We start from the raw sequence: 57,671 nt of genomic DNA on the forward strand, positions 1-57,671 counted from the left end.
ACTACCGCTTCCGCCGCGCCCTCTTCATCTTGCAGAACGTCAAGCCGCGCGGGAGCGAATTTCGCCGCGTCGGCGCCGTCAAACGCGCGCGCGGACTTGAGAATTTGCGCCTTTTCCTCCTCCAGCGGGCCGTCGAAATCGATACGCGGTTTTAAGGGTTCGGTCATCGCAATTTATCTCCGATCAAAAATTCCAGCGCCGCATCGAGGCGAATATGCGGCAGCGGTTTATCAACGTCCATCACCTGAGGGCGGAAGTTTTCAAACTGAAAACCCTGCTGTTCCCAGAAGGCCTGGCCCGGCAGACGGGCGGGCACCTCGCCGGGGTAGACGGTCAGCGGCTGGCCGTCGCTCAGCCTGTGGCCTCGCAGCGCAGGGATCTTTTCGCCGTTCACCTCAATAAGCCCGCTCTGCGTCGCCTGAATCGACGCCAGCCCCAGGCAATCCATACTGATGCCTTCAAACGCTGCGTTCTGCCAGGCGTCCTGTATCAGTTGCTGCAGCAGCGACACCATATTGCTGTGCTGATCGACGGTCACGTGATCGGCTTTAGTCGCGGCGAACAGCAGCTTATCGATAACCGGTGAGAACAGGCGACGAAACAGCGTGCGCTGGCCATAGTGAAAACTTTGCATCAGCTGCGTCAGCGCCAGGCGCATATCGTTAAACGCCTGCGGCCCGCTGTTCAACGGCTGCAGGCAGTCCACCAGCACGATTTGCCGATCGAAGCGCAGGAAATGATCTTTATAGAAGCCCTTTACCACTTTCTCGCAGTAGTATTTAAAACGCTCGCGCAGCATTCCGGCATTGGTCTGTTTGTCCGCCTGCGCCAGCTTAGCCTCACCGGCGGCATCCACATCCGGCCAGGGAAAGAACTGCAGCGCCGGGGCGCCGGCCATTTCACCGGGCAGCACAAAGCGCCCTGGCTGAATAAAGTGCATCCCTTCGCGCTTACAGGTGTGCAGATAGTCGGTCCACGCCGCGGCGATCTCCGCCAGACGGGTTTCATCGGCGGGCGCCAGCGGATCCAGACCTTCGCATAGCTGTCGCCATCGCGCCGACCACTCCGCCCTCTGCCCCTGCAGTAGTCCGGTCATCTGCCGTGACCAGGTCAGATAGTCCTGGGCCAGCATCGGCAGATCCAGCAGCCACTCGCCGGGATAATCGACAATCTCCAGATACAGAGTTGAGGTCTCTTTAAAATGGCGCAGCAGCGAATCGTTAGAGCGATAGCGCAGAGCAAGGCGGATTTCGCTGACGCCGCGGGTGGGCGTCGGCCAGACCGGCGGCTGACCGTAGAGCTGGGCCAGCCCTTCATCATAGGTGAAGCGCGGAATACCAAAATCCCGCTGCGGTACGCGCTTGACGCCCAGCAGGCGCTCTTCTCTGGCCGCGCTAAGCAGCGGTAGCCGCGCGCCGGCGTGAATATTCAGCAGTTGATTGACCAGCGCGGTGATAAAGGCGGTCTTGCCGCTGCGGCTAAGGCCGGTGACGGCCAGACGAAGATGCCGATCAACCCCACGATTGATCAGCGCGTTAAATTCTGTTTTGAGTCGCTTCATCGCCATCCTGTTGAGCCTGAAGAACGAGGGAAATAGACATGAGGGCTAAAGAGATAATTATCAATAGATTGCATTAGCCCCGCTGCGACGGGGCCAACGATTATTTGCTGGCGCTTTTCGGCCTGGCTATCTCACTGAGGCCGCCGGCGTTAACCACCTGCGTGTAGCCCATTTCGCTCAGCAGCTGCTGAGCCTGGCCCGATTGCCGGCCAATGTTGCAATAAACGTGAATGGTATCGTTTTTATCCGGTATTTCCGCCGCAATCCGCGTTTTTAAATCCGCCAGCGGGATATTCACCGCCCCGACGACGTGCTCTTTTTGATACTGCTGCGGGACGCGGACATCGATCCAGTGCTCTGCCGCGAAGGCGGGTAAGGCCATCGCCAGCGCTAAACCCAGAAGGAGTTTTCGCATGTTATCATCCTGATAGTGTGAGTGTTTAGGCACTCATAACATACGCCATCCGCGACGTTTAGAAAACCGCTGCGCCGCCCGGCTGAGCATGGGTTCCAGAACAAGCATCAGCAGCATTTTCAGCGGCCGACGCGCGACGGATTTTACCGCCCAGCCAGTGACGCCCGCCGGGCCGTAGCGCAGCGCGGTGAGCAGCACCAGTTTGCCTGCGATTTTCAGACCCGGTTTGACTTTTTGTCCGGCCTGCTGCCATTTCATGTTCATCATTAACCTCAACTTTCAGTTATAGCTGGCGGAAACGACTGCGCAGCGAAAAGGTATCAGAGGTGACGTAGCGCTCCATTTCGCGCAGACGACGCTCCCCCGCTGCCAGTTCCTTATCCGCGGCGGCCAACAGCTCTCCGCTGCTCGGCGTTTTTTCACCATACAGCTCGCTTTCCGGCATCGGATCCAGCGCAAACGAGAGAATGATGTAGGCCACCACCACAAACAGGAACAGGCCAAAAATCATTGCCAGTACGGTAATCAGGCGCACCAGCTTTACCGGCACGTCCAGATACTGCGCAATACCGGCGCAAACCCCTTTCACCATGCCCTGCTGCGGAATGCGCCACAGTTTTTTACTCAGATCCAGTCCGCCCATTATTTCTCTCTCCAGTTCGGGTGCTCAGCGTCAAGAATCGCCTCCAGCGCCTGAATACGCTCGCGCATGCGCTTCGCGTCATCGGTCAGCTGCAGCAGACGCTGCTGTTCATTCTGCGATAGGCTGCCGCTGGCGGTACGGTTGTTGTAATGCAGCCAGAGCCAGACCGGCAACACAAACAGCACAAACAACGTCAATGGGATGGCGAGAAAAAGCATGCTCATATGAACTCCTTGCAGATGGCGGCGGCACGTCTTGGTGCCGCCCGAATACGATTACTGATTATTTTGATTCATTTTGGCTTTTAACGCCGCCAGCTGCTCGCTGATTTCATCGTCCGCTTTCAGATCGGCGAACTGCTGATCCAACGACTTATCTTTGCCGAAGCGGTGGCTTTCCGCTTCTGCTTCCATATGGTCGATACGACGTTCAAATGATTCAAAACGCGCCATCGCCTCGTCAATCTTGCCGCTGTCCAGCTGACGACGAACGTCGCGGGAGGAGCTTGCGGCCTGATGACGCAGCATCAGCGCCTGCTGGCGGGCGCGGGTTTCGCTGAGTTTGTTTTCCAGCTCGCCAATCTCTTTTTTCATCCGCGCCAGCGTTTCATCAACTAGCTGCGCTTCGTTTTCCAGGCTGCCGATAAGGTCGGTCAGCTTTTGCTTTTCAATCAGCGCCGCACGGGCCAGATCCTCTTTCTCTTTGCGCAGCGCCAGTTCGGCTTTTTCCTGCCATTCCGCCTGCTGGGCAACGGCCTGTTCAATACGACGGCTCAGCTGTTTCTTTTCAGCCAACGCTCGCGCGGAGGTCGAACGCACTTCAACCAGCGTGTCTTCCATCTCCTGAATCATCAGTCGAACCAGCTTCTGCGGATCTTCTGCTTTCTCCAGCAGGGAGTTGATGTTGGCGTTCACGATGTCGGCAAAACGAGAAAAAATACCCATAATTTCAATCCTCATAGTTCTGGTGTCAGGCACCGGCCTGTGCCATGACTAATACAATTGCCGTGCCAAGTTTTTATCTTATTGATTTTAATGGAAGTGGTTGTTATCTGGCCAGCGCATTGCTAAAGTGACCTGGTGAATCACACTACTAAATGGCGAAATTCATCATGGCGGATTACAAGGACAACCTGCTCGGCGAGGCCAATAGCTTTCTTGAGGTGCTTGAGCAGGTCTCAAGACTGGCGCCGCTCGATAAACCGGTGCTGGTGATTGGCGAGCGCGGAACCGGCAAGGAGCTGATCGCCAGCCGTCTGCACTTCCTCTCTTCCCGCTGGCAGGGGCCATTTATCTCGCTCAACTGCGCGGCGCTCAATGAAAACCTGCTCGATTCGGAGCTGTTCGGGCATGAGGCCGGCGCCTTTACGGGGGCCAGTAAACGTCACCCGGGGCGCTTCGAGCGCGCCGACGGCGGTACCCTGTTTCTCGATGAGCTGGCCACCGCACCGATGCTGGTACAGGAAAAGCTGCTGCGCGTGATTGAGTATGGCGAACTCGAGCGCGTCGGCGGCAGCCAGCCGCTGCAGGTTAACGTCCGCCTGGTGTGCGCGACCAACGCCGACCTGCCGCAAATGGTGGAAGACGGGCTTTTTCGCGCCGACCTTCTCGACCGTCTGGCCTTTGATGTGGTGCAGCTGCCGCCGCTGCGCGAGCGCCAGGGCGATATCATGCTGCTCGCCACCCAGTTTGCCATCCAGATGTGCCGCGAGCTCGGATTACCGCTGTTTCCCGGCTTTAGCGAACGCGCCGCCGAGACGCTGCAAAACTACCGCTGGCCGGGAAATATCCGTGAATTAAAAAACGTGGTTGAACGTTCGGTCTACCGCCACGGCAGCAGCGAACGCGAGCTGGATAATATTATTATTAACCCCTTCCGCCAGCAGCACACGGCGACGCCCGTCGAAGTGGAGAAGACGCCTGGCCCCACGCTGCCGCTCGATTTACGCGCTTTCCAGCAGGAGCAAGAAAAAAGCCTGCTCGAGAGAAGCCTCGAACAGGCGAAGTACAATCAAAAGCAGGCGGCCGAACTACTGGGCCTCACCTACCACCAGCTGCGGGCGCTGCTGAAAAAGCATCAGCTTTGACCTGTACGCGGAAGCAGCAGCGCGCTCAGCGCCATTGACCCAAGACAGAGCGCGGCGTTAAACCACAGCGCGTACTGCGCCGCGCTGGCCATCCCCAGCGGTAAGAACAGCGCAAAAAGTGACGCTGTCACCGCTATCCCCATCGCCCCGCCGAGCGAACTCCCCATCTTATAGATCCCCGAGGCCACGCCGACCTTATTCTCAGGAGCGTTGACCACCGCGGTATCCGTTGACGGGGTGGCGTAGCAGCCCAGCCCAAAGCCAAACAGCACGTTGCTGAAAAAGACCGTGACGATATAGGTCGATTTATCGAGAAAGGTACAGGAGATAAGCAGAATGCCAACGGCGGTAAAGACCGGGCCGGTCATCATCGGCAGACGCGCGCCGTAGCGTTGCAATAGCTTCTCGCCGACGCGGATCATCGCCAGCACGGTGACCAGGTAGCCAAGCGTCATCATGCCGCTCTCCAGCGGGCTCAGATGATGCCCCTGCTGGAGCCAGATACTGGCAATCATCATGGTACCGATGGCGCCGTTGAGCATAAAGTTTGACAGCACCGCCGCGCTGTAGGCCCGGTTGCGAAACAGCGCGAAATCAATCAGCGCCGCGTCGCCCTTACGCTGGCCGTTGCGGATAAAAAACAGCCCCGAGGCCAGCGCGCCGGCCAGCATCGCCAGCGAGGTTGCGCTGGTCCAGCCCCAGCCGTGGCCTTTGCTGATAAACAGATTTAACAGCACCAGCGCAAGGATCAGGCTAATCAGGCCGCTGATGTCCAGCTTATGCTGCTGCGCGCTGGCGCTACGGCTTTCCGGCGTACCGCGCAGCAACAACAGCGCCGCCAGCGCTACCGCGATGGAGAAAACAAAGATCCAGCGCCAGCCCAGTCCGGTAGCAATCGCCCCGCCGACAAACGAGCACAGCCCGCTGCCGCCCCAGGAGCCGATGACCCAGAAGCTGACCGCCCGCTGGCGCGCTTTGCCCTCGTACCAGGTTTTAATTAACGCCAGCGTCGCCGGCATGATGCAGGCGGCCGACAGCCCCTGTAAAACGCGCCCGGCCAGGAACAGCGCGGGCCCCTGCGACAGCACCAGCATCGCGCTGCCGACAATGCTGAGGATCAGGCCGAACGAGGTCATACGCATGCGGCCGAATTTATCCGCCAGACCGCCGCTGGCGACCACGAAGCAGCCACTGAATAAGGCGCTCAGGCTCACCGCCAGGGTCAGGGTTTCCAGCGAAATATCGAGGCTGCTTTTCATCGCCGGAACCACGTTAATCACCGACTGGGCAAACAGCCAGAAGGTCAGAACGCTCAATACAATACCCGCCAGCAGACGATCGGTGCCGACGAACTGCGCTTCGCTTAGCGATACAGAACTCATAGCAGGGTCCTCTTCGTTGCGGACATTAACGCAAGTAGTGTTCCGTCAGGGCGCACCACAGCGCGGCGCCTTTCAGCAACAGCGCATCGTTGAAGTCGTATCCGGGGTTATGCACCATGCAGCGATCCGCTTCGTCCCCGGCCCCGAGGGTGAAATAGCAGCCGTTCGGATTGCGCTCAAGCATAAAAGCAAAGTCTTCGCTGCCCATAAACGGTTTCACCTCGCCGACCTGCGCCTCGCCAAACAGCGCGGTCGCCACCGTGCGTACCATCTCATTGGCTACCGGATCGTTCCTTAAAACCGGGCTACCGTTTACGTGGGTTAAGGCGGCGCTGGCGTTAAAGCTCTCGGCCTGAGCGACGGCGATATCGTGGATGCGCTGCAGGACGGTCTCGCGAACCTGTTCGTTCAAGGTGCGAACCGTGAGCTTCATTAACACCTTGTCGTTGATAATGTTCGGCGCGTGCCCGGCCTGAATGCTGCCCACGGTCACCACCGCCGGTTCAAACGGCGTGATGTTGCGGGAAACAATCGATTGCAGCGCCAGAGTGATATGACAGGCCACCAGCGTGGCGTCGACGGTATGCTCCGGCACCGCGCCGTGGCCGCCCACCCCTTTGACTTCAATATGGAGAGTGTCCGAGGAGGCCATCATCGCTCCATCGCGCAGGCCAACTCTACCTAACGGCTGCCCCGGCATATTATGCAGGCCAAAAATGGCATCGCAGGGAAACTGGTCAAACAGGCCGTCTTCGAGCATGACCCGACCGCCGTAGAGCAGCTCTTCGGCGGGCTGAAAAATAAGCTGTAGCGTGCCGTTAAACTGTCGGGTACGCGCCAGATATTCCGCGGCGTACAATAGCGTGGTGGTATGGCCGTCGTGGCCGCAGCCGTGAAAACGTCCATCGACCCGGCTGGCCCACGCCTTGCCGCTCATCTCCTGCATCGGCAGCGCGTCCATATCCGCCCTTAGCCCCAGGCGTTTTTTGCCGTCGCCCGCGCTTAAGGTAGCGACCACGCCGGTGCCCGCCAGACCACGGTGAACCTGATAGCCCCATTCGCCGAGCAGGCGGGCAACCTCTTCGCTGGTTTTATGCTCTTCAAAACCGATTTCCGGCTGTTGATGGAAACGGCGGCGAAGCGCGACAAACTGCGCCTCGTTAACCTGTAATGCCTCAATAATCGGGTGTGTCATTTTTATTATTCCTGTGTTGTGTATGCACGACACTTTCGAGTTTATGCATCCCTGACGGCTTTAAAATGCGCTTTTTTGTTTTATAGTGACGGATTATTAATGAGTGTTTTTCATACAAAACGGTTATGACAAAAAATGACGTGCTGTTTTTTGTCTCCAGGAGGCGACGGTGGACCATCATTCAGGCGACTTTCAGGTAGCGGTTCGTGATATCCGTCAGTGTCGCGAAGAGGAAACCGATGCGCTGACGTTGATATGGCTGCTGGAGGGCAGCGCCGAGCTCCACAATGAAGAGACGGGTCGATACCTTCAGCAGGATGAGCTGGCGATAGTCAACCGCAGCCACCGCTGGCGCCTGAGCAGCAAGACGGCGAATGTAGTGATGACGCTGTCGCTCAGCGCCGGGTGGCTAACGCGCCTTGATGGCGATTTTTTTGCGGCCGGCTACCAGATCAGCAGCGAAACGCGCGATGCCGAGGACACGCTACGTTATCTGATGCGCCAGCTGCTGGTCCTCGGCCTGGTCAATCCGCAGGCCCACTATCGGCTGGAGGCCAACCGCTGGCTTAGCGAAATCGCCCTTCTGCTGGCGTCACGCTTCAGCCGTCCTCTGACCGCCCAGGCGCCTCGCGGCGCCGAACGCTGGAGTCAGCGAATTAACCGAGTGGTGGCGCGAATCGACGCCAACTATCAACGGCGCCTGTCGCTGCAGGAGATTGCCGCCGCGGAGTTTGTTTCCGAGGCCTGGCTGTCGCGTCTGTTCCGCAAAGAGGTAGGCGTCAGCTTTATGCAGTACATTACCGGGCTGCGCCTGCGCAAGGCCGCCGAGCAACTGACGGCCACGCGCAGGTCGGTGCAGCAGATCGCCCAGCAGCATGGCTTCGCCAGCAGCCGGGTGATGAGCGACCTGTTTAAACGCGAGCACGGCCTGACGCCGCGCCAGTTCCGCCAGCAGCACCCGCAGAAGCCGGTCGAATCTCCCCGCCCGCACCTACAGCAGACCGAGCGATGGCAGCCGGTGTCAATCGATCGGCTGTACGCCCGGCTCAATGCGCCACAAACCAACGGCCTGGATAGCCCGCCGCTGCGGCTCAATCCCCAGCAAACCCGCCATCTTGATGTGCGTGAACTGCCGGCGCGTGCCACGCCGCTGCGTCACACCCGCATGGTCGTGACCGTTCGTGAACTGGACGATCTGCTGCGCGAGGATGTCCGCCGCGAGCTGGAACAGCTGCACGGCGCGCTGCCGATATTCGCCATCGATATTCACGATCCGTTTCTCAGCAGCCGTCTGTTCAGCACCGGCTGGGACGATCCGCAAATGGCCGGCTACGCCTGCTGGTATAATCTGCAGCGCATATTTAGCTGGCTGGCGACAATGGGCTGGGCGGTCATACTGCATACCGGGCTCACCACCCGCGGCGATCTGCTGCAACGCTTTCTGCGGCTCTCCGCCAACCATTTTCCGCCGACAACCCTGGCCAGCTGGCGCTTCGTCTGGCACTGGTCCCCCCAGGCCAGCGATGAGGCGCGCCAGCACGCCTGGCGGCAACAAAAAGCGATCCTGCAGAGGCTATCGCCGCAGTCGGCGCTGGGGATCTGGCACCGTTTTCCCCAACAGGTAGAGGACGATCCCCTTCTGCGCTCACCGCTGCTGGCCGAGGCGGATTTTCTTGCCTGCCAGGCCGATGCCAACGAACTGCTGGATCTGGCGCAGATTGACAGCCAGAAGCTGGCCGCCAGCGAAAACTATCCGGTACACAAATTACGCAAGCTCCATAGCGCCCTACGCCAGCGGCATCTCCTGCTGCCGCTTTGGCTGCTCTCGTGGAATACCCTCACCGGTGATACCCGCGATACCAACGGCCGTTTCTTTCGCGGCGCGCTGCTGATGGATAATTTGCTGGGACTGGCGGATCGGGTTTGGCTGGCAGGGTTCTGGCTGAATTCCGGATTGCAGGGAGAAGCCCGGGCTAACGGCAAGCTGGATACCTCCAGTCTGGCGCTGCACTATCTCCACGGTCTGCCGCGACCGGTCTACTGGGTATTGTGGCTATGGCGCAGACTGCGGGGCGAGGTGTTGATCAACGACAAGAACTTGCTGCTGTTGCGCCATCACGGCCATTATCAGCTGCTGCTGCGCAACACGGTGGTGTTCAACCCCTGGCTCTCCAGCGAGGAGGCGTTTACCCAGCGCTTCAGTCAGCCCTGGAGCGTGCGGCTCCTCGGCCTTGAGGGGCGCTGGCGAATCAAACAGCATCTGTTCGATCAGCACCATGGCGCGCTCTTCCCGCTATTCGAGGCCTTTCGCAGCCAAAGCGGGCCGGACGAGGAGGACTATCGCTGGCTGATGCACCGGGCGCGCCCGGCGCTGCGCGTCAGCGAAGAGACGCCGGATAGCGACCGCTGGCAGCTTGTCGACACGCTGGAGAGCAACGCGCTGGCGCTTTATGAATTCACGCCGCTCACGGACTAAAAGTGACAGCGTCACATTGAGATTTCTTCCCGCAAGCGACCTGTGCCGTGGAAAATGGCGTTTGACTACGCGGGAGCCGGTTCCCATGTAGTTAAAAAATTGTAACTAGCAAGATATCTTCATGTGAACTATCATCGGCGCATCATGACTCAATGGACTGAAAATAAAGATGATTCCGGTTAATCCTTCTACGCTTGGCCGCTATGCGGCGCACGTCAGCCTGGTCCATACCATGAAAAGCCACCGCGCGCCGGCGCTTTCGGTCATGATGATCTTTTCGGACCTGCTTATCCGCTCAACCGAAGATTCATATCGTCAACAGGGCTGGACAATTACGCCGCAGAACAGCGGCCTGGTCCTGCGTACCTATGTCGCCATCCATCACGATGGTGGAAAGCTGGAAATAAATCCCAAAGATTATATCGCCCGCTATAACCGCCTCCTTCCCCTCTAACGCCTCAACATCCAGCGAGCCGTGCGGATACGGCTCGCTGGAGAAACCGCAAATAAAAAGATACCATGTGGCGAATATCGGGGCTGCGACGCAAATAAGCGCCATGCTCAATACCCATAGCATCCTCAAGCCGTGCAGCAGATGAATCGAAAATACGCGTTGCTCAACCCCTTGCTTGCCTGATGCCAAACGTCGGGTGATTTACGAGGTATACTCGAAGTTAATAAGCGGTATGAACTTGAATCCGTTGGTCAAATAACCGACGCAACCATCGCTTATATTATCTCCATAAGCAATAAGGTGGTGGTAAATGTTATTTAATATTAATAAGATAGAGCCTTGCTCTATAATCAAAAAGAAACTATGCGCCTGAAATTGTCTTCTCTCCTGGCAGCGGTATCTATGCTGTGCGGGCAAGCTTTTGCCGCGCCCGCGCTGCCTGCGCACGCCGACATTCGCGATAGCGGCTTTGTGTATTGCGTCAGCGGTCAGGTCAACACCTTTAACCCACAAAAAGTCAGCAGCGGCCTGATCGTCGATACCCTGGCCGCCCAGCTCTACGACCGCCTGCTTGATGTCGATCCTTATACCTATCGTCTGGTCCCCGAACTGGCTGAAAGCTGGGAGGTGCTGGACAACGGCGCAACTTACCGCTTCCATCTGCGCAACAACGTGCCTTTCCAGACCACCGCCTGGTTCAAACCGACCCGCAATTTTAATGCCGATGACGTGATTTTCACCTTTGGCCGCATTTTTAATCGCGACCACCCGTGGCACAACGTTAACGGCAGCAGCTTCCCCTATTTCGATAGCTTACAGTTTGCCGACAGCGTGGAAAGCGTGCGGAAGCTGGATAGTCATAGCGTGGAGTTTCGCCTCAAACGCCCGGACGCCTCGTTCCTCTGGCACCTGGCCACCCACTACGCCTCGGTGATGTCGGCAGAGTATGCCGCGAAGCTGGCGCAGAGCGATCGTCAGGAAATGATCGATCGGCAACCGGTCGGCACCGGTCCGTTCCAGCTGGCGGAGTACCGCAGCGGTCAGTACATCCGCTTGCAGCGCCATCCGGCCTACTGGCGCGGTAAACCGCTGATGCCGCAGGTGGTGGTCGATCTCGGCTCCGGCGGCACCGGTCGCTTGTCGAAACTGCTGACCGGCGAGTGCGACGTGCTGGCCTGGCCCGCCGCAAGCCAGCTCTCTATTCTGCGCGATGACCCGCGCCTGCGCCTGACCCTGCGTCCGGGAATGAATATCGCCTGGCTGGCGTTTAACACCGCTAAGGCGCCGCTCGATAACCCGGAGGTACGCCACGCGCTGGCGCTGGCCATCAACAACCAGCGCCTGATGCAGTCGATCTACTACGGCACGGCGGAAACCGCGGCGTCCATGCTGCCTCGCGCTTCATGGGCCTACGATAACGAAGCCAGGATCACCGAATATAACCCCACCGAAGCCCGCGCCCGGCTGAAAGCCCTGGGGCTGGAAAAGCTCACGCTTAAGCTGTGGGTGCCCACCAGCTCGCAGGCCTGGAACCCCAGCCCGCTAAAAACCGCCGAGCTTATCCAGGCGGATATGGCGCAAATTGGCGTGAAGGTGATTATTATGCCGGTCGAAGGCCGTTTTCAGGAGGCCAGATTAATGGATATGAACCACGACCTGACGCTTTCCGGCTGGGCAACGGACAGTAACGATCCGGACAGTTTTTTCCGTCCGCTCTTGAGCTGCGCGGCGATTGCCTCGCAAACCAACTATGCTCACTGGTGTCATCGCGAATTCGACGAGGTGCTGCAAAAGGCGCTCACTTCGCAGCAGCTGGCCTCGCGCATCGAAGCCTATAAAGAGGCGCAGCGCATTCTTGCCGATGAACTACCGGTGCTGCCGCTGGCCTCCTCCCTGCGTTTACAGGCCTATCGTTACGATATGAAAGGCCTGGTGCTGAGCCCGTTTGGCAACGCCTCTTTTGCAGGCGTCTCGCGGGAAAAAGAAGACGAGGTGAAAAAACCATGATTATTTTTACCCTGCGTCGCCTGCTGCTGCTGCTGATTACCCTCTTCCTGCTGACCTTTGTCGGTTTTAGCCTGAGCTACTTTACGCCCCACGCGCCGCTACAGGGCGCCTCCCTGTGGAACGCCTGGCTCTTCTGGTTTGAGGGGGTGCTGCACTGGGATTTCGGCGTTTCCAGCATCAACGGACAGCTGATTTCCGAACAGCTTAAAGAGGTCTTTCCCGCTACCATGGAGCTCTGTATCCTCGCCTTCGGTTTTGCGCTGGTGATCGGGATCCCCGTCGGTATGCTGGCGGGGATCATGCGCAATAAGTGGCCAGATACCCTGATCAGCGCCCTGGCGCTGCTGGGCTTTTCGATTCCCGTCTTCTGGCTAGCGCTGCTGCTGACCCTGTTCTTCTCCCTCACCCTGGGCTGGTTTCCGGTTTCCGGGCGCTTCGACCTTCTCTATGAAGTGAAATCGGTCACCGGCTTTGCGCTGATCGACGCATGGCTCTCTGATTCGCCGTGGCGTCATGAAATGATCGTCAGCGCGGCGCGGCACATGGTGCTGCCGGTACTGACCCTGGCGGTGGCGCCGACGACGGAAGTGATCCGTCTGATGCGCATCAGCACCAGCGAAGTGTACGACACCAACTATGTCAAAGCCGCCGCCACCCGCGGCGTATCGCGGCGGACAATTTTACACCGCCACGTCCTGCACAACGCCCTACCGCCGGTGATCCCACGCCTGGGGCTGCAGTTCTCCACCATGCTAACGCTGGCGATGATTACCGAAATGGTCTTTAGCTGGCCGGGGCTCGGCCGCTGGCTCATCAACGCCATTCGTCAACAGGACTACGCCGCGATCTCGGCGGGCGTGATGGTCATCGGCGCGCTGGTGATTATTGTGAACGTGATATCCGATATTTTGGGTGCGATGGCAAACCCACTGAAACATAAGGAATGGTATGCCCTACGATAGCGTCTATCTGGAGAAGCGCCCGCCTGGCGCGCTGCGCACCGTATGGCGAAAATTCTACGGCGATACGACCGCGATGATCGGCCTGTACGGCTGCGCGGCGCTGGCGCTACTGTGCGTTTTCGGCGGCTGGTTCGCCCCTTACGGCATCGACCAGCAGTTCCTCGGCTATCAGCTGCTGCCGCCGTCATGGTCGCGGTACGGCGAAGTGTCGTTCTTTCTCGGTACTGACGATCTCGGTCGCGATGTCCTGAGCCGCCTGCTGAGCGGTGCGGCGCCAACGGTCGGCGGCGCATTTGTGGTAACGCTCGGCGCCGCCCTGCTGGGGCTGGTGCTCGGCGTGATTGCCGGGTCCACTCACGGCCTGCGGTCGGCGGTGATGAACCATATTCTTGACACGCTGCTGTCGATCCCGTCCCTGCTGCTGGCCATTATCGTGGTCGCCTTCGCCGGGCCGCACCTCAGCCACGCGATGTTCGCCGTCTGGCTGGCGCTTCTGCCGCGGATGGTGCGTTCGGTTTACAGCATGGTGCATGACGAACTGGAAAAAGAGTACGTTATCGCCGCCCGCCTTGACGGAGCCTCGACGCTAAATATTTTATGGTTCGCGGTGCTGCCGAACATTACCTCTGGCCTGGTCACTGAGATCACCCGCGCGCTGTCGATGGCGATCCTCGATATCGCCGCGCTGGGCTTCCTCGACCTCGGCGCGCAGCTTCCTTCTCCCGAATGGGGAGCGATGCTCGGCGACGCGCTGGAGCTGATTTACGTGGCGCCGTGGACGGTGATGCTGCCGGGCGCGGCAATCATGATAAGCGTCCTGCTGGTTAATCTGCTGGGCGACGGGATCCGCCGCGCCATCATCGCCGGGGTGGAATAATGCCGTTACTCGATATCCGAAATTTAACCATTGAGTTCAAGACCAGCGAAGGCTGGGTAAAAGCCGTCGATCGCGTCAGCCTGACTCTCGCCGAGGGGGAAATACGCGGCCTCGTCGGGGAGTCCGGCTCGGGTAAAAGCCTTATAGCTAAAGCGATTTGCGGCGTCACCAAGGACAACTGGCGGGTGACCGCCGACCGCATGCGCTTCGATGATATCGATCTGCTGCGTCTGTCGGTGCGCGAGCGGCGTAAGCTGGTGGGCCACAACGTCTCGATGATTTTTCAGGAGCCGCAATCCTGTCTCGACCCTTCCGAACGTATCGGCCAGCAGCTGACGCAGAATATCCCCGGCTGGACCTTTAAAGGACGCTGGTGGCAGCGCCTGGGCTGGCGCAAGCGGCGCGCCATCGAGCTTCTGCACCGCGTGGGGATTAAAGACCATAAAGATGCGATGCGCAGCTTCCCCTATGAGCTGACGGACGGAGAGTGCCAGAAGGTCATGATCGCCATCGCGCTGGCTAACCAGCCGCGGCTGCTGATCGCCGACGAGCCGACCAACGCCATGGAGCCCACAACGCAGGCGCAAATTATCCGCCTGCTAACGCGGTTAAACCAAAACAACAACACCACCATTTTGCTGATCAGTCACGATATGCAGATGCTCAGTAAATGGGCGGACAAAATCAACGTGATGTACTGCGGGCAGACGGTGGAAACCGCACCGAGCGAAGAGCTGGTGACGATTCCTCATCACCCCTACACCCAGGCGCTGATTCGGGCGATTCCCGATTTCGGTAGCGCCATGCCGCACAAGAGCCGGCTCAATACCCTGCCGGGGGCGATCCCACTGCTCGAACAGCTGCCCATCGGCTGCCGGCTCGGGCCGCGCTGCCCTTATGCCCAGCGCGAATGTATCGAAACGCCCCGGCTGGTAGGCGCACGTAACCACCTCTATGCCTGTCATTTCCCGCTGAACATGGAGAAAGAGTGAAATGGTCGAAACATTGCTTGAAGTGCGCAATCTGAGTAAGACCTTTCGCTACCGCACCGGCTGGTTTCATCGGCAAACGGTGGAAGCGGTCAAGCCACTAAGCTTTACCCTGCGCGAGCGCCAGACCCTGGCGATTATCGGCGAGAACGGTTCCGGCAAGTCAACGCTGGCGAAAATGCTCGCCGGAATGGTCGAACCCAGCACCGGCGAACTGCTGATTGACGATCGCCCGCTGGCGTTTGGCGATTACTCTTTTCGCAGCCAGAAGATTCGCATGATCTTTCAGGATCCGTCGACCTCGCTCAATCCCCGGCAGCGCATTTCGCAAATCCTCGATTTTCCGCTGCGCCTGAATACCGACCTCGAACCCGAAGCGCGGCAGAAGCAGATTATCGAAACGTTGCGCATGGTCGGCCTGCTGCCGGACCACGTCAGCTACTACCCGCATATGCTGGCGCCGGGACAGAAACAACGTCTGGGCCTGGCGCGCGCGCTGATCCTGCGCCCGAAGGTCATCGTCTGCGATGAAGCGCTGGCGTCGCTGGATATGTCAATGCGCTCGCAGCTGATTAACCTGATGCTGGAGCTGCAGGAAAAACAAGGTATCTCCTATATTTACGTGACTCAGCATCTGGGCATGATGAAGCACATCAGCGATCAGGTGCTGGTGATGCATCAAGGGGAAGTGGTCGAACGCGGCAGTACCGCGGACGTGCTGGCCTCTCCGCTGCACGACCTGACGAAACGCCTGATTGCCGGCCATTTCGGCGAGGCGCTCACTGCCGATGCCTGGCGTAAAGACGGCAAATAATCTGAGGCGTAAACTTCGATGATTGATCCGGTTCAATTTTCTACCCTGCCCGTGACGCCGTGGAAAAATGGCCGCGGGGAAACGCGCGAAATCGTCAGCATTGCCTCGCCGGACGCGCCGTTCCTCTGGCGCGCCAGTATCGCCACGCTGGAAAACGACGGTCCGTTCTCCCCTTTTCCCGGCGTTGACCGGGTCATCACCCTGCTTGAGGGACAGCCGCTGTGGCTACGGGGCGATGATATCGCCCAGCGCCTTGAGCGCTGGCAACCGTGGGCGTTTGCCGGCGAGTGGCCTATTGCCAGCGAAGGCATCAGCGGACGCGGTCTGGACTTCAATATTATGACCCAGCGCACGCGCGCCGCGGCGCGCGTGAACGTCATCGCGGAAGGACAGCGGCCCGCCGCGGAGGGCATCGCATGGATTCTCCAGGGTAGCTGGCGGCTGGCTGACGCGGTTTATCAGGCCGGCTTCGGGATCTGGTGGCAGGACGAATCGCCAGGCGAGCTGTTACCGCAGTCTGCGGACGCCCGACTTTTACTGGCGGAAATCGTTCGCCGCTAGCGCCGCGTCGCCGCAATTTCAGATGGTATACTCTTGTATACACGGTAGCCAAAGCGCGATATGACGTGGCGAATGGCAGAAAAATATCGTGACACAAGGGGTCGTCAGTGGGATATAATTCCCGGCTAAATTTGAGTTATTTTGAAATGACAACGCTAACTTAATGATTGTTAAAGTAAAAATACGCAATAACGATAAGGATTAAAAGCTATGGGTTTTCTTTCCGGTAAGCGCATTCTGTTGACTGGCCTTGCCAGCAAACTGTCCATCGCCTACGGCATCGCGCAAGCCATGCACCGTGAAGGGGCTGAACTGGCGTTCACCTATCAGAACGACAAACTGAAAGGTCGTGTGGAAGAATTTGCCGCCGCGCTGGGCTCTAATATCGTCCTGCCGTGCGATGTCGCGGAAGATGAGAGCATCGAGTCTCTGTTCACCGAACTGGCAAAAGTATGGCCGAAGTTCGACGGTTTCGTTCACTCCATCGGCTTTGCGCCGGCAGACCAGCTGGACGGCGACTACGTTAACGCGGTGACCCGTGAAGGTTTCAAAATCGCTCACGATATCAGCGCCTACAGCTTTGTGGCGATGGCGAAAGCCTGCCGCGGGATGCTGAACCCGGGCTCCGCCCTGCTGACGCTCTCCTACCTGGGCGCAGAGCGCGCCATCCCGAACTACAACGTGATGGGCCTGGCGAAAGCCTCTCTTGAAGCTAACGTGCGCTACATGGCGAACGCCATGGGCCCGGAAGGCGTTCGCGTCAACGCCATCTCCGCCGGTCCGATCCGTACCCTGGCGGCATCCGGTATTAAAGATTTCCGTAAGATGCTGGCGCACTGCGAAGCGGTCACCCCGATCCGTCGCACCGTCACCACTGAAGACGTCGGCAACAGCGCAGCCTTCCTGTGCTCCGACCTGTCTGCCGGCATCTCCGGCGAAGTCGTTCACGTTGACGGCGGATTCAGCATCGCCGCGATGAACGAGCTGGAACTGAAATAAGTTCTTCACCCTCCTCGCATCCGTGAGGAGGGTTCTTTCCCCCGCGCTTTCCTGCTGTTATTCCAATCCGCTATTTGTTAGCACGTATCAATATTTTCTCCCGCTCCAGGGTTAAGCCAGGATAGTTCCGCATAGCATGACCGCGAAACGGCGGTTTGCCACATACCGAACAAGGAACGCCCATGGAGCAACGCCGCGTTTACGGCAAAAACCACTGGTATCATGAGACCCAGTCAACAATCTGCCCGGTGGATGTATTGCCGCTCGTCCCAGAAGCCGCCCACGTCGAAGATCGTTTTCTACTCGATCTGACGCTCCCCGAAGAGCTGCTCGAGGCGCATGCGCGCTGGCTTACGCCCGCCCGGCGGCTGGCAGATGCCCTCTTCCCCACGTCAGTGACGGTTAATCGTCTGCAGACGTTTAGCGCCTACGATCGGCTGAGTACGGCGCTGACCGTCGCCCAGGTTTATGGCGTACAGCGCCTGTGCAATCACTACGCCGCCCGGCTGGCGCCGCTTCCCGGTCCGGACTCCTCGCGCGAGAGCAACCGTCGCCTGGCGCAGATTACCCAGTACGCACGCCAGCTCGCGAGCTCTCCTTCGCTGATTAACGCACTCTCCCGCAGCCAGCTAGATGAAGTTGGGCTGACCAGTCGCGATATTATCCTCATCAATCAGATCATTGGCTTTATCAGCTTCCAGGCTCGCGCTATCGCCGCATTCCATGCCGCGCTGGGCTACCCGGTGCGCTGGATCCCCGGCATGCCGCAGCAGGAAGATGCTCCGGAAGCGCTTTTCGACACGAGGGGGAGTGATTGGCAGCCAGGGCTTGACGATTCCGACTTGCGCTATGCCGACGATGATCGCCAGTCTCTTTTAGCGAACTGGCAAAAACATCCAGGCCTTTTCGAACTGGCTCCGCTGCTGGCGGCCCAGGAACCTCCGCTGGCGCTACAGGAACAGCTTCTGACCCATCTCAGCGGCCAGCAGCCGTTCGCCGCGCAGGTGGCGCTGATAGCCGCGCGGATTAATGGCAGCGTCAGCTGCTTTAACGCCTGGGCTTCGCGATGTCCAGATTTGGCCGATCTCACGGACGCTTTGCGCGGTAATGAATCCGGCGTCCAGGCATGGGGAGACACCCCGTCAATTGAGCGCCAGCTTTTACAATCCGTACAGCTTTTGACCCGCGCGCCCGACCGCTTCAGCGCCGCCCAGCTAACTCCCCTCACTGAATACGGGCTTTCCCGCAGCGAGGCTATCGATCTTCTCGCCTGGTGCGGGCTGTGCGGTTGGATGAATCGGCTGAAAATCGCCCTCGGCAATGTAGGTCAGAAGACGTAAATTGCTGAAACAGCGCTTGCTGCGGCAGGCATATTCGCGTAAAAATGTCAGCCGCTCTTTTAGCCACGAAAATACGAAATTATGTTTCAGGACAACCCGCTGCTAGCGCAGCTTAAACAGCAACTGCATTCCCAGACTCCGCGCGTTGAAGGGGTCGTTAAGGGGACGGAAAAAGGGTTTGGCTTCCTCGAAGTCGACTCGCAGAAAAGCTATTTCATTCCGCCGCCGCAAATGAAAAAAGTGATGCATGGCGATCGTATTATCGCCGTGGTCAATACTGAAAAAGAACGCGAAAGCGCTGAACCGGAAGAACTGGTTGAGCCGTTCCTGACGCGTTTTGTCGGCAAAGTTCATAAAAAAGACGATCGTCTTTCTATCGTTCCTGACCATCCGCTGCTGAAAGATGCCATTCCCTGCCGCGCCGCGCGCGGCGTAGAGCATGATTTTAAAGAGGGTGACTGGGCCGTTGCCGAAATGCGCCGTCATCCGCTGAAAGGCGACCGTGGTTTCTACGCTGAGCTCACCCAGTACATTACCTACGGCGACGATCATTTCGTACCATGGTGGGTCACCCTGGCGCGTCACAATCTGGAAAAAGAAGCGCCGGACGGCGTGACGACCGAGATGCTTGATGAAGGTCTGGAACGCCGCGATTTAACGGAACTGGCTTTCGTGACCATCGATAGCGCCAGCACCGAAGATATGGACGATGCGCTGTACGTCGAGCAGAACGCTGACGGTAAACTGCACCTGACCGTCGCTATCGCCGATCCGACCGCCTGGATTGCCGAAGGCAGCAAGCTGGACAACACGGCGAAAATTCGCGCCTTTACCAACTATCTGCCTGGCTTCAACATTCCGATGCTGCCGCGCGAGCTCTCGGACGACCTCTGCTCTCTGCGCCCCAACGCGGTTCGCCCAGTGCTGGCCTGCCGCATGATCCTCGCTGATGACGGAACCATCGAAGACGATATTCAGTTCTTCGCGGCGACCATCGAGTCGAAAGCGAAGCTGGCCTACGATGATGTTTCCGACTGGCTGGAAAACAACGGCAGCTGGCAGCCGGACAGCGAGACCGTCGCCCGGCAAATTAAACTGCTGCAGGAGGTCTGCCTGCGTCGTAGCGAATGGCGTAAAAACCACGCGCTGGTGTTCAAAGACCGCCCGGATTATCGCTTTGTGTTGGGCGAAAAAGGCGAAGTGCTGGATATCGTTGCCGAACCGCGCCGCATCGCTAACCGTATCGTTGAAGAGTCAATGATCGCCGCCAACATCTGCGCCGCCCGCGTGCTGCGCGATAAGCTCGGTTTCGGCGTTTATAACGTGCATACCGGATTCGATCCGGCCAACACCGAACAGCTCGCGGCCTTACTGAAGACGCACGACGTGCACGTTGACCCGGTGGAAGTGCTGACGCTGGAAGGCTTCTGCAAGCTGCGTCGCGAGCTGGACGCGCAGCCGTCCGGTTTCCTCGACAGCCGTATTCGCCGCTTCCAGTCGTTTGCAGAAATTAGCACCGAGCCGGGCCCGCACTTCGGCCTCGGTCTTGAGGCCTATGCGACCTGGACCTCCCCGATCCGTAAGTACGGCGATATGATCAACCATCGTCTGCTGAAAGCGATTATTAAAGGGGAAGCGATCTCCCGTCCGCAGGATGATGTTGCGATACAAATGGCTGAACGCCGCCGCCTCAACCGCATGGCGGAGCGCGATGTCGGAGACTGGCTGTACGCCCGCTATCTGAATCCGCAGGCCGGTACCACTACCCGCTTTGCGGCTGAGATTATCGATGTCAGCCGCGGCGGCATGCGCGTGCGCCTGGTTGATAACGGCGCGGTTGCCTTTATCCCGGCGCCGTTCCTTCACGCCGTGCGCGATGAGCTGGTGTGCAGCCAGGAAAACGGCACCGTGCAGATTAAAGGCGAAGTCGTCTACAAAGTCACGGATGTTATCGATGTGACGATTGCCGAAGTCCGTATGGAAACCCGTAGCGTGATTGCGCGTCCTGCCGCCTGATAACTGCCCTGTGCGGCTCCCTTAAACGGAGCCGCATTTTTATCCCTTCCAGCTGTTTTTCTGCGCGTTGCCTACGAATCATCGTAGATGGATTAGTTTGTGCGTTTTTTTCGCTTCTCTTTTTCATCCGTTTTTAGCATCATTGATTTTATTCATATTTGTAACCAGGATAACGCCATGTCAGATCTGAATGCCCGCCTGCTCGCCCAACGAATCGATACCGTGCTGGATATTCTGGTTGCCGGGGATTATCACTCCGCGATCCATAATCTGGAAATCCTCAAAGCTGAGCTGCAGGCGCTTTCCAGCGACGAACAGGAAAATAAACCCGGTCAGCCTAAAGCCCCGTGGGAAATTTGATAATCTCCATCGCCGCAATCGGCCACCCAGGGCCGATCGCTCGCCCAAATAGCCCTTAACTGCGAAGTTGCTATGAACGCCCGACAACAAAGTATTTTGCAAATGGTCATCGACAAAGGCCGTATGAGCGTGGCCGATCTCGCGAAGATGACCGGTGTCTCTGAAGTCACCATTCGCCAGGATTTGAATTCACTCGAAAAGCAGAGCTATCTGCGCCGTACTCACGGCTTCGCCGTTCCGCTGGATAGCGAAGATGTGGAAACCCGCATGATGACCAACTTCGCCATTAAGCGAGAGCTGGCTGCGCGGGCCGCAACGCGCGTTTCGTCCGGAGAAACGGTGTTTATCGAGAACGGGAGCTGCAACGCCCTGCTCGCCCGTACGCTTGCCGAGCGCGGCGATATCACCATCATCACCGTCAGCAGCTATATTGCGCATCTGCTGAAAGAGACGCCCGGAGAAGTCATCCTGCTGGGCGGGATTTATCAAAAGCGCAGCGAAAGTATGGTTGGCCCACTGACCCGCCAGTTTATTCAGCAGGTCCACTTCAGCAAGGCCTTTATCGGCATTGACGGCTGGCAGGCTGAAACCGGATTTACCGGACGGGATATGATGCGCGCCGACGTGGTTAACGCGGTGCTGGAAAAGGGCTGTGAGGCGATTGTGCTGAGCGATAGCTCTAAATTTAACGTGGTTCATCCCTATCCGCTCGGGCCGATAGAACGGTTTAACCGTATTATCACCGACGATAATCTCAATGATGCCGTGCGCAGCCAGCTAATCGAATGCGGTTTAGCCGTCGATATCGTTAACCACCCCTGATCCTGCTCTTACTTTGCCGGGGCTGCCCGGCATCGCTATCGTCTGAGACTTTTCTGACACCTGAATTCAGACTTTTTACCTGCCTGAAAAATTTATAGAAAGTAGAATTAATGTTAGCGATATAACAGGGAGTAACTATCACCTGCGTGATTAGAGTAACACCTGCGCAACTAAAGCTTCATGGAATAACCCCTGAGCAAGAGTAACAAGCTATGCTTAAGGGAAGTTGTATCCATGAATAGATTATTCAGGAGAAAAAAAATGATGACTTCAATGAACAAAAAAATGGCCGCGGTAGTTCTGGCCGTCACTGTTGCAATGTCTCTGAGCGCTTGTTCTAACTGGTCTAAACGCGACCGCAACACCGCTATCGGCGCAGGCGCCGGTGCGCTGGGCGGTGCGGTATTAACTGACGGTAGCACCCTGGGCACCCTGGGCGGCGCGGCAGTCGGCGGTATTATCGGCCACCAGGTGGGTAAATAATATTAACCACGAACAATAATATGAAAGTTTATATTAGCTGACGAGTACACCAGCACAAAAATGAAGGCCACGATATTTATCGTGGCCTTATTATTAATTAACCGCCTGCCAGCTTAACTTTCATGCCTTTGGCTTCCAGAAGCGATTTGAGCAAGTCACGCTTATCGCCCTGAATCTCAATCACGCCATCCTTAACCGCTCCGCCGCAGCCGCATTTCTTTTTCAGCTCGGCAGCAAGCTTCGCCAGCGCGTCGTCACTTTCATCAATACCGCTAATCAGGCATACGCCCTTACCCTTACGACCACTGGTCTGCCGCTGTATACGTACGATACCGTCCCCTTTCGGGCGCGCTTGCGCCGGTTTGGGTTCATCAATACGGCCGCTGTCTGTTGAATACACCAGACGGCTGTTGGAATCGTTCATCATGCCCCCGTGTTCAACGATGCGTTAATGCCGCGCAGGGTGGCGGCAGGATCGGCAGACTGCGTTACCGGACGACCAATCACCATGTAATCAACCCCCGCCGCCTGCGCCTGTTCCGGCGTCATAATGCGCCGCTGGTCACCCGCATCGCTACCTTGTGGTCGAATGCCGGGCGTCACCAGCCTGAACGCCTGGCCCAGCTCTTGCTTAAAGCGAACCGCTTCCTGCGCCGAGCAGACTACGCCATCCAGTCCGCAGCGCTGGGTCAGCGCCGCCAGCTTCGCGGCGTAGTCAGCCGGAGTAAGCGTAATCCCCAGATCCTGCAGATCGCTGGCTTCCATGCTGGTTAATACCGTGACCGCAATCAGCAGCGGCGCCTCTTTTCCGAATGGCTGCAGGGCTTCACGCGCGGCGGTCATCATACGCGCGCCGCCGGAGGCATGAACGTTGACCATCCAGACGCCCAGCTCTGCCGCAGCGGCGACCGCACGCGCCGTGGTATTCGGGATATCGTGGAACTTCAGATCGAGGAAAACCTCAAAACCGCGCTGGTGCAGGTCGCGAACAAACTGCGGCCCCAGCAGGGTAAACATCTCTTTGCCCACCTTCAGGCGGCAGTCGCGCGGGTCGATACGGTCGACAAACGCCAGCGCTTTATCACGGTTATCATAATCGAGAGCAACGACGATGGGAGAGGATGTGACAACGCGGGAAGAAGATGTAGCAGTAGACGTCATGACCGGACCTTAATTGTTGATGAGCGCCGGTTCGGCGCAAAAAAGGTAAACGGGCAGCATTCTACCTGCGATAAGCCGAAAATAACAGGCTGCATTTCCCTTCCTGCCGGACGACGTGTGCGCCATAGCTGGAGGAGATGACGCAAATACCCACAAGTATGTTGTAACTAAAGTGCGGTTTTTTTTTTAAATTTACTGCCCGTCCAGTCCGCGAATGGGCTTAATCGTTGACCACGACCGGCAGGACGGACAGTGCCAGTACAGCGTATGAGCGGTAAAACCACACTTCTGGCAGCGGTAGCGCGGTTTGCTGCGGACCTGCTCGCCCACCATATGGCGCAGAACGCCCAGGCTCTCCTTCGCGCGCCCCTCTTCGGCTTCATTGATATGGTAGTCGATGAGCTTATGGAACACGCGCATCGTCGGATGGCGCTCCAGCTGGCGAGTCACGTAGTTTTGCGCGGACTCGGCACCTTCCCGCTGTTCAAGGATCTGCGCCAGCATCAGGTCGGCTGTCGCGCCGGTATTTTCCTCTGCGCAGCGGCGTAAAAAGGCTTCCCACTCGTCGATTTTACCCAACTGCTGGTAGCAGGTTTGCAGCATCTCCAGGGTTTCACCCACCAGCTCTTTATCCTGCTCAATCACCCGCTCAAGGCTCTCTACGGCTTTCGCATAGTCGCCCTTTTCCATCCAGACCCGGCCCATCATGATCGAGACGCGAGCGCTATTGCGGTCCGCGGCGGCGCCCTTCCTCAGCAGCGCCATCGCTTTGTCGAGATCGTTACCCGCCATTTGCTGCAGCGCCAGTTCACACCAGAAATTGGCGATTTCACCGCGATGCTTATCTTTGCCCAGCTTAACCAGACGTTCGGCCACTTCTATCGCCGACTGCCAGTCGCTGGTCGCCTGATAAATTTGCAGCAGCTGCTGCAGCGCGCTCAGGCGAAAATCCGTCTCGTCTACCAGCTGTTTAAACATCCCCTCAGCCCGGTCATAGAGCCCGGCGGCCATATAATCTCGCCCCAGCTGCTGGACGGCCAGCAGGCGCTGGTCGTAGGTTAACGAGGCGCTTTCCATTAAGCTCTGATGGATGCGAATAGCGCGGTCAACCTCACCGCGCGAGCGGAAGAGATTGCCCAGCGTAAGGTGGGCTTCGACGGTGCCGGTGTCCTCTTTCAGCATATCGAGGAACAGATCGACGGCTTTATCCTGCTGATTGCTCAGCAGGAAGTTAACCCCTGTTACGTAATCACGCGACAGACGGCTCGCATCGTCCTGTTTGGACTGTTGTGCACTTCTGCGCCCCATATACCAGCCATAGGCTGCGGCCACGGGCAAAAGCAGAAACAACAACTCCAGCATAAATGATTATTCCTTCACCGCAGGAACGCCGGCTTCGGCAGGCGTTGCGCTGGCTGGCGCGATCTGGTGCTCCAGACGTTTAATTTTACGCTCGGCGCGCGCCAGAGAGACGCGAACGCGCAGCCAGAAAAGGCCGCATATCAGCCAGCCGATAGCAAAACCGGCAGCAAAAAGCACGGCCAGCAGCGTCGAAATACGGAACTCACCCTGCGCGAGGAGATAGTTGAACGTGACCAACTGGTCATTCTGCGCGCCCAGGGTCACCGAAATGACGAAGATGGCTAACACCAGTAAGAAAATAAGAAAATATTTCACATGACTTCCCGTTCTGTGGGTTGCGCGAAAAAATCCCGCGTTCAGCCCTATAAAGTATCATTTTCGCCGCAGCGGTGAAATGGAAATGCATGACACCCGTTAAGGATATGCGGCCTGATACGGCTAATATCAACATTATTCCGGCGCTGCCGCCCTTTTTTTAATATCCTGCGCCTCTTCTCCCGGCGGCGATAGCGGCCCGCAGAACCGCTGGGCAAGCCAGGTCGCCAGGGTCACCAGCAGCCAGGAGATCAGCGTCGCGACGATCAGGTCCTGCGGCCAGTGCATGCCCAGCGCCAGGCGGCTTCCCATCACCGCCGTCGCCCACGTCAGCAGCAGCGCAATGGTGACCCAGCGACGGCGCGGCCACAGTAAGCCCACGCCGAGCAGCGCCCAGCTGGCGGCGAACATCGTATGGCCAGAAGGGAAAGCGAAGCCGGTCTCTTTTTGCCAGTGCTTACGCAAAAATTTAGGAATCTGCTGCTCTTGCGCCAGCTGTTCATGCACCAGTTTAGCGCGATCTTTGCGTTTCAACGCGTAGAATTGCGTGACCGGCACCTGCCGCGTCTGTTCCAGCCAGATAACAAAGGGACGAGGCTCCTGTACGCGGTCTTTGAGCCACGACTTCATCCCCTGCCCAACCAGTATCGCTGCGGCCAAAATGAGAAACAGCACTATCGCCGCTCGCAGACGAAAACGCAGGCACCACAGAAACCAGGCACATAAGATAACGTGCGTGATAATCCCCCAGGGTTGCGTCACCGTTTCAGTTATCCAGTACAGCAGCTTCATCGCTCCTGCCGACAGCCCCGGATGCCATTTCCAGCCGGTAATCCAAATCACAGCGGGCATGATTAATAACAGGGCCGCGCCAACGGCGGTTCGTCTGGCAATCAACAGCATCTCGTCTCCTTTTCATTGACCTCAATATCATAACGGAAAGTAGTTCGTTTGTGCGCTTTGCGCGCAGGTAACCCTACGCAATTAGGAGAACGTCGCGCCATTGTGGCAAAATAGCGGCAAACAGAAGCACAGTCAGGTGCTGATAGAATCTGGAGAATCACATGCAGCTTAAACGTGTGGCAGAAGCCAAACTGCCAACCCCATGGGGCGATTTTCTCATGGTGGGTTTTGAAGAACTGGCAACCGGGCAGGATCACGTCGCGCTGGTCTTTGGCGATATTTCGGGGCAATCCCCGGTTCTGGCTCGCGTACACTCTGAGTGTTTAACGGGCGACGCCCTTTTCAGCCTGCGCTGTGATTGCGGATTTCAACTGGAAGCGGCGCTGTCGCATATTGCCGAAGAGGGACGCGGCATCCTGCTGTACCACCGTCAGGAAGGGCGCAATATCGGCCTGCTGAACAAAATCCGCGCCTACGCTTTACAGGATCAAGGCTATGACACCGTTGAAGCCAACCATCAGCTGGGCTTTGCCGCCGATGAGCGCGATTTCACGCTGTGCGCAGATATGTTTAAGCTGCTCAACGTCGACCAGGTACGCCTGCTGACCAACAACCCGAAGAAGGTCGAGATCCTCACTGAAGCGGGAATCAATATTGTGGAGCGCGTGCCGCTGATTGTGGGGCGCAACCCGAAAAATGCCCACTATCTGGACACCAAGGCCGCCAAAATGGGGCACCTGCTGAGTCAGTAATGCCGTTGAAAATGAAGGGCCAGCCTGTGCTGGCCCTTTTTATATCAGACGCGACTTTACAGCATATTGCGGATCACATAGTGCAAAATACCGTCGTTCTGATAGTAGGTCAGCTCCGTCGCGGTATCGATACGGCAGCGGCAATCAATCACTTCCTGCCGACCATCCGCGCGGGTCAGCGTGACCGGCACCGTCATACCTGGCTGCAAAGCCTGCAGGTTGCTGATATCTATCCGCTCCTCGCCGTTTAGCCCCAGCGTTTTGCGCGTCATCCCCTGCGGAAACTCCAGCGGCAGGATCCCCATGCCAATCAGGTTGGAGCGGTGGATACGCTCGAAGGACTCGGCAATCACCACCCTGACGCCGAGCAGACGCGGTCCTTTAGCCGCCCAGTCGCGGCTGGAGCCGGAACCGTACTCTTTGCCTGCGATCACCGCCAGCGGCGTGCCCTCTTCTTTGTAGAGCATGGCGGCATCGTAAATAGCGATCGGCTGAGTATCCGGAAGATGACGAGTCATCCCCCCTTCCACGCCGGGGACCATTTCGTTACGAATACGAATATTGGCAAACGTCCCGCGCATCATGACTTCGTGGTTGCCGCGACGGGAGCCGTAGGAGTTAAAATCAATACGTTCGACGCCGTGATTTTGCAGATAACGGCCCGCAGGGCTATCGGCTTTGATGCTGCCCGCCGGGGAGATATGGTCGGTGGTAACCGAGTCGCCCAACATGGCGAGAATGCGCGCGCCGTGAATATCCTCTACCGGTTTAGGCTCAACGCCCATTTCATCAAAGAATGGCGACAGGCGGATGTAGGTGGAATCATTCTGCCAGTCGTAGGTATCAGAGCGATCCACTTTTATCGCCTTCCACTCGGCGGTCCCTTCAAACACTTCGGCATACTCTTTGCGGAACATCTCCGTTGATACCTGCTCAACCGCTTGCGCCACTTCGATTCCGCTCGGCCAGATATCTTTCAGATACACCGGCTGGCCGTCTTTCCCCGTGCCTAACGGCTCACGGGTCAGGTCGAGATTCATATTCCCCGCCAGGGCGTAGGCGACCACCAGCGGCGGCGAAGCCAGCCAGTTGGTTTTTACCAGCGGATGAATGCGTCCCTCAAAGTTGCGGTTCCCGGAGAGCACCGCCCCGACGGTCAGATCGCCCTGCTTGATGGCACGCTCAATCGGGTCAGGTAATGGGCCTGAGTTACCGATACAGGTGGTACAGCCATAACCGACCAGGTTAAAGCCCAGCTCATCCAGCCAGGGCGTCAGCTTTGCGTGGGCCAGATAGTCGGAAACGACCTTCGATCCGGGCGCCAGCGACGCTTTCACCCACGGCTGCGGTTTCAGACCCCGCTCAACGGCTTTTTTGGCCAGCAAGCCGGCGGCCATCAGGACGCTGGGGTTTGACGTGTTAGTACAGGAGGTGATAGCGGCAATCACCACCGCCCCGTCAGGCAGCGAATACTGCTGTCCGTTGAGCGTATAGTCGATTGGCCGTTTATCTTTCTGCGCGTGGTTGACTTCAAGCTCGGTGCTGGCGGCAAAGGCCTGGGGAACATCGCCGAGCGCTACGCGGTCCTGCGGGCGCTTCGGTCCGGCAAGGCTCGCTTCGACGCTGCTCATATCCAGCGCCAGGATGCTGGTGAATACCGGCTCATCTCCGGGCTGACGCCACATACCCTGCGCTTTCGCATAGGCCTCCACCAGCGCCACCTGCTCTTCGCTGCGCCCGGTAAGGCGCATATAGTCAAGCGTAACCGCGTCAATCGGAAAGAAGCCGCAGGTCGCGCCATACTCCGGCGACATATTGGCGATCGTCGCGCGGTCCGCCAGCGGCAGCGAATCAAGGCCGTCGCCGTAGAATTCAACAAACTTACCAACGACGCCGTGTTTGCGCAGCATCTGGGTCACCGTCAGGACCAGGTCAGTCGCGGTAATGCCTTCACGAAGCTTGCCGCTCAGTTTAAAGCCGACGACGTCCGGTATTAGCATGGATACCGGCTGCCCCAGCATCGCGGCTTCTGCTTCAATACCGCCGACGCCCCAGCCCAGGACGCCTAAACCGTTAATCATCGTGGTATGGGAATCGGTGCCGACCAGGGTGTCGGGAAAAGCCACCCACTCGCCGTTTTGCTGTTCGCTCCACACCGCCCGTCCAAGGTATTCGAGGTTTACCTGGTGGCAAATACCGGTACCCGGCGGTACCACGCTGAAGCGGCTAAATGCCTGCTGCCCCCAGCGCAAAAAGACGTAGCGCTCATGGTTGCGCTCCATCTCCAGTCGGACGTTCTCTTCAAAAGCATCATCGTCGCCAAAGCGGTCGACGGTGACCGAGTGGTCAATCACCAGGTCGACGGGCGAAAGCGGGTTCACTTTAGCGGTATCGCCGCCCAGGCGTTTGACCGCTTCGCGCATCGCCGCCAGGTCCACCACGGCGGGAACCCCGGTAAAGTCCTGCATCAGAACGCGCGCCGGACGGTAGGCGATCTCCCTGTCAGCATGGGCATGCTTCAGCCATCCGGCCAGGGCATGAATATCTTCGGCGGTCACGGAATCACCGTCTTGCCAGCGCAGCAGGTTTTCCAGTAGCACTTTGAGCGATTTGGGCAAGCGCGAGAGATCGCCCAGTTGTTTGGCGGCCAGCGGTAAGCTGTAGTAATGCCAGGTTTTATCTTTAACCTGTAGCGTATCCTTGCTGGCTGCTCGTAGGGTTGACGACATAGCTCCTCCTTTACCTTAGGGATAGCATCCCCTGATCCTCCTCAGGGTCATTATTAAATGATAACACATCTTTGATGTAACATTTTGATAACAACCCAAATTGCTAAAATAGGCTTAACGCATAAAGACAGGAAATTTGAATAATGAGGGCGGATATATTGAGAAGGATTGAAGAAGACAGGTGTGTATCGGCGACCGTGGCGTATTAGTACACAAGTACAAAGAAGAACTAATCGCCATTATTCTGGCGATTAGTTCAATAGCGTAAATTTATCGAGCGAGTGTAAAAAGGGAAAAATTATATCCTCCTTATTGCCGCTATTTTATCCGATGGAATATTACTCAATATTTCACTTGTCATAAAAATGACACAACCATTTTGACTGGAAGGTGCTCTAGCTTAGAAACCAAACGTTGCAGACAACCAGAGCAATGACGCTCCAGAACATCGCAAGCCCAAGGATAACGGCGCTCCAGGCCTTACTTCTCAAAACCGGATCTATCTCAGTCTTGTCACGTTCCTGTGACATCGCAAACTTCATATAATCGATATCACTAATCATTTTTTCACCACCAATCGCTAAGAATTTCTAACCACAGATAAATCTTAATTATGGATTGGCTATTAATCCAGTGAATTCGCTTCCCGGAAGATATCTTTGCTCATTAATTTGATCGCGGCAGGTATATTTGCAAATGTGGTACGAGGAGTTAACGAAAATTGTGATTCAGACGAGGTTTAGATATTCATTTTCAGGTCATTATAGGTTTTGGCATCCCCGAGAGGATGCCATTATTTTTTCTGCGGTTATTTTCCCGGTAATTTAATATCTTTGAACATCGCTTCGATATCTTCATTTGAGCGCAAAGCGACGGCGGTATCGACTACATCCCGCGTCAGATGCGGCGCAAATCGTTGAATAAAATCATACATATAGCTTCGCAAGAAGGTGCTGCGCCGGAAACCTATTTTCGTGGTGCTGTGGCTGAAAATACCGTTGGCGTCGAGCTTGACCAGGTCCGGGTCGGAAACCGGATCCACCGCCATACTGGCAATCACCCCTACCCCAAGGCCCAGACGCACGTAGGTTTTAATCACATCGGCGTCGGTGGCGGTGAAAACGATGCGCGGCGTTAAGCCAGCGCGATTAAAGGCGGTATCCAGCTCGGAACGACCGGTGAAGCCGAAGGTGTAAGTCACCAACGGATACTGCGCCAGCTCCTCAATCGATACCGACTCGCGCGAGGCCAGCGGGTGCTCTGGCGTGACGACCACGGAGCGGTTCCAGTGATAGCACGGCAGCATGACCAAATCATCATAGAGATGGAGCGCTTCGGTCGCGATAGCGAAGTCGGCATTGCCTTTCGACACCGCCTCGGCGATTTGCGTTGGCGACCCCTGATGCATGTGCAAGGAGACGCGGGGGTAGCGTTCGATAAAGCCTTTAATCACGCCCGGCAACGCGTAGCGGGCCTGAGTGTGGGTAGTCGCAACGTACAGGGAGCCCTTGTCTGGCCAGGTATGCTCACCCGCCACCGACTTGATCGCATCCACCTTCGATAAGACCTCGCGAGCGATGCGTATGATCTCCTGGCCTGCGGGAGTCACCTGGGTGAGATGTTTGCCGCTGCGGGCGAAAATCTGAATGCCCAGCTCATCTTCCAGCATGCGAACCTGCTTGCTGATGCCCGGCTGTGAGGTATACAGACCTTCGGCAGTCGAGGAGACGTTCAGATTATGGTTAACAACCTCAACGATATAGCGGAGCTGCTGTAGTTTCATGGCTGATATCCGATAGCACGTAAAATAAACCCGCTTAATACATTTTACGCTCAGGTCACTTGCCGGCGGGCGGATTGCCCCGCCCAAGCCTGCGACTCGCCGTGTCGGCGCCACAACGTATCCTGAAGACGATGATGTATAAGACGATAAGATAATAAAAAAGAGATTAGCTATAACCACTATATCATTTATATCTACAGTGTATAGATACTAACAAAAAATAATAAGTCGGTTATAAGGCGAGAGACGATACAGAATAAATCTTGGATATCAGCAACATGCAGTGTTAAAAAAGGGCCGCGACGCGGCCCTTATTTCCGGTGATAGCAGTTACTTCTTCGCTTCAGTCCATTTGCCGTCAATATAGAAAGCTGACCAGCCGGTGGCTTTACCCTCTTTCTCTGACGCAACGTACTGCTGCTTAGTTTTACGACTAAAACGCACCATCGTTTTGTTGCCTTCCGGATCCTGCTGCGGCGCATCGGCCAGATAGCGCAGCTTCTCGGCCAGGCGGTCGCGGAAGCGGTACAGCTCTTCCACGAGCGGCGCGCGGGTTTCGCGCGATTTCGGGAAGGTGTTCGCGGCCAGGAAAACGCCCGCCGCGCCATCGCGCAGAACAAAGTAGGCGTCCGATTTCTCGCACGGCAGCTCCGGCAGCGGCACAGGATCTTCTTTCGGCGGCGCCACTTCCCCGTTACGCAGGATCTTACGGGTGTTTTTACACTCGTCGTTGGTGCAGGCCATATACTTACCAAAACGCCCCATCTTCAGGTGCATTTCAGAGCCACATTTCTCACACTCAACGATCGGGCCATCATAGCCCTTAATGCGGAACTCGCCCTCTTCAATCTCGTAGCCATCGCAGGTCGGGTTATTACCGCAGACGTGCAGCTTGCGCTTAGGATCGATGAGATAGCTGTCCATCGCCGTGCCGCATTTTTTACAGCGGCGTTTGGCGCGCAGCGCGTTGGTTTCAGCGTCCTCGCCTTCCAGCACGTTGAGAACTTCGTTTTCCGGCACCAGGTTAATGGTAGTTTTGCAGCGCTCTTTTGGCGACAGCGCATAGCCCGAACAGCCGAGGAAGACGCCGGTGCTGGCGGTGCGGATCCCCATCTTGCGCCCGCAGGTTGGGCAGTCGATGGTGGTCAGAACCATTGGGTTCGGCTGCATGCCGCCCTCTTCCGGATCTTTCTCCGCCGTTTGCAGCTGCGAGGTGAAGTCTCCGAAGAAGTTATCGAGAACCTGTTTCCATTCGGCCTGATGGTTGGCCACCTGGTCGAGGCGGTCTTCCATCTGCGCGGTGAAATCGTAGTTCATCAGATCGCGGAAGTTCTCTTCCAGACGATCGGTGACGATCTCGCCCATTTTTTCCGCATAAAAACGACGGTTTTCCACCCGCACATAGCCGCGATCCTGAATGGTCGAAATGATCGACGCATAGGTGGACGGGCGGCCGATGCCGCGTTTTTCCAGCTCTTTAACCAGCGAGGCTTCGCTAAAACGCGCCGGCGGCTTGGTAAAGTGCTGCGCGGGCGTCAGCTCGACCAGGCTCAGGCTTTCGCCCTTGTTGACCAGCGGTAAAGTACGATCTTCATCGCCTTTACGCAGGGCTGGCATCACTTTGGTCCAGCCGTCAAAGCGCAGCGTACGACCGCGCGCTTTCAGTTTGAAATCGCCGGCTTTCACCGTCAGGGTGGTGGAGTCGTACTGCGCTGGCGTCATCTGACAGGCGACAAACTGGCGCCAGATCAGCTGATACAGTTTCTGCGCATCAGATTCCATATCTTTTAACGTTTCGGCCAGCACGTTGACATCGGAAGGACGAATCGCTTCGTGCGCTTCCTGGGAGTTTTCTTTGCTGGCGTACTGGTTAGCGCTTTCCGGCAGATATTTCTTACCGAAGTTATCGCCAATATAGCCGCGCACCATATTCAGCGCGTCCTGGCTCAGGTTCGTGGAATCGGTACGCATATAGGTAATATGCCCCGCTTCGTAGAGGCGCTGCGCCATCATCATGGTTTTCTTCACGCCGAAGCCAAGACGCGTGCTGGCGGCCTGCTGGAGCGTGGAGGTGATAAACGGCGCGCCCGGCTTGCTGCTGGTCGGCTTGTCTTCACGCTCCAGCACGCTGTAGCTGGCTTTCTCAAGCAGCGCAACCGCTGCCATGGTTTCATCACGGCTCACCGGACGGAACGGCTTATCGCCGCTGTGGGTCACCTGCAGCGGTAACGCATCGCCGCCTGGCGTCGTAGTGCTGGCGTCAACTTCCCAGTACTCTTCCGGAACAAACGCCTTAATCTCACGCTCGCGTTCAACCACCAGACGTACGGCAACCGACTGGACGCGGCCTGCGGACAGACCACGGGCAATTTTTTTCCACAGCAGCGGAGAAACCATGTAACCCACCACACGGTCCATAAAACGGCGCGCCTGCTGAGCGTTAACACGGTCAATATTCAGTTCGCCCGGCTTTTCGAAAGCCTGACGGATAGCATTCTTGGTGATCTCATTGAACACTACGCGGCTATAGCGCTGTTCATCACCGCCGATAACTTCCCGCAGGTGCCATGCGATGGCCTCCCCTTCGCGGTCAAGGTCGGTTGCGAGATAGATGTGGTCAGCTTTTTCCGCCAACTGTTTGAGTTCGGAAACAACCTTTTCTTTACCCGGGAGTATTTCATAGTGCGCATCCCAGTCATGCCATGGGTCCACGCCCATACGGTTGACCAGAGCGCCGCGTTCATCCTTCTTAGGCTTTTTAGCCCCTTTGGTGGAGGTAGAGTCGGCGCTCTTTTTGGAAGCTGAGCCACTGGTCGGCAAATCGCGGATATGACCGACGCTGGACTTAACCACGTAGTCATTACCCAGATACTTATTGATCGTTTTGGCTTTTGCCGGGGACTCAACGATAACGAGAGCTTTACCCATATTCACCTTTACCTAATTTGATTCATCCAGGAATACATCGCACATTGATTCACCATCCACTGGCGACACGTCACAACCTATGTTGCGTCGTTATCGATGGATATCAACCCTTTGCACCGGTTTCAGGTCCATAAAACCAGATAGCTGAGTTTGCTGGCTTTTTCTTGCCAGGCGACATAGCACGAATAATTTTTGGCCGAATGTCAAGCAAATCTGTTGCCAGATCGCTGAAAGCGTCACACTGTACCTGATAAAATTCGTTACGCAACTTTATTAGCATGCAAAAGCAAATCCCGCCACTAAACTGATGTTTATTAAGCTCCTGCGATTACCCCCATAAGATCCATGGAAAATTTGCCCCTCGTCGCCGTGCGGCGTAGACTAGCCGCGAAGAATCACAGGAGGCATTTATGCAAGGTACAACCCAACCCATCGATCGCCAGACGCTTCTGGAAAAAGCCAATAAACTCATTCGCGAACATGAAGATACGTTAGCCGGGATCGAGGCCACCGACGTCGTTCAGCGTAACGGCGTGCTGGTGTTCAGCGGCGAGTTTTATCTTGATGAGCAGGGTCTGCCAACGGCGAAGAGTACGGCGGTATTCAATATGTTTAAATATCTCGCGCACGAGCTGTCTGATAAGTATCACCTGGCGGATTAACCGCCGCGCGCAGGGCCAATACGACAACGCGAGGCCCATGCCTCGCGTTGTTTTGTTTACATCAGCGGCTTTTGCCCGCGCTGCCACCAGCGCAGCAGCAGTTTATCGGCGCTTTCCGCCGCGCTGCCGGTAAACCGGTCGAGCATTTTCTTACGCTGCTGGTAGCGCACGCTGATAACCTCATGCTTGTCCATCAGGCCCAGCAGAAGTTCATCGCTGGTTTCCACAGCGTCAACAAGGCCTTTTTCCAGCGCCTGAACGCCATACCAGTGTTCACCCGTCGCTACCTGCTCGATATCCAGCTCAGGGCGCATCCGGTGGACAAAGTCTTTGAAGAGTCGATGGGTATCGTTGAGATCTTCGCGGAATTTCTGGCGCCCTTCTTCGGTATTTTCGCCCAGCATCGTCAGGGTACGTTTGTACTGCCCGGCCGTATGCAGCTCAATGTCGATGTCCTTGTTCTTAAGAAAACGATTGATGTTGGGGATCTGCGCCACAACGCCAATAGAGCCAAGGATAGCGAACGGCGCGCTGACGATTCTGTTCGCCACGCAGGCCATCATATAGCCGCCGCTGGCCGCAACTTTATCTACCGCGACCGTTAACGGGATTTGTTTGTCGCGCAGACGCTGCAGCTGTGAAGCGGCAAGGCCGTAGCCGTGGACCACGCCGCCGGGGCTTTCAAGGCGAATCACCACCTGGTCGCGCGCTTTTGCCGCCGCCAGAACGGCGGTGATCTCTTCGCGCAGGCTGCTGACTTCGTGGGCATCCATACTGCCTTTAAAATCCAGCACCCAGGCGCGCGGTTTAGCGTCCGGCTCGGGGGTTCCCAGCTTTGCCCGCGCCTTTGCCGCTTTTGCTTCCTGCTTGAGCTTTTTCTTTTGCGCTTTATGCCACAGCTTCTGCTGCGGCCCATCGAGCAACGAAGCCGCCAGCTCTTCCTTCATCTCCTTATATTGCTCGCTAAGATTGGTTACCCGCAGCTCGCCGCGCTGTTTTTTGCGCTGAGTCAGGTTAACAATAATGGCGACGATAACCGCAATTGCGACAACGATGGTCGCGATTTTGGCCAAAAACAGGCCATATTGAGCAAGTAATTCCACGTTTTCACCTTGTGTAAACCGCTGACGTTGGCGCACAGTGTACATCAGCCGTCGGCGAGAAGTCTTTGTGCTTTGTGTCGCGTGCGAGGCGCCTTCCTGTTTTTTTCAGCGACGATGAAATCGTTGCAAGATATTAATTCCGCGAAGAGTTTCCGTTTCGCCGATTGCAATAGCGGGCGCTTTCAGGCATAAAGCGCAAAAGTGAAATACCGAATAGCAAGCGCGATCGCCTGCCGATCGCCCGAGGAGTCGCCGTGCACTATCAACCGCAACGTCACCTGTTACAGGATCGCATCATCCTGGTTACCGGCGCCAGCGATGGCATAGGCCGTGAAGCCGCCCTGACCTATTCCCGCTATAGCGCCAGCGTTATCCTGGTCGGCCGTAATGAAGAGAAGCTGCGCAGCGTTGCGCACGAGATTCAGCAAGCGGGCGGCATTCCCGCCCGCTGGTTCACTCTCGACCTGTTAACCTGCACGCCGCAGGAGTGCCAACAGCTGGCGCAGAAGATCGCCATCCACTATCCGCGCCTCGACGGTGTACTACACAACGCGGGTCTGCTGGGCGATGTCTGCCCGATGGATCGGCAAAAGCCGGAAGTATGGCAGCAGGTCATGCAGGTAAACGTGAACGGCACCTTTATGCTCACCCAGGCGCTGCTTCCTTTATTACTTAAATCCGAATCGGGTTCGCTGGTCTTTACCTCCTCCAGCGTCGGCCGTCAGGGGCGCGCCAACTGGGGCGCTTATGCCGCATCTAAATTCGCCACCGAAGGCATGATGCAGGTGCTGGCCGAAGAGTATCAGAGCCGTCATCTGCGGGTTAACTGCATCAACCCCGGCGGCACGCGCACCAAAATGCGCGCCAATGCCTTCCCAACGGAAGATCCGCAAAAATTGAAAACCCCCGCTGATATCATGCCGGTTTACCTGTGGCTGATGGGCGACGACAGCCGCCGTAAGACGGGAATGACTTTTGACGCCCAGCCGGGCCGCAAACCAGGAATCGCACAATGAGTGATGAACGCCACCGCGAACGCCAGCAGCGGGTAAAAGAGAAAGTTGACGCTCGCGTCGCCGCCGCGCAGGAAGAACGCGGCATCGTGATCGTGTTTACCGGTAACGGTAAAGGCAAAACCACCGCCGCTTTTGGCACCGTTACCCGCGCCGTCGGGCACGGTAAAAAAGCCGGCGTCGTGCAGTTTATTAAAGGCACCTGGCCAAACGGCGAGCGCAACCTGCTCGAGCCGCACGGCGTCGAATTTCAGGTGATGGCGACCGGTTTTACCTGGAATACGCAGGATCGCGAAAGCGACACCGCCGCCTGCCTTTCAGTCTGGGAGCACGGGCGCCGAATGCTGGCCGATGAAAGCCTCGACCTCGTTTTGCTGGACGAGCTCACCTATATGGTGGCCTACGACTACCTGCCTCTGGAAGAGGTGCTTACCGCGCTGCGCAACCGCCCGGCGCACCAGACGGTCATTATCACCGGCCGCGGCTGCCACCGTGAAATTACCGAACTGGCCGATACCGTTAGCGAACTGCGTCCGGTTAAGCACGCCTTCGATGCCGGGATCAAGGCGCAGATAGGGATCGACTACTAGCGGCCAGCCGCTCGAGCAGCCCATGATTGAGCGGCAGGCACAGGCAATCCTCCCCCAGCGCCAGCTCGCTTTCGGGAATATTTTGCCGCGAGACGAAGCGCTTACGGTATTCGGTTGGCGTGACGCCGCAGTATTTATTAAAGGCGGCAATTAGAGACTTGTGCTCCTGAAAGCCGCAGCTGTGGCTGATCTCAGTGATTGGCGTGCGCGTATCGCGCAGCAGAGTGCGGGCTTTGTTTAGCCGCACCAGCGTCAGGTACTCTTTAAAATTATAGCGGCTCACTTTTTTGAACAACCGCGAAAACCAGGAGTAGCTCATCCCGCTATGGCAGGCGACCTCGCTCAGGGTCAGCGGCTGATCAAAGTGTTGATTGATAAAATCAATGCCTTTTTTGATCATCGCCTCGTCGCGCAGCGAGCTTTCGCCGCGCCGCGTCGGCTTTCCGGCGCAGACGACCGCATCCAGCAGCAGATAAATCGCCGCGATGCGCTGAAACGGCGCGTGGTTATCGATTAGCTGTTCCAGTAGCCTCGCCAGCCGGAGGTGCACCTCACTGTCTGCCGTAGAGTAAGATCGTCCGCAGGTATTCCAGTCCAGCTGCGGCGAGGGATGAAGCTCATCAAACAGGCCGGGTGAAAACTGGACGGTGACCAGCTGGCTGCCCGCCTCCTCCGCGCTAAGCGAATGGACCTCTTCGGCATTGATGTACAGCATATCCCCCTGCGTAAGCTCCAGGCTCTGCTGGCCGACAGAGAGCGTAAATCGCCCCGCCAGCACGGTAATCAGCTCCGGAGCCGGATGCCAGTGAGGCTCGCAGTAGCGAACCTCCGCGGCAAACACGTTCAGCTTCTCCGCATCAAAGGCAATCAGCTCGTAGCCGCTGTTCACCGTCTGTCGGCCGGTCTGGCTGACCGAACGAGGATGAGTCACTGAAAAAGGGAACATGCGCACTCTCCTGTCATTAGCAATGATGAGCGCCCGCCAGCACCGCGTTAAGCTCGTCGCGCTCAATATCCAGCGCCAGGAACTCGGTCAGCGCAATCAGCAGTCCGCAGAACAGATCCGGCGCCAGGCGAATCAATTTTTCACGCACCTGCTCCGCTGGTATCTGACTCTTATCGGCAATCAGCGTCACGACGCGGGCAAAGGCCTCCGGCTGCTGGATCAGCTGTTGCAGAGAGTTATCATCGCGCAGCGGGACGTACCGCTGCGGGCAATCTACCTCCATTTCCGCCGTTAACGGCAGATCGCGGGATGAGGCGCCGACGCGGATCTGCCAGATGCCCGGCGTCACCATCCAGTCGCCAAGACCCGGATGGTAGCAGGCTAGTTCGGCAATGGGCAGCTGCAGGCTTACGCGCCGGGATTCTCCGGCGGCCAGCGCCACTTTGCTGAACGCTTTTAATGACTGTACTTCGCGAATCAGCTCCCCCTTCGGCGCGCTGACGTACAGTTGGACGATCTCTTTACCCGCATACTCCCCGCAGTTGGTCAGGTCGAACGACACCGTAAGCGTCTCGTCTGCGCCTAATCGGGAGGCTGACAGCGCGATATTATCGTAGGCAAACCGGGTATAGCTTAAGCCAAAACCAAACGGAAACTGCGGCGTCAGGCGACGTTTGTCATAATAGCGATAGCCGACAAAAAGCCCTTCTCCGTAGTAGTGGCGCAGGTTTTCGCCCGGATAGTGTAGCCAGGCCGGGGTTTCCTCCAGGGAATTAGGCACCGTTACCGTCAGCTTGCCGCAGGGGTTACGCTTGCCGAAGAGGATTTCCGCCACCGCGCGCCCCATCCCCTGACCGGCAAAAAACGTTTCCAGCAGCGCTTTGCATTCGCCAAGCCACGGCATCACCACCGCATCGCTATTCGCCAGCACCACCACGATATTTGGCTGGACCGCGGCGACTTCACGAATCAACCGCTCGTGCACCGGCAGAATATGCAGATCCTGACGATCGCCGTTTTCGCCATCTTCGCCTACGGCGGTACTGACGAAGAGTACCGCCACGTCAGCCTCTTGTGCCACGCTGCAGGCCTGCGCCAGCGCCTGTTCATCATCGCGCAGATCGTCCGGCGCGCCTACGGCCCAGGTAACGCTAAAATCGTCCCCGGCGAGGTCGAAAATTTCATCCAGCGGGCGATCGAGAAGATACGGTACCGTGGTCGCGCATCCGGATCCCTGAATCACCGGCTCCTGCGCCGGTTTACCCAGCACCGCGATGCGCGGTGTTTTCTCCGAACGCAGCGGCAGCAGAGCCTCTTCATTTTTCAGCAGGACGATAGATTCACCGGCAAGCCGCTGCGCCAGCGCGTGGTGCGCCGTAAAATCGGCTCGCGTTTGCGGGCGGCGATGGCGCTGAACCTTGTCGAGCAGTTCCAGCATGCGTAGACAGGCGCGATCCACCACCGCCATCGGCACCTCTTCGGCTTCGATAGCCGCCAGCAGGGTTTGTTTATCGCGGCGGGTTTCCGGCATCGCCAGGTCGTTGCCCGCCATCAACGAAGCGGGACGATCTTTAATGCCGTACCAGTCGGACATCACCAGGCCGTCATATCCCCACTCATCGCGCAATACCTGAGTGAGTAAAAACGGATCCTGAGAAGTTTGTACGCCGTTAAGACGATTGTAAGAGGACATCACCGTCCACGGCCGGGATTTTGCAATCGCCCGCTGGAAACCCTCCAGGTAAATTTCCCGCAGCGCCCGCTCTTCAATGATCGAATCCATCTCCGTGCGGCGAAATTCCGAGTTATTGGCCGCAAAATGCTTCAGGCTGGCGCCGACGCCCTCCTGCTGCAGACCGTTGATCAACGCTGCGGCAATGTCACCGCTGACCACCGGGTCTTCGGCGTAATATTCATAGCCGCGCCCGGCCAGCGGCGTGCGGCGAATATTAATGCCGGGCCCGAGCAGGATCCCGACGCCCATTTGCTGACACTCTCGCCCCAGCGCTTGCCCCATCTGATGCACCAGTTCCACGTCCCAACTGCAGGCCAGGCTGGAGCCGTTTGGAAAGCAGGTCGCCGGTAGCGAAGTGCTGAACAGCGCTTCACTGCCCCCTTTCGCGGCGGGCTCTTCCACGCTGGCCTGGTCTGCGGTTTGGGTGATGACCGAGATAAAATCATCCATGCTCCACTTTTCCCGGCCATCAATCTGCGCGCTGCTGTAGCGCACCCCGTAAGTGCCGTCGGTCATAATGATATCTTCGATACCGTGCTGCGGCAGCGAGGCGGTGCGCCACAGACCGCTGCCGGTCAACAGCGCCACTTTCTCTTCCGCGCTCATCGCGGCAAGGGTGGTGTTAAAATCGTTACTCATCTCTCTGGCTCCCTGAGGTTAAAGCGCGTTCTGTTTACGCAGGCTGATCTTTTGCACAATATCGCGATAGGTTTTTTCATCCAGCGAATAGCAGGCGACAAACAGGGCGCTGAGGGCAAACATCGCGCCGGGAAATAGCGTCATCAGTACGTTAATGCCGTTAATCGCGCTGGCGGTGATATTGCCCGCGTCATAGTGATAATAGTCCAGCATCCATCCCGCGCAGCCGCCGCCGATGGCCATCGCTATTTTAGTGATGAAATTAAAAAAGCCGTAAATTGCGCCTTCGGTACGCACCCCATGGTGCCACTCGGCATATTCCACGGTATCGGCAATCATTGACCACATTGAAACGAAACCCATCCCCAGCGTAATACTGTAGAGACACACGCCGGTCATGATCAGCCAGATATTGTCGCCGGCGATAAAATATTGCATCAGTACGCCCACCACGCCGATTAACAGGGCCACCAGCGTCATTTTCTTTTTACCTATCAACGCAATAATTTTTTCCGAAATAACGGTACCGACAATATAAGCCGCCGACTGAATCATAAAGAAGGTGGAGGTAAAACCTTCGCTACCAATGATATATTTGATAAAGTAAATAGCGATCGCCATCCACACGGTATAGGCAATATAAAAAAAGACGGTGAACATGGAGAGGTTAATTAGCGGCGCGTTACCTGCCACCGCCTTCAACATTTCCCGCAGCGTCGGCGCCGGAGTCTGTTCCTCTTCTTCGCCAACGCGCTCTTTGGTCATCCCGAAACAGGCAAGGAACAAAAACGTCGCCAGCAGCGCAAAGCAAGAGACGGCGAAGACATAGCCCAGCTGTTTATCGCTAAACGGGGAAATCAGCCTATCCGCGGTGGTGGACACAATCAGATAGCCAACAATCGCCAGTACAAACCGGTATACCGACAGCGATGAACGGGAGGCTTCATGCTGGGTTAAACGGTTGGTCAGCGCCGAGTAAGGCGTATTCACCGCCGTATAGGCCAGGCAATAAATAGTATATGAAATCAGTGCGAAGTAGAATTTGGCCTCACCGCCGAAAGGCACAAAGCAGAGCACCGTCAGAAAGCCCAGCGGAATGGAACCATACAATAACCATGGACGAAGTTTACCGTAACGGCTGTGGGTTTTATCGATAGCAAAACCAATCACAATATTAAAGGCCGCATCAACCACGCGGGCAATAACAAAGATCAGGCTCGCCTGTACGGCGCTAATCCCGTAAATATTGGTATAGAAAAAAAGTAAGAATAGAGAAACAAAGCCGAAGGATAAATTAGAGGCGAAATCGCCAAATCCATAGCCTATTTTTTCTTTAACGCCGATAACCACATAGCTTGCCGATAGTTTTCCTGCTGTTTCCATTTTAGGCTACCTGTTAATGTAATCAGTGGCGTCAGTATATGGCGTAGCCAGGCGCATCGCTTTGCGTTATTTGTCCGGGGATTTCCCGTTTTTTGTCTTTATGCAGAAGTGTGAAAGGAGTCACAAGAGAGAAAATTCCGGCGGCGACCGCCGGAACTGGAATAATTAACCGTTACCGTTATTACGGCTGCTGGAACGACGGTTGTTATTATTATTACTCACCTGGCTGTGGCGCTTAACCGCGCGGCGAATCTGATTTGCCTTCATGCGACGGCGATCTTTTTCGACGGCGACCTTAGAGGTGGTTTCCGGCGTAAGCTCGACCAGCTCACGCAGGTAGTTGGTTTGCGCCAGGTCCAGCTCGGTGTAGCCGCCGCGCGGCAGGCCTTTCGGCAGCAGAATATCGCCGTAGCGCACGCGGATCAGGCGGCTGACCTGTACGCCAACGGCTTCCCACAGGCGACGGACTTCACGGTTACGCCCTTCGGTCAGCGTGACGTTGTACCACTGGTTAATCCCTTCACCACCGGTAAACTTGATGGTTTTGAACGCCGCCGGGCCGTCTTCCAGCTGTACGCCGCGAGAAAGCTGGCGCAGCTTGTCATCGTCAATCTGGCCAAACACGCGCACCGCGTATTCACGTTCCACTTCGCGGCTCGGGTGCATCAGGCGGTTCGCCAGTTCACCGTCGGTGGTAAACAGCAGCAGGCCGCAGGTGTTCACGTCCAGACGACCGACGGCAATCCAGCGCGCGCCGCGCAGCTTTGGCAGACGATCGAACACCGTCGGACGCCCTTCCGGGTCGTTGCGGGTACAGAGTTCGCCTTCCGGCTTGTAGTAGGCCAGCACGCGGCAAATCTGTTCCGCAGACTCTTTCACCGAAATCAGGTGGCCGTCGATACGAATTTTTAAACCCGGGACAATTTCAACGCGATCGCCAAGGGTGGCGATTTTGCCATCGACGCTGACGCGGCCAGCTTCGATTTTGGCTTCGATTTCACGGCGGGAGCCGTGGCCAGCGCGGGCCAGCACTTTTTGTAATTTCTCGCTCATTGAGCTTCCTTAAGGTGTCGCCTTCCCAGGCGTCTGGTATACTTCGAAAAACAGGGCGTTAGCAAAATAATATTCTAACACCATGTTCTGTATATATATTTTGCATCAAGGCGTATCATGTTTTGCGCCATTTTAGCGACCACAGTAGAGACACGTCTTCTCGCGTGGGCGAACATGGTACACGAACTTTAAGATCAATGCTTCTTCGCATTACGAGGATAGCACAACTTACCATCCGCCTCCGCCGCCGCCTCCTGCTCCGCCGCCGGAAAATCCCCCGCCGCTGCCGCCGAGACCAAAAGCGCTGGCGGATCCACTATTCAGATGCGCCTGCAAGGTCAAAAACGCCCCGGATCGGGCTATCTCCGGCGCCTTAATCGCCGCCGCCAGGGATGGAGCCAGGCGATTGGCCCACGCCTTACCCAACCCTGCGGCTACCGCCCAGCTAAGCAATGAAATATCCAGGTAACGGGATTCGCCTTTGCGCCGTGGGCCGCTGTGCGTTGCTGCCTCCAGCCGTCCAAGATAACGGATGACCCCTTCAGCTCTGGCAAAGCGCTGCTGGCCCAATTGCGTAAGCTGCGGGAGCAGGCAAAAGCCCAGCGCGGTGATATAACCGGACAGGCACCAGGCGCTGAAGTATCCGGCGGGCATATACCATTGAAAGAGCGAAAAACCCATTTTCGCCCATAGAAACAGAAAAATCAGGCCGCCGCCGATAAGCGGCCACAACACCGTCGCCATTAGACGCTTGCGAATTGGTTTGCCGGGATCGCTATCGCTCAGTAAAAACACGCTGCTAAAGAGAAGCGGAATAACGAAGAAAAGACCCGCAAACCAATCCGCAGTTAAGGTTCTGGCCGTCCAGCCCAGACTCTGCGCATTAGCGAGAATCTGAGTCGCAAACATCGCCACAATACCGCATAACAGGAAGCTCAAAGGCCGATAGCCCGCGCCCTTATGCTGCTGACGATAGTATTTATCCATTCGCTTAAACGCTTTGCGCAGCGTTCTGTTGTAGCGCCCCTTGAGCTCCACTTTATCGCTCTTATGAAACAGCAGATCCATCAATAGCTGCTCTTCCTGGGTCGGAATATCGCCTGTGTGAATTGCGCCAGAACGTACCCGAACCAACGAGCATAGCATTTCATCGCCCGGCACATTCTCCAGCGCCACCCGCCCCTTCACAATCAGGTTGGTCACATCGGCGCAAAAACCTTTATCGTCGTACGTTTGCTTCGCCGCCATACGCAAATAGCCTGGAGAAAATTCCCTAGACATTGACGTCAGCACCGGCACGTCAACCGGAGTAAAACGCGGCCTGCGCAGCCATAAAAACAAGAAATAACCCGCCATTAATCCACAGGGGATCCACACGCTTAAAGACGATAACGTGGGGATAAAAAGATGCGGGAGTAGATGAGTCGCCTGCGGCTCTGCGGCATCAGGCAACAGCGCACGAGGCCAGCGATAGAGTACGGTAAAATCCTGCTGGTAGAAGGGTTCGCGGGACTCAATGCGCCCATCCGGCAGAAGGTGGCCATTTTTTAACCTTTCGCCATCATCGCCGGTAAAAAAGTCGATCTGCCTGAACGGGTCCCCTTGCGCATCCGCTAGTTGCAGCGCGAAGCGAACCTGGAATATTTCGAACGACCAGCTGGCGCCGGTGACATTCCAGATAAGCACATCATCTTCGTCATCGCGGATAAACGCGTTGCTGACCTGATAGTGCACCTGGTAGCGATAATCGCCTTCCGGCAGAAAAGTTTGCTCATCGCCGACTACGATCCTCATCGTCCCCCGGTGCCAGAGCAGATGCCAGGGCTCGGGTTTGCCATCGCGGGTCACGCCGATCACATGGTACGTCAGCAGGGCCGCGTTGCCGTCCGGCCGCACCCACATACGCGGAAGATCGCGAAAGAAACCGTGTTTGATCTGCCTGTTGCGCGCCTGGAAGTGAAGGTTTTCTCGCACGTCCAGCACGCCGTCCTGGCGCATGGTAGCCTGAACGTCAAACAGAGCGATAGCTTCTTGCCAGGGGGATAAAACCTCAGAATGCGCAGGGCTGAACGGCACGCTGAACAGCCACAGCAGAAGAAAAAAGCGACAGATTAATGTCCATTTCACGACGATTCCTTCCTTGGAATAAAAAACAATTACAGGAACGGCCTCACGTCCCCGACGCCTTCACGCACTACGACCGGCGCGTCTTCGGTAAGATCGATAACCGTGGTCGGCTGCTGGCCCAGATAGCCGCCGTGAATAATCAGGTCCACCTGCTTCTCCAGACGATCCTTAATCTCTTCCGGATCGGATTCGGTAAAGTCGCTTCCCGGCAGCATCAAGGAAGTGGAAAGCATCGGCTCACCCAATGTTTCCAGCAGCATTTGCGCAATCGGGTTCGACGGCACGCGCATCCCGATAGTCTTACGCTTCTCCTGCAACAGGCGGCGCGGGACTTCTTTGGTGCCCTTGAGGATAAAGGTATAGTTACCCGGCGTATTGTTTTTAATCAGACGAAAGGCCACGTTATCGACGAATGAATAGGTCGACAGCTCGGACAGATCGCGGCACATCAGGGTAAAGTTGTGGCCGTTTGGCAAATTACGGATCCGGCAAATCCGCTCCATCGCGCCTTTATCTTCAATTTTACAGCCTAAAGCGTAACCGGAGTCGGTCGGATAGACGATGACTCCGCCTTTACGCACAATGTCCACCGCCTGGTTAATTAACCGCGCCTGGGGGTTTTCCGGATGGATATAAAAAAACTGGCTCATACTTCCCTCTCAATTTTGTTCTACGGCCACTTCCCAACTGCGCCAGATCCCTTCAACGCCCGCGGGCAGCCAAAGTTTGCGGCCCAGTTCGATCCATGGGCAGGGCTGATGAAAATCAGACCCCTGCGAGGCATCCAGGCCATACTGCACGGCGTAAGCGGCAAGCTGAGCGCGCTCGTGCGGCGCCTGTTGACACTGCGCCACCTCCATCGCATCGCCGCCCTGTTCGCTAAAGTGGGCCAACAGACGTTTTAACCACTTGGCGGAAAGGTCATAGCGCCCGGGATGGGCAATGACCGCCTTACCGCCAGAATGATGAATGACATCAATCGCTTGTTTTATTGTACACCACTGAGGCGGAACGTAACCGGTTTTCCCGCGCGCCAGATACTTCTTAAAGACGTCAGCCATATTGTTGGCATAGCCGGCCTCCACCAGAAAACGGGCAAAATGGCCGCGCGTCACCGCACCGCCGTCCGCCAGCTTCAGCGCCCCTTCCCAGGCCCCCGGGATCCGCGCTTTTTCCAGCCGTTCAGCAATCTGCTGGCCCCGCATCTGGCGACGCGCTTTCTGTTCATCGAGCAGCGCGGTCATTGCCGGATGGCCGATATCGATATTCAGTCCGACAATGTGAATTTCATGATTTTCCCACAGCGTGGAAATCTCCACCCCGGTAATCAGCGCCAGCGGTAAACCGGCGCGTTCAATTTCAGCCTGAGCCGCGGGAATCGCCGCCACGGTATCGTGATCGGTAATCGCCAGGGTGCCGACGCGCATCTGGTGCGCGCGATGGACAAGTTCTTCTGGAGTCAGTCGCCCGTCAGAGGCAATGGTATGGCTGTGCAGGTCGTAAATCACTGCGTAATTGGTGTTGCTCAAGATGACTCCTGCTGGACATGAACCTGTACCCGTCATACTTTAAGTCACAGGCAGATTGACTGTGATTCTGCAGCTTAAGTGATTAAGGATATCAATAAGCGCATCATCATACCGACAGAGAGAGAAAATCTGCAAACAGGGGTTGACATTAATCTCTCGGACTAGTTAACTAGTACGCAAGTTCACATGAAGGGGTATCAACGATGAAAACGCAATTTATCACTCTGCACGGCTGGTGGCGCACCTCCTGTTATCGGGCGGCGTGATCGCGTTTTGCACTCAGCATACAGATACCCGGCCCGCCAATGAGCGGGCTTTTTATTGGACAAATTATTATAGCGAACAGGCGACAACAATAATGCAAACATCAAAACCGGCACTCGAGCTTCTCACCAGCGACGCCATCTATCGGGAAAACCCCACCGCATTGTTCCACCAGATCTGCGGCGCGCGTCCAGCCACCCTGCTGCTGGAATCCGCTGATATTGACAGCAAGGATGATTTAAAGAGCCTGCTACTGGTGGACAGCGCCCTGCGCATTACCGCGCTAGGTGACACCGTCACTATTCACGCATTGTCCGCCAACGGTACGGCGCTGCTGGAACTGTTGGATAGCGCCCTGCCCTCCGGCATCAATAATCAGCGTCAGCCCAATAGCCGGGTATTAACCTTTCCCCCGGTCAGCGCGCTGTTAGATGAAGACGCCCGCCTGTGTTCACTCTCGGTATTCGACGCTTTTCGCCTGCTGCAGGAACTGGTTACCGTTCCGCAGGACGAGCGCGAAGCCATGTTCTTCGGCGGCCTGTTCGCCTATGACCTGGTCGCCGGTTTTGAAGACCTGCCATCGCTGGAAAGCGACACCGCCTGCCCAGATTACTGCTTCTATCTGGCGGAAACGCTGCTGGTTATCGATCATCAGACCAAAAACACCCGTATCCAGGCGAGCCTGTTTACGCCGCTGGAAAGCGAAAAGCAGCGTCTGCTGCAGCGCATCGCTCAGCTTCGCCAGCAGTTGAACGAGCCGCCGCTGCCGCTGCCGGTAACCACGGTAGCCGAGATGCGCTGCGACTGCGACCAGAGCGACGAAGAGTATGGCGCCGTGGTGCGTAAAATGCAGCGCGCCATTCGCGCGGGCGAGATTTTCCAGGTCGTGCCGTCGCGCCGCTTCTCGCTGCCCTGCCCGTCGCCGCTCGCCGCTTATGATGTGCTGAAGAAGAGCAACCCGAGCCCGTACATGTTCTTTATGCAGGACAACGATTTCACCCTGTTCGGCGCGTCGCCGGAGAGCTCTCTCAAGTATGATGCCACCAATCGCCAGATTGAAATCTACCCGATCGCCGGTACCCGACCGCGCGGCCGCCGCGCGGATGGTTCGCTGGATCGCGATCTCGACAGCCGCATTGAGCTGGAGATGCGCACCGACCATAAAGAGCTTTCCGAGCATCTGATGCTGGTCGACCTTGCGCGTAACGACCTCGCGCGCATCTGTACGCCGGGCAGCCGCTACGTCGCCGACCTGACCAAAGTCGACCGCTACTCCTTTGTGATGCACCTCGTCTCCCGCGTGGTTGGCGAGCTGCGCCGCGATCTTGACGTGCTGCATGCCTACCGCGCCTGTATGAATATGGGCACCCTCAGCGGGGCGCCGAAAGTGCGCGCCATGCAGCTTATCGCCGCCGCTGAAGGCAAGCGTCGCGGCAGCTACGGCGGCGCGGTGGGCTATTTTACCGCCCACGGCGACCTCGATACCTGCATCGTTATCCGTTCCGCCTACGTGCAGGATGGCGTCGCCACCGTCCAGGCGGGCGCCGGTATCGTGCTCGACTCCGTTCCCCAGTCAGAAGCGGATGAAACCCGTAATAAAGCTCGCGCGGTGCTGCGCGCTATCGCCCAGGCCCACCACGCGAAGGAGATTTTCTAATGGCCGACATTCTGCTGCTCGATAATATCGATTCTTTTACCTATAACCTGGCAGACCAGCTGCGTTCGAACGGCCATAACGTGGTGATTTACCGCAACTCCGTCCCGGCGCAGGCGCTGATTGAGCGCATCGGCACGATGAAAAACCCGGTACTGATGCTCTCTCCAGGGCCGGGGACGCCGAGCGAAGCGGGCTGCATGCCGGAGCTGCTGATCCGCATGCGCGGCAAACTGCCGATTATCGGTATCTGCCTCGGACACCAGGCGATTGTCGAAGCCTACGGCGGCTACGTCGGCCAGGCCGGCGAAATCCTCCACGGTAAGGCTTCGAGTATTGAACATGACGGACAGGCGATGTTTGCCGGTCTGAGCAACCCGCTGCCGGTGGCCCGCTACCACTCGCTGGTGGGTAGCAACATTCCGGCGGGGCTGACCATCAATGCCCACTTCAACGGCATGGTCATGGCGGTGCGTCACGATGCGGATCGCGTCTGCGGCTTCCAGTTCCACCCGGAGTCGATTCTGACCACCCAGGGCGCGCGCCTGCTAGAGCAAACCCTGGCCTGGGCGTTGCAGAAGCTGGAGCAGACCAACACCCTCCAGCCAATTCTGGAAAAACTGTATCAGGCCGAAACCCTGAGCCAGCAGGAGAGCCATCAGCTGTTCTCAGCGGTGGTGCGCGGGGAAGTGAAACCCGAGCAGCTGGCCGCCGCGCTGGTGAGCATGAAGGTGCGCGGTGAGCATCCGCAGGAAATCGCCGGCGCCGCCACCGCGCTGCTGGAAAACGCCGCGCCGTTCCCGCGCCCTGATTATCTGTTTGCCGATATCGTCGGTACCGGCGGCGACGGCAGCAACAGTATCAATATTTCGACCGCCAGCGCGTTTGTGGCCGCCGCCTGCGGCCTGAAGGTCGCGAAACACGGCAACCGCAGCGTATCGAGTAAATCAGGATCTTCCGACCTGCTGGCGGCGTTCGGTATCAATCTGGATATGAATGCCGATAAATCTCGCCAGGCGCTGGATGAACTGGGCGTTTGCTTCCTGTTCGCCCCGAAGTATCACACCGGTTTCCGCCACGCGATGCCGGTCCGTCAGCAGTTGAAAACTCGCACCCTGTTTAACGTGCTTGGGCCGCTGATCAACCCGGCCCACCCGCCTCTGGCGCTGATTGGCGTTTATAGCCCGGAGCTGGTGCTGCCGATTGCGGAAACCCTGCGCGTGCTGGGCTACCAGCGCGCCGCGGTGGTGCATAGCGGCGGAATGGACGAGGTGTCGCTGCACGCGCCGACGGTGGTCGCGGAGCTGAACAATGGCGAAATCAAGAGCTACCAGCTGACCGCCGCCGACTTTGGCCTGACGCCTTACCATCAGGAGCAGCTGGCAGGCGGCACGCCGGAAGAAAACCGTGACATTCTTACGCGCTTACTACAAGGTAAAGGCGAGGCCGCTCACGAAGCCGCCGTTGCCGCCAACGTCGCCATGCTGATGCGTTTACATGGATACGAAGATCTGAAGGCCAACGCGCAGCAGGTCATCGATGTGCTGCACAGCGGAGCGGCCTATGACAGAGTGACCGCATTAGCGGCAAGAGGGTAAATAATGCAGACCGTTTTAGCAAAAATCGTGGCCGACAAAGCGATTTGGGTAGAAGCCCGCAAACAACAACAACCGTTAGCCAGTTTTCAAAATGAAGTGGTACCGACGCAGCGCAATTTTTACGACGCCCTCGCCGGAACCCGCACCGCGTTTATTCTCGAGTGCAAAAAGGCCTCGCCATCAAAGGGGCTGATCCGCGATGATTTTGACCCGGCGGCCATCGCCGGCGTCTACAAGCACTACGCCTCGGCGATCTCGGTACTGTGCGATGAGAAATATTTCCAGGGCAGCTTCGACTTTCTGCCGATCGTCAGCAAGGTCGCGCCGCAGCCGATTTTGTGTAAGGACTTCACCATCGATCCTTACCAGATTTATCTGGCGCGCTACTACCAGGCCGACGCCTGCCTGCTAATGCTTTCGGTGCTGGATGACGAACAGTATCGCCAGCTCTCCGCCGTCGCGCATAGCCTGAACATGGGCGTGCTGACCGAAGTGAGCAATGAAGAGGAGCTGGAGCGCGCGATTGCGCTGAAGGCGAAAGTGGTCGGCATCAACAACCGCGATCTGCGCGATATGTCGATTGACCTCAACCGTACCCGCACCCTGGCGCCTAAGCTCGGTCATGAGGTCACGGTGATCAGCGAGTCCGGTATCCATACCTACGCAGAAGTGCGTGAACTAAGCCACTTCGCCAACGGTTTCCTGATTGGCTCGGCGCTGATGGAGCACGCCGATCTGAACGCCGCCGTGAAGCGCGTGCTGCTCGGCGAGAATAAGGTCTGCGGCCTGACCCGCCCCCAGGATGCCCAGGTGGCGTATGAATCCGGCGCGATCTACGGCGGCCTGATTTTTGTCCCGACGTCGCCGCGAGCGGTGAATGACGCTCAGGCGAAAGCCGTCATCGATAGCGCGCCGCTGAGCTACGTCGGCGTGTTCCGCAATACGCCGGTGGCGGAAGTGGTCGGCCGCGTGGAAAATCTGAGCTTAGCCGCGGTGCAGCTGCACGGCAGCGAAGACCAGGCCTATATTGATACCCTGCGCGCCAAACTTCCGGCGACGGTGCAAATCTGGAAGGCCCTCAGCGTCGGCGAAACCCTACCGCAGCGCAATCTGCATCACGTCGATAAATATGTATTCGACAACGGTCAAGGCGGCACCGGCCAGCGTTTCGACTGGTCGCTGCTGCAAGGTCAGGACCTGCGTAACGTTCTGCTGGCAGGCGGCCTCGGCGCCGATAACTGTGTGGAAGCCGCCAAAAGCGGCTGTGCCGGACTCGATTTTAATTCAGGCGTAGAGTCGCAGCCGGGTATTAAAGATGCCAGCAAGCTGTCCTCTGTATTTCAAACGCTGCGCGCATATTAAGGAGCAATAATGAGTACTTTACTGAACCCCTACTTTGGCGAATTCGGCGGGATGTACGTTCCGCAGATCCTGATGCCCGCCCTGCGCCAGCTGGAAGAAGCGTTCGTCAGCGCGCAGAAAGACCCGGCATTCCAGGCTGAATTTACCGACCTGCTGAAAAACTACGCCGGTCGCCCGACGGCGCTGACCAAATGCCGTAACCTTACCGAAGGCACCCGTACCACGCTGTATCTCAAGCGTGAAGACCTGCTGCACGGCGGCGCGCATAAAACCAACCAGGTGCTCGGCCAGGCGCTGCTGGCGAAACGGATGGGCAAAACGGAAATTATCGCCGAAACCGGCGCCGGCCAGCACGGCGTGGCCTCTGCGCTCGCCAGCGCCCTGCTCGGCCTGAAGTGCCGTATCTATATGGGCGCTAAGGATATCGAACGCCAGTCGCCGAACGTTTTCCGCATGCGCCTGATGGGTGCGGAAGTGATCCCGGTACATAGCGGTTCTTCTACCCTGAAAGACGCCTGCAATGAAGCCCTGCGCGACTGGTCCGGCAGCTACGAAACAGCCCATTATATGCTCGGCACCGCTGCCGGTCCGCACCCGTTCCCGACCATCGTGCGTGAATTCCAGCGCATGATTGGCGAAGAGACCAAAGCGCAGATTCTGGAGAAAGAAGGTCGTCTGCCGGATGCGGTTATCGCCTGCGTCGGCGGCGGATCGAACGCCATCGGCATGTTCGCCGACTTTATCGACGAAACCACCGTTGGCCTGATTGGCGTGGAGCCCGCGGGTCACGGTATTGAGTCCGGCGAGCACGGCGCGCCGCTGAAGCACGGTCGGGTGGGTATCTACTTCGGTATGAAATCGCCGATGATGCAAACGGAAGAGGGGCAGATTGAGGAGTCCTACTCCATCTCCGCCGGGCTGGACTTCCCGTCAGTGGGGCCGCAGCATGCGTATCTGAACAGCATTGGCCGCGCCGATTATGTGTCGATTACCGATGACGAAGCGCTGGATGCCTTTAAAGAACTCTCCCGCCATGAGGGGATTATCCCGGCGCTGGAGTCCTCCCATGCCCTGGCGCACGCGCTGAAGATGATGCGTGAAAACCCGGAAAAAGAGCAGCTGCTGGTGGTTAACCTCTCCGGCCGCGGCGATAAAGACATCTTCACCGTACACGATATTTTAAAAGCGCGAGGGGAAATCTGATGGAACGTTATGAGACGCTGTTTGCACAACTTAAAGCTCGCCGGGAAGGCGCGTTTGTTCCCTTCGTCACCCTCGGCGATCCGAATCCGGAACAGTCGCTGAAAATTATCGATACCCTGATTGAAGCGGGCGCCGACGCGCTGGAGCTGGGCATCCCCTTCTCCGACCCGCTGGCTGACGGCCCGACGATTCAGGACGCCACCCTGCGCGCTTTTGCCGCAGGCGTCACGCCCGCCCAGTGCTTTGAAATGCTGACGGCGATTCGTCAAAAGCATCCGACCATCCCAATCGGCCTGCTGATGTACGCCAACCTGGTCTTCAGCCCGGGCATTGATGAATTCTACGCCGCGTGCGAACGCGCGGGCGTCGATTCAGTGCTGGTCGCCGATGTCCCCGTGGAAGAGTCCGCGCCGTTCCGCCAGGCCGCGTTGCGCCATAACATCGCGCCGATTTTCATCTGTCCGCCGAATGCCGATGACGATCTGCTGCGCCAGATCGCCTCTTACGGTCGCGGTTATACCTACCTGCTGTCGCGGGCGGGCGTGACCGGCGCGGAGAACCGCGCCGCGCTGCCGCTGCATCATCTGATTGAAAAACTGGCCGAGTACCACGCCGCGCCGCCGCTGCAGGGTTTTGGCATCTCGGCGCCGGAGCAGGTGACCGCGGCGATTGACGCAGGCGCGGCCGGCGCGATTTCCGGCTCTGCCATCGTCAAAATCATTGAGCGTAACGTGAACGACCCGCAGGCTATGCTCGCCGAACTGAAAGCCTTTGCGCAAAGTCTGAAGGCCGCCACCAAAGCAGCCTAAGCGCGTCCGCCGCCCGGTCCCGCGCCGGGCGGCTATTTCTGCTGCAAGCAGTCGGCATATTTGCGCGTCAGACGAAACAGCGCCAGCACATCATCTTGCGACCACCCTGCCAGCACCTCGTTCATCAGCCGCGTTCTTGCTTGCGCAATGCGTGTAATCATCGCCTGGCCCGCTTCGCTGAGCGTCACTTCGCTAATCCGCCGGTCTTTCGCATTAGGCTGCTTTCGCGCCAGCTCCTGGGCTTCCAGCTTCTTCACCTGCCTGCTGACGGTGGTGTAGTCGCGCCCAAGGCTGTCCGCCAGTTCAACGACCCCGACGGGTCCCCTGCGCCCGACGGCCACCAGTAGCGGAAAGAGAGTCCGATCGAGCTGGACCTCGGCCGCCTGCAGTATCTGCTCATCGCGCATCGGTTGGTTCATCACGCTGATGATATCGAGCAGCGCGCCGTGGAAGTCGCTAATGTCGTAATTATTATGTGCATCTTGCATATATTAGTTAACCGAGTATAGTGCCGTTAGCTGATATGTGCATTTTACACATAACTATCCCAGAGGGGGAGAAGACAATGAAAGCAGCCGTGGTTTTTGACCTGCAGCAGGTGCCGGTTTGGTCCGATTTTAGCGATCCGCGCGCCGGTGAGAGTGAGGCGTTAGTCAAGGTTCGCGCCGCCGCCATCAGTCATGTGGTGAAAGGCCGGGCCTCCGGCAAACATTATAGTTTCGATGGTCGTCTGCCTTTTGTCCCGGGTATTGATGGCGCCGGCGTACTACCCGACGGGCGGCGCGTCTATTTCGCCTTCCCCGCCGCGCCCTGGGGCAGTATGGCGCAGTGGGCTCCCGTCGCCCTAAACCACTGTCTGCCGCTGCCGGATGAACTGGACGATATCACTGCCGCCGCAATGGCTAATCCGGGTATGTCGGCCTGGGCGGCGCTGGTCAAGCGCGGCGGGTTGAAAGCGGGCGAAACCGTATTGATCAACGGCGCCACGGGCAGCGCCGGTCAGCTGGCGGTGCAAATCGCCCGCTTTCTGGGCGCCAGAAAAGTGATAGCCTGCGGGCGAAACGGGGAGAAACTGGCCGCGCTCGAAGCCGATGCGATCGTGAACTTAAGTCAGGATGAGGCGAGCCTGCGGGCGCAGTTTGCCGAACTGGCGGCGCAGCAGATTGATGTCGTCGTCGATTATCTGTGGGGACGTAGCGCCGAACTTTTGCTGCCAGCGCTGGCAAAGCACAGCCCGGGAAATACGCCGGTACGTTTTATTCAGGTCGGTTCCCTTTCCGCCGCCGATATCGCGCTCAGCGGCGCGGTACTGCGCTCCGCGCCGCTGCAGCTGATGGGCAGCGGTATTGGCAGCCTTTCAGTGTCCCAGCTGCTGGCCGCTACCGGGGAAATGCTGCAGGCTGCCGTTACTGGCGGGTTTACCATCGCCACCACTCCCCGGCCGCTTCGCGAGGTCGCCGCGGCATGGCCGCAGGATAACAGCCAGAAGCGCACCGTTTTTATCGTCGATTAAAAAAAACGCTTCCGCACAAAAGTTGGGGTTGATATCTTAAATGAGAAATATTATCTTTCTCATTACCGAGTAGTTGAGTAAACAACTCAGGTATTCGGTACGACATTGCTCACATTGCTTCCAGTATTTTTGCCCGCACTTGTGCGGGCTTTTTTTATGGCTGCCGACACTCTCTGCGCACCAGCTGCCTTAGCCAGCGATGCGCTAATTCATGCTCCTGGCGAGGATGCCACATTTGTGACACCGTTATCTCCGGCGTGCTCACCGGGAGGGGAAAACCGATCATCTCTTTTCCCGCCGCGCTCTGCAGGCAGGAGGCCGGGACAACGGCGATAAGTTCAGCATCCCGGGCAACGGCCAGCGCGGCGGAAAACGCAGGCACCACCGCGGCAATTCTGCGGCTCATTCCATATGCCGCCAGCGCTTCATCAACCGGCCCGCTGATCGCCCCGCGACGGGAGGCTATGACGTGCCCTACGGAAACAAATTGTTCTCGCGACAGTTCGGCAAAGGCGGCTAACGGGTGGTTTTTTGCCAGCGCGGCGACAAAGCGATCGCGAAACAGCGCCTGCAGGCGGATCTCAGGCCCCATATTTTCCAGTACGCCAATTTCCAGGTCCACCCGCCCCTCGCGTAAAAATCGGGCATCTTTCTCCGGCTTCGCGACAAACTCGAGCGTCACGCCCGGCGCTTCTCGTGCGACAGCGTTCACCAGCGCCGGGCCAAAAACGTCTATAAATCCCTCATTGGTACGTAACGTAAATCGCTTCTCAAGGGTCGATAAACTCAGCGGCGCAGGCGAAGCGTTGAGCACCGCGCGCATCTCAGTGACGACATTTTTTGCCCGCGCCTGCAGACTTTCCGCATGGGGAGTCAGCACCATTTTTCACCCGGCCCTGACCAGTAGCGGGTCGCCGGTTACCTGCCGTAAGCGCGCCAGCGTGCGGCTCATCGCCGACGCGCTAAGCTCAAGCCGCTTTGCCGCCCCGGCAACGCTCTTCTCGCTCAACAGTACATCCAGCGCAGTCAGTAAATTAAAATCGGGATCGGTCATCTTTTCTCCACTCCGGGATAGGGCGTCTGATGCACTTTATTATTGCAAATGCTGCGCCTTCCGCCTGCTACAGCACCGGCCTATATTTATCCCATCATTTATTTACGCCGGAGTGATACCCATGGCCGCTTCCACTAAAACAGTATTGATCGCGGGCGCTTCACGCGGGCTTGGGCACGCCATGGCTGAACAGTTTCTGCTGCATGGCTGGCAGGTCATCGGCACCGTGCGCGATCTCTCGCAAACCACGCCGCTGCATCATCTGGCCCGGACGTATCCTGGACGGGTTCGTATTGAGGCGCTGGATATTTGTGATAATGACGGGATCGCGGCGCTGCGCGAAACGCTTAGCGATAACATACTGGATATGCTGTTCGTCAACGCGGGCACCACCAACCGCGATCCGACACAAACCATCGGCGAAATCGCGACGGAAGAGTTTATTCATGTCATGTTGACCAACGCGCTCGCGCCGATGCGGGTAATAGAAAGTCTGCAAGATGTCGTGTTGCCGCAGGGGCTGATTGGCGTTATGTCTTCAGGACAAGGCAGTTTGAGCAATAATACCGGCGGACAGCGCGAGCTGTATCGCGGGAGTAAAGCCGCGCTGAATATGTTTATGCGCAGTTTTGCCGCCCGCCCTGCCTGCGTATCGCATCCCCTGGTGGTCATGGCGCCGGGCTGGATCCGCACGGCCCTCGGCGGCGAGAATGCCCCACTCACCATTGCCGAGACCATCCCCTCGCTGGTGAACGTCCTGCTGGAAAAACAAAACCGCCCCGGATTAGAGTATCTGGATTATCGAGGATGTCGGGTACCGTGGTAATAGTTTTATGCGTATTAATGGCGTGCTGACGGGTTCAGGGCAGTCAATTTTGGCTTTTTACGCTATTACCCCCGATGACGGGGAGTTTCCGCGCCCGTTGCGTATGGTGTGGGCTCGGCATGCGTTTTTCTGGTCGTTCCTGAGCTAAAGCCCGGCAGGAGTGATATTATTCAGGCCAGAAAATGCAGGCACAACGTCAATCGGGGAGCGATTTATGCACGAGGAAGTACCAC

Annotated in this window: 54 protein-coding genes, 1 pseudogene and 1 other annotated feature (2 of these 56 cut by a window edge); of the genes and pseudogenes, 27 read left to right on the top strand and 28 right to left on the bottom strand. The window is 57.3% G+C overall.

Going from position 1 to position 57,671, the window contains the following annotated elements:
* From GUC22_RS14970 to pspA, 7 genes are all read right to left on the bottom strand, one after another.
* Positions 1 to 167, bottom strand: the start of a protein-coding gene (locus GUC22_RS14970; protein ID WP_049086263.1) for a YcjF family protein. Its footprint begins 895 nt before the window's first position; 167 of the gene's 1,062 nt are visible here — the first part of the coding sequence; it begins with the start codon at positions 165 to 167; its stop codon lies off the left edge, out of view.
* A complete protein-coding gene (locus GUC22_RS14975; RefSeq protein ID WP_024360670.1) occupies positions 164 to 1,561 on the bottom strand; it encodes a YcjX family protein in 1,398 nt (465 codons plus the stop codon). Before GUC22_RS14975 ends, GUC22_RS14970 begins: the two co-directional genes overlap by 4 nt.
* A gap of 100 nt (positions 1,562 to 1,661) precedes the next feature.
* Positions 1,662 to 1,976, bottom strand: coding sequence for a thiosulfate sulfurtransferase PspE (gene pspE / locus GUC22_RS14980; RefSeq protein WP_148865304.1), 315 nt, complete (start codon positions 1,974 to 1,976; stop codon positions 1,662 to 1,664).
* Positions 1,977 to 2,009: 33 nt separating this feature from the next.
* On the bottom strand, positions 2,010 to 2,240 hold the full coding sequence (gene pspD, locus GUC22_RS14985) for a phage shock protein PspD (protein WP_049130031.1): 231 nt from the start codon (positions 2,238 to 2,240) through the stop codon (positions 2,010 to 2,012).
* Positions 2,241 to 2,259: 19 nt separating this feature from the next.
* Positions 2,260 to 2,619, bottom strand: coding sequence for an envelope stress response membrane protein PspC (gene pspC / locus GUC22_RS14990; protein ID WP_004101461.1), 360 nt, complete (start codon positions 2,617 to 2,619; stop codon positions 2,260 to 2,262).
* Positions 2,619 to 2,843 carry an envelope stress response membrane protein PspB gene (gene pspB / locus GUC22_RS14995; RefSeq protein WP_004101459.1) on the bottom strand — a complete coding sequence of 75 codons (225 nt, stop codon included), beginning with the start codon at positions 2,841 to 2,843 and terminating at the stop codon, positions 2,619 to 2,621. Before pspB ends, pspC begins: the two co-directional genes overlap by 1 nt.
* 51 nt (positions 2,844 to 2,894) lie before the next feature.
* Positions 2,895 to 3,563 carry a phage shock protein PspA gene (gene pspA / locus GUC22_RS15000; RefSeq protein WP_004121203.1) on the bottom strand — a complete coding sequence of 223 codons (669 nt, stop codon included), beginning with the start codon at positions 3,561 to 3,563 and terminating at the stop codon, positions 2,895 to 2,897.
* Positions 3,564 to 3,715: 152 nt separating this feature from the next.
* Between pspA and pspF the strand changes: the two genes are divergently transcribed.
* Entirely contained in the window at positions 3,716 to 4,705 is a 990-nt protein-coding gene (gene pspF / locus GUC22_RS15005) for a phage shock protein operon transcriptional activator (RefSeq protein ID WP_177911261.1), read from the top strand.
* On the opposite strand, the gene GUC22_RS15010 is transcribed toward pspF, so the two are convergent.
* Both GUC22_RS15010 and GUC22_RS15015 read right to left on the bottom strand, forming a co-directional pair.
* Entirely contained in the window at positions 4,696 to 6,087 is a 1,392-nt protein-coding gene (locus tag GUC22_RS15010; RefSeq protein ID WP_148865303.1) for an MFS transporter, read from the bottom strand. The genes pspF and GUC22_RS15010 overlap by 10 nt on opposite strands.
* Positions 6,088 to 6,112: 25 nt before the next feature.
* Complete coding sequence (locus tag GUC22_RS15015) at positions 6,113 to 7,282, bottom strand: M20 aminoacylase family protein (RefSeq protein WP_024360675.1); 1,170 nt, start codon at positions 7,280 to 7,282, stop codon at positions 6,113 to 6,115.
* Between the two features lie 169 nt (positions 7,283 to 7,451).
* Here GUC22_RS15015 and GUC22_RS15020 point away from each other — a divergent pair, with 169 nt between their 5' ends.
* The 14 genes from GUC22_RS15020 (at position 7,452) to osmB (ending at position 22,442) form a co-directional block, all read left to right on the top strand.
* On the top strand, positions 7,452 to 9,758 hold the full coding sequence (locus tag GUC22_RS15020) for a helix-turn-helix domain-containing protein (RefSeq protein ID WP_064342512.1): 2,307 nt from the start codon (positions 7,452 to 7,454) through the stop codon (positions 9,756 to 9,758).
* A gap of 169 nt (positions 9,759 to 9,927) precedes the next feature.
* Positions 9,928 to 10,212: a hypothetical protein gene (locus GUC22_RS15025; RefSeq protein WP_004139305.1), complete on the top strand. Its 285-nt coding sequence runs from the start codon at positions 9,928 to 9,930 to the stop codon at positions 10,210 to 10,212.
* Positions 10,213 to 10,575: 363 nt separating this feature from the next.
* Positions 10,576 to 12,219, top strand: coding sequence for an ABC transporter substrate-binding protein SapA (gene sapA, locus GUC22_RS15030; RefSeq protein ID WP_160183606.1), 1,644 nt, complete (start codon positions 10,576 to 10,578; stop codon positions 12,217 to 12,219).
* On the top strand, positions 12,216 to 13,181 hold the full coding sequence (gene sapB, locus GUC22_RS15035) for a putrescine export ABC transporter permease SapB (RefSeq protein ID WP_004121215.1): 966 nt from the start codon (positions 12,216 to 12,218) through the stop codon (positions 13,179 to 13,181). The genes sapA and sapB overlap by 4 nt, the downstream gene beginning before the upstream one ends.
* Entirely contained in the window at positions 13,168 to 14,058 is an 891-nt protein-coding gene (gene sapC, locus GUC22_RS15040; RefSeq protein WP_004139490.1) for a putrescine export ABC transporter permease SapC, read from the top strand. Before sapB ends, sapC begins: the two co-directional genes overlap by 14 nt.
* Positions 14,058 to 15,050, top strand: coding sequence for a putrescine export ABC transporter ATP-binding protein SapD (gene sapD / locus GUC22_RS15045; protein WP_004121219.1), 993 nt, complete (start codon positions 14,058 to 14,060; stop codon positions 15,048 to 15,050). The genes sapC and sapD overlap by 1 nt, the downstream gene beginning before the upstream one ends.
* Position 15,051: 1 nt before the next feature.
* Entirely contained in the window at positions 15,052 to 15,861 is an 810-nt protein-coding gene (gene sapF, locus GUC22_RS15050) for a putrescine export ABC transporter ATP-binding protein SapF (RefSeq protein WP_004139492.1), read from the top strand.
* Between the two features lie 18 nt (positions 15,862 to 15,879).
* On the top strand, positions 15,880 to 16,422 hold the full coding sequence (locus tag GUC22_RS15055; protein ID WP_049130015.1) for a HutD family protein: 543 nt from the start codon (positions 15,880 to 15,882) through the stop codon (positions 16,420 to 16,422).
* Between the two features lie 210 nt (positions 16,423 to 16,632).
* Positions 16,633 to 17,421, top strand: a complete 789-nt coding sequence (gene fabI, locus GUC22_RS15060) for an enoyl-ACP reductase FabI (protein WP_004139494.1) — start codon at positions 16,633 to 16,635, stop codon at positions 17,419 to 17,421.
* A 182-nt stretch (positions 17,422 to 17,603) separates the two neighbouring features.
* Positions 17,604 to 18,761, top strand: coding sequence for a carboxymuconolactone decarboxylase family protein (locus GUC22_RS15065; protein WP_024359420.1), 1,158 nt, complete (start codon positions 17,604 to 17,606; stop codon positions 18,759 to 18,761).
* A gap of 81 nt (positions 18,762 to 18,842) precedes the next feature.
* Positions 18,843 to 20,777 (top strand): exoribonuclease II, encoded by a 1,935-nt coding sequence (locus tag GUC22_RS15070; protein ID WP_131930137.1) that lies wholly within the window; start codon positions 18,843 to 18,845, stop codon positions 20,775 to 20,777.
* Between the two features lie 177 nt (positions 20,778 to 20,954).
* Positions 20,955 to 21,137, top strand: coding sequence for a hypothetical protein (locus GUC22_RS15075; RefSeq protein ID WP_004121231.1), 183 nt, complete (start codon positions 20,955 to 20,957; stop codon positions 21,135 to 21,137).
* A 72-nt stretch (positions 21,138 to 21,209) separates the two neighbouring features.
* Positions 21,210 to 21,959, top strand: coding sequence for a DNA-binding transcriptional regulator YciT (locus GUC22_RS15080; RefSeq protein ID WP_024359422.1), 750 nt, complete (start codon positions 21,210 to 21,212; stop codon positions 21,957 to 21,959).
* 264 nt (positions 21,960 to 22,223) lie between these two features.
* A complete protein-coding gene (osmB, locus tag GUC22_RS15085) occupies positions 22,224 to 22,442 on the top strand; it encodes an osmotically-inducible lipoprotein OsmB (protein ID WP_004139496.1) in 219 nt (72 codons plus the stop codon).
* A 97-nt stretch (positions 22,443 to 22,539) separates the two neighbouring features.
* Here osmB and yciH read toward each other — a convergent pair whose 3' ends face one another.
* The 5 genes from yciH to pgpB form a co-directional block, all read right to left on the bottom strand.
* Positions 22,540 to 22,866, bottom strand: coding sequence for a stress response translation initiation inhibitor YciH (yciH, locus tag GUC22_RS15090; RefSeq protein WP_004139508.1), 327 nt, complete (start codon positions 22,864 to 22,866; stop codon positions 22,540 to 22,542).
* Entirely contained in the window at positions 22,866 to 23,603 is a 738-nt protein-coding gene (gene pyrF, locus GUC22_RS15095) for an orotidine-5'-phosphate decarboxylase (protein ID WP_064342508.1), read from the bottom strand. The genes yciH and pyrF overlap by 1 nt, the downstream gene beginning before the upstream one ends.
* 192 nt (positions 23,604 to 23,795) lie before the next feature.
* Positions 23,796 to 24,965 (bottom strand): lipopolysaccharide assembly protein LapB, encoded by a 1,170-nt coding sequence (gene lapB, locus GUC22_RS15100; RefSeq protein WP_004139516.1) that lies wholly within the window; start codon positions 24,963 to 24,965, stop codon positions 23,796 to 23,798.
* 6 nt (positions 24,966 to 24,971) lie between these two features.
* A complete protein-coding gene (locus GUC22_RS15105; RefSeq protein WP_004139517.1) occupies positions 24,972 to 25,280 on the bottom strand; it encodes a LapA family protein in 309 nt (102 codons plus the stop codon).
* Positions 25,281 to 25,415: 135 nt separating this feature from the next.
* Entirely contained in the window at positions 25,416 to 26,183 is a 768-nt protein-coding gene (pgpB, locus tag GUC22_RS15110; RefSeq protein ID WP_049086276.1) for a phosphatidylglycerophosphatase B, read from the bottom strand.
* A 161-nt stretch (positions 26,184 to 26,344) separates the two neighbouring features.
* On the opposite strand from pgpB, the gene ribA reads away from it, so the two are divergent.
* Complete coding sequence (gene ribA, locus GUC22_RS15115; protein WP_004139521.1) at positions 26,345 to 26,935, top strand: GTP cyclohydrolase II; 591 nt, start codon at positions 26,345 to 26,347, stop codon at positions 26,933 to 26,935.
* 56 nt (positions 26,936 to 26,991) lie between these two features.
* Here the strand turns inward: ribA and acnA are convergent, their stop codons facing one another.
* From acnA to topA, 4 genes are all read right to left on the bottom strand, one after another.
* Positions 26,992 to 29,664 carry an aconitate hydratase AcnA gene (gene acnA, locus GUC22_RS15120; protein WP_116943796.1) on the bottom strand — a complete coding sequence of 891 codons (2,673 nt, stop codon included), beginning with the start codon at positions 29,662 to 29,664 and terminating at the stop codon, positions 26,992 to 26,994.
* Between the two features lie 395 nt (positions 29,665 to 30,059).
* Positions 30,060 to 30,227: a YmiA family putative membrane protein gene (locus GUC22_RS15125; RefSeq protein ID WP_004139526.1), complete on the bottom strand. Its 168-nt coding sequence runs from the start codon at positions 30,225 to 30,227 to the stop codon at positions 30,060 to 30,062.
* Between the two features lie 245 nt (positions 30,228 to 30,472).
* The gene (cysB, locus tag GUC22_RS15130) at positions 30,473 to 31,447 is read right to left on the bottom strand and encodes an HTH-type transcriptional regulator CysB (protein ID WP_160183607.1); all 975 of its coding nucleotides are present in this window, start codon (positions 31,445 to 31,447) and stop codon (positions 30,473 to 30,475) included.
* A gap of 330 nt (positions 31,448 to 31,777) precedes the next feature.
* Positions 31,778 to 34,375 carry a type I DNA topoisomerase gene (topA, locus tag GUC22_RS15135; protein ID WP_024359426.1) on the bottom strand — a complete coding sequence of 866 codons (2,598 nt, stop codon included), beginning with the start codon at positions 34,373 to 34,375 and terminating at the stop codon, positions 31,778 to 31,780.
* 410 nt (positions 34,376 to 34,785) lie between these two features.
* Here topA and GUC22_RS15140 point away from each other — a divergent pair, with 410 nt between their 5' ends.
* Entirely contained in the window at positions 34,786 to 35,037 is a 252-nt protein-coding gene (locus tag GUC22_RS15140; protein ID WP_004101388.1) for a YciN family protein, read from the top strand.
* 56 nt (positions 35,038 to 35,093) lie between these two features.
* Here GUC22_RS15140 and sohB read toward each other — a convergent pair whose 3' ends face one another.
* Positions 35,094 to 36,140: a protease SohB gene (gene sohB, locus GUC22_RS15145; RefSeq protein ID WP_024359427.1), complete on the bottom strand. Its 1,047-nt coding sequence runs from the start codon at positions 36,138 to 36,140 to the stop codon at positions 35,094 to 35,096.
* A 254-nt stretch (positions 36,141 to 36,394) separates the two neighbouring features.
* Between sohB and GUC22_RS15150 the strand changes: the two genes are divergently transcribed.
* Both GUC22_RS15150 and cobO read left to right on the top strand, forming a co-directional pair.
* Positions 36,395 to 37,156, top strand: coding sequence for a YciK family oxidoreductase (locus GUC22_RS15150; RefSeq protein ID WP_004121257.1), 762 nt, complete (start codon positions 36,395 to 36,397; stop codon positions 37,154 to 37,156).
* Entirely contained in the window at positions 37,153 to 37,743 is a 591-nt protein-coding gene (gene cobO, locus GUC22_RS15155; protein WP_049086326.1) for a cob(I)yrinic acid a,c-diamide adenosyltransferase, read from the top strand. The genes GUC22_RS15150 and cobO overlap by 4 nt, the downstream gene beginning before the upstream one ends.
* On the opposite strand, the gene GUC22_RS15160 is transcribed toward cobO, so the two are convergent.
* From GUC22_RS15160 to rnm, 7 genes are all read right to left on the bottom strand, one after another.
* Complete coding sequence (locus tag GUC22_RS15160) at positions 37,715 to 38,689, bottom strand: helix-turn-helix transcriptional regulator (RefSeq protein ID WP_024359429.1); 975 nt, start codon at positions 38,687 to 38,689, stop codon at positions 37,715 to 37,717. The genes cobO and GUC22_RS15160 overlap by 29 nt on opposite strands.
* A 16-nt stretch (positions 38,690 to 38,705) precedes the next feature.
* The gene (locus tag GUC22_RS15165; protein WP_049133117.1) at positions 38,706 to 41,063 is read right to left on the bottom strand and encodes a beta-glucosidase; all 2,358 of its coding nucleotides are present in this window, start codon (positions 41,061 to 41,063) and stop codon (positions 38,706 to 38,708) included.
* An 18-nt stretch (positions 41,064 to 41,081) separates the two neighbouring features.
* Entirely contained in the window at positions 41,082 to 42,446 is a 1,365-nt protein-coding gene (locus GUC22_RS15170) for an MFS transporter (protein WP_004139545.1), read from the bottom strand.
* 165 nt (positions 42,447 to 42,611) lie between these two features.
* Complete coding sequence (gene rluB / locus GUC22_RS15175) at positions 42,612 to 43,499, bottom strand: 23S rRNA pseudouridine(2605) synthase RluB (RefSeq protein WP_004121268.1); 888 nt, start codon at positions 43,497 to 43,499, stop codon at positions 42,612 to 42,614.
* Positions 43,500 to 43,727: 228 nt separating this feature from the next.
* Positions 43,728 to 45,626 carry a DUF2207 domain-containing protein gene (locus tag GUC22_RS15180; RefSeq protein WP_024359431.1) on the bottom strand — a complete coding sequence of 633 codons (1,899 nt, stop codon included), beginning with the start codon at positions 45,624 to 45,626 and terminating at the stop codon, positions 43,728 to 43,730.
* A 29-nt stretch (positions 45,627 to 45,655) separates the two neighbouring features.
* The gene (locus GUC22_RS15185; protein WP_160183608.1) at positions 45,656 to 46,276 is read right to left on the bottom strand and encodes an L-threonylcarbamoyladenylate synthase; all 621 of its coding nucleotides are present in this window, start codon (positions 46,274 to 46,276) and stop codon (positions 45,656 to 45,658) included.
* 9 nt (positions 46,277 to 46,285) lie between these two features.
* Positions 46,286 to 47,155, bottom strand: a complete 870-nt coding sequence (gene rnm / locus GUC22_RS15190) for an RNase RNM (protein ID WP_004121271.1) — start codon at positions 47,153 to 47,155, stop codon at positions 46,286 to 46,288.
* Positions 47,156 to 47,382: 227 nt separating this feature from the next.
* Positions 47,383 to 47,478 (top strand) — a sequence feature (Trp leader region).
* Between the two features lie 35 nt (positions 47,479 to 47,513).
* Between rnm and GUC22_RS15195 the strand changes: the two genes are divergently transcribed.
* Genes GUC22_RS15195 through trpA form a run of 5 tightly spaced genes read left to right on the top strand, consistent with a single transcriptional unit; the run spans position 47,514 to position 54,045 of the window.
* Positions 47,514 to 49,076 (top strand): anthranilate synthase component 1, encoded by a 1,563-nt coding sequence (locus tag GUC22_RS15195; protein ID WP_004139552.1) that lies wholly within the window; start codon positions 47,514 to 47,516, stop codon positions 49,074 to 49,076.
* The gene (trpD, locus tag GUC22_RS15200; protein WP_024359433.1) at positions 49,076 to 50,671 is read left to right on the top strand and encodes a bifunctional anthranilate synthase glutamate amidotransferase component TrpG/anthranilate phosphoribosyltransferase TrpD; all 1,596 of its coding nucleotides are present in this window, start codon (positions 49,076 to 49,078) and stop codon (positions 50,669 to 50,671) included. The genes GUC22_RS15195 and trpD overlap by 1 nt, the downstream gene beginning before the upstream one ends.
* A gap of 3 nt (positions 50,672 to 50,674) precedes the next feature.
* Complete coding sequence (gene trpCF, locus GUC22_RS15205; RefSeq protein ID WP_160183609.1) at positions 50,675 to 52,033, top strand: bifunctional indole-3-glycerol-phosphate synthase TrpC/phosphoribosylanthranilate isomerase TrpF; 1,359 nt, start codon at positions 50,675 to 50,677, stop codon at positions 52,031 to 52,033.
* Between the two features lie 9 nt (positions 52,034 to 52,042).
* Positions 52,043 to 53,236, top strand: a complete 1,194-nt coding sequence (trpB, locus tag GUC22_RS15210) for a tryptophan synthase subunit beta (protein ID WP_004139553.1) — start codon at positions 52,043 to 52,045, stop codon at positions 53,234 to 53,236.
* On the top strand, positions 53,236 to 54,045 hold the full coding sequence (gene trpA, locus GUC22_RS15215; RefSeq protein ID WP_004121283.1) for a tryptophan synthase subunit alpha: 810 nt from the start codon (positions 53,236 to 53,238) through the stop codon (positions 54,043 to 54,045). Before trpB ends, trpA begins: the two co-directional genes overlap by 1 nt.
* A gap of 32 nt (positions 54,046 to 54,077) precedes the next feature.
* On the opposite strand, the gene GUC22_RS15220 is transcribed toward trpA, so the two are convergent.
* The gene (locus GUC22_RS15220) at positions 54,078 to 54,533 is read right to left on the bottom strand and encodes a MarR family winged helix-turn-helix transcriptional regulator (RefSeq protein WP_082237252.1); all 456 of its coding nucleotides are present in this window, start codon (positions 54,531 to 54,533) and stop codon (positions 54,078 to 54,080) included.
* Positions 54,534 to 54,610: 77 nt separating this feature from the next.
* On the opposite strand from GUC22_RS15220, the gene GUC22_RS15225 reads away from it, so the two are divergent.
* Positions 54,611 to 55,558, top strand: coding sequence for a quinone oxidoreductase family protein (locus tag GUC22_RS15225; protein WP_082237253.1), 948 nt, complete (start codon positions 54,611 to 54,613; stop codon positions 55,556 to 55,558).
* Positions 55,559 to 55,712: 154 nt separating this feature from the next.
* Here GUC22_RS15225 and GUC22_RS15230 read toward each other — a convergent pair.
* Positions 55,713 to 56,612, bottom strand: a pseudogene (locus GUC22_RS15230) (LysR family transcriptional regulator).
* 121 nt (positions 56,613 to 56,733) lie between these two features.
* Between GUC22_RS15230 and GUC22_RS15235 the strand changes: the two are divergent.
* On the top strand, positions 56,734 to 57,438 hold the full coding sequence (locus GUC22_RS15235; RefSeq protein ID WP_024359437.1) for an SDR family NAD(P)-dependent oxidoreductase: 705 nt from the start codon (positions 56,734 to 56,736) through the stop codon (positions 57,436 to 57,438).
* Between the two features lie 214 nt (positions 57,439 to 57,652).
* Positions 57,653 to 57,671, top strand: partial view of a YmjA family protein gene (locus tag GUC22_RS15240; RefSeq protein WP_004139568.1) — the 5' portion only. 227 nt of this gene lie beyond the right edge of the window; 19 of the gene's 246 nt are visible here — the first part of the coding sequence; the start codon lies at positions 57,653 to 57,655; its stop codon lies off the right edge, out of view.

Origin of the sequence: Klebsiella sp. MPUS7 (assembly GCF_009905335.1) — a bacterium.
Taxonomy (GTDB): Bacteria; Pseudomonadota; Gammaproteobacteria; order Enterobacterales; family Enterobacteriaceae; genus Klebsiella; species Klebsiella grimontii.

Coding starts and splice junctions, on each gene's coding strand:
- GUC22_RS14975 (WP_024360670.1), bottom strand. CDS start 1,561: ATGAAGCGACTCAAAACAGAATTTAACGCGCTGATCAATCGTGGGGTT.
- pspE (WP_148865304.1), bottom strand. CDS start 1,976: ATGCGAAAACTCCTTCTGGGTTTAGCGCTGGCGATGGCCTTACCCGCC.
- pspD (WP_049130031.1), bottom strand. CDS start 2,240: ATGAACATGAAATGGCAGCAGGCCGGACAAAAAGTCAAACCGGGTCTG.
- pspC (WP_004101461.1), bottom strand. CDS start 2,619: ATGGGCGGACTGGATCTGAGTAAAAAACTGTGGCGCATTCCGCAGCAG.
- pspB (WP_004101459.1), bottom strand. CDS start 2,843: ATGAGCATGCTTTTTCTCGCCATCCCATTGACGTTGTTTGTGCTGTTT.
- pspA (WP_004121203.1), bottom strand. CDS start 3,563: ATGGGTATTTTTTCTCGTTTTGCCGACATCGTGAACGCCAACATCAAC.
- pspF (WP_177911261.1), top strand. CDS start 3,716: ATGGCGAAATTCATCATGGCGGATTACAAGGACAACCTGCTCGGCGAG.
- GUC22_RS15010 (WP_148865303.1), bottom strand. CDS start 6,087: ATGAGTTCTGTATCGCTAAGCGAAGCGCAGTTCGTCGGCACCGATCGT.
- GUC22_RS15015 (WP_024360675.1), bottom strand. CDS start 7,282: ATGACACACCCGATTATTGAGGCATTACAGGTTAACGAGGCGCAGTTT.
- GUC22_RS15025 (WP_004139305.1), top strand. CDS start 9,928: ATGATTCCGGTTAATCCTTCTACGCTTGGCCGCTATGCGGCGCACGTC.
- sapA (WP_160183606.1), top strand. CDS start 10,576: ATGCGCCTGAAATTGTCTTCTCTCCTGGCAGCGGTATCTATGCTGTGC.
- sapB (WP_004121215.1), top strand. CDS start 12,216: ATGATTATTTTTACCCTGCGTCGCCTGCTGCTGCTGCTGATTACCCTC.
- sapC (WP_004139490.1), top strand. CDS start 13,168: ATGCCCTACGATAGCGTCTATCTGGAGAAGCGCCCGCCTGGCGCGCTG.
- sapD (WP_004121219.1), top strand. CDS start 14,058: ATGCCGTTACTCGATATCCGAAATTTAACCATTGAGTTCAAGACCAGC.
- sapF (WP_004139492.1), top strand. CDS start 15,052: ATGGTCGAAACATTGCTTGAAGTGCGCAATCTGAGTAAGACCTTTCGC.
- GUC22_RS15055 (WP_049130015.1), top strand. CDS start 15,880: ATGATTGATCCGGTTCAATTTTCTACCCTGCCCGTGACGCCGTGGAAA.
- fabI (WP_004139494.1), top strand. CDS start 16,633: ATGGGTTTTCTTTCCGGTAAGCGCATTCTGTTGACTGGCCTTGCCAGC.
- GUC22_RS15065 (WP_024359420.1), top strand. CDS start 17,604: ATGGAGCAACGCCGCGTTTACGGCAAAAACCACTGGTATCATGAGACC.
- GUC22_RS15070 (WP_131930137.1), top strand. CDS start 18,843: ATGTTTCAGGACAACCCGCTGCTAGCGCAGCTTAAACAGCAACTGCAT.
- GUC22_RS15075 (WP_004121231.1), top strand. CDS start 20,955: ATGTCAGATCTGAATGCCCGCCTGCTCGCCCAACGAATCGATACCGTG.
- GUC22_RS15080 (WP_024359422.1), top strand. CDS start 21,210: ATGAACGCCCGACAACAAAGTATTTTGCAAATGGTCATCGACAAAGGC.
- osmB (WP_004139496.1), top strand. CDS start 22,224: ATGACTTCAATGAACAAAAAAATGGCCGCGGTAGTTCTGGCCGTCACT.
- yciH (WP_004139508.1), bottom strand. CDS start 22,866: ATGAACGATTCCAACAGCCGTCTGGTGTATTCAACAGACAGCGGCCGT.
- pyrF (WP_064342508.1), bottom strand. CDS start 23,603: ATGACGTCTACTGCTACATCTTCTTCCCGCGTTGTCACATCCTCTCCC.
- lapB (WP_004139516.1), bottom strand. CDS start 24,965: ATGCTGGAGTTGTTGTTTCTGCTTTTGCCCGTGGCCGCAGCCTATGGC.
- pgpB (WP_049086276.1), bottom strand. CDS start 26,183: ATGCTGTTGATTGCCAGACGAACCGCCGTTGGCGCGGCCCTGTTATTA.
- ribA (WP_004139521.1), top strand. CDS start 26,345: ATGCAGCTTAAACGTGTGGCAGAAGCCAAACTGCCAACCCCATGGGGC.
- acnA (WP_116943796.1), bottom strand. CDS start 29,664: ATGTCGTCAACCCTACGAGCAGCCAGCAAGGATACGCTACAGGTTAAA.
- GUC22_RS15125 (WP_004139526.1), bottom strand. CDS start 30,227: ATGATTAGTGATATCGATTATATGAAGTTTGCGATGTCACAGGAACGT.
- cysB (WP_160183607.1), bottom strand. CDS start 31,447: ATGAAACTACAGCAGCTCCGCTATATCGTTGAGGTTGTTAACCATAAT.
- topA (WP_024359426.1), bottom strand. CDS start 34,375: ATGGGTAAAGCTCTCGTTATCGTTGAGTCCCCGGCAAAAGCCAAAACG.
- GUC22_RS15140 (WP_004101388.1), top strand. CDS start 34,786: ATGCAAGGTACAACCCAACCCATCGATCGCCAGACGCTTCTGGAAAAA.
- cobO (WP_049086326.1), top strand. CDS start 37,153: ATGAGTGATGAACGCCACCGCGAACGCCAGCAGCGGGTAAAAGAGAAA.
- GUC22_RS15160 (WP_024359429.1), bottom strand. CDS start 38,689: ATGTTCCCTTTTTCAGTGACTCATCCTCGTTCGGTCAGCCAGACCGGC.
- GUC22_RS15165 (WP_049133117.1), bottom strand. CDS start 41,063: ATGAGTAACGATTTTAACACCACCCTTGCCGCGATGAGCGCGGAAGAG.
- GUC22_RS15170 (WP_004139545.1), bottom strand. CDS start 42,446: ATGGAAACAGCAGGAAAACTATCGGCAAGCTATGTGGTTATCGGCGTT.
- rluB (WP_004121268.1), bottom strand. CDS start 43,499: ATGAGCGAGAAATTACAAAAAGTGCTGGCCCGCGCTGGCCACGGCTCC.
- GUC22_RS15185 (WP_160183608.1), bottom strand. CDS start 46,276: ATGAGCCAGTTTTTTTATATCCATCCGGAAAACCCCCAGGCGCGGTTA.
- GUC22_RS15195 (WP_004139552.1), top strand. CDS start 47,514: ATGCAAACATCAAAACCGGCACTCGAGCTTCTCACCAGCGACGCCATC.
- trpD (WP_024359433.1), top strand. CDS start 49,076: ATGGCCGACATTCTGCTGCTCGATAATATCGATTCTTTTACCTATAAC.
- trpCF (WP_160183609.1), top strand. CDS start 50,675: ATGCAGACCGTTTTAGCAAAAATCGTGGCCGACAAAGCGATTTGGGTA.
- trpB (WP_004139553.1), top strand. CDS start 52,043: ATGAGTACTTTACTGAACCCCTACTTTGGCGAATTCGGCGGGATGTAC.
- trpA (WP_004121283.1), top strand. CDS start 53,236: ATGGAACGTTATGAGACGCTGTTTGCACAACTTAAAGCTCGCCGGGAA.
- GUC22_RS15220 (WP_082237252.1), bottom strand. CDS start 54,533: ATGCAAGATGCACATAATAATTACGACATTAGCGACTTCCACGGCGCG.
- GUC22_RS15225 (WP_082237253.1), top strand. CDS start 54,611: ATGAAAGCAGCCGTGGTTTTTGACCTGCAGCAGGTGCCGGTTTGGTCC.
- GUC22_RS15235 (WP_024359437.1), top strand. CDS start 56,734: ATGGCCGCTTCCACTAAAACAGTATTGATCGCGGGCGCTTCACGCGGG.